Annotated in this window: 51 protein-coding genes and 1 tRNA gene (2 of these 52 cut by a window edge); 16 read left to right on the top strand and 36 right to left on the bottom strand. The window is 33.9% G+C overall.

The genetic code is table 11. The features are described from left to right. From PQ463_RS18685 to PQ463_RS18675, 3 genes are all read right to left on the bottom strand, one after another. Positions 1-1,273, bottom strand: the 5' portion of a protein-coding gene (locus PQ463_RS18685) for a hypothetical protein (RefSeq protein WP_274254970.1). It extends 206 nt beyond the left edge of the window; only the first 1,273 of its 1,479 coding nucleotides appear in the window; it begins with the start codon at positions 1,271-1,273; its stop codon lies off the left edge, out of view. A 386-nt stretch (positions 1,274-1,659) separates the two neighbouring features. Continuing rightward, positions 1,660-2,340 carry a hypothetical protein gene (locus PQ463_RS18680; RefSeq protein WP_274254969.1) on the bottom strand — a complete coding sequence of 227 codons (681 nt, stop codon included), beginning with the start codon at positions 2,338-2,340 and terminating at the stop codon, positions 1,660-1,662. Positions 2,341-2,457: 117 nt separating this feature from the next. Further along, the gene (locus PQ463_RS18675; RefSeq protein WP_274254968.1) at positions 2,458-2,736 is read right to left on the bottom strand and encodes a hypothetical protein; all 279 of its coding nucleotides are present in this window, start codon (positions 2,734-2,736) and stop codon (positions 2,458-2,460) included. 174 nt (positions 2,737-2,910) lie between these two features. On the opposite strand from PQ463_RS18675, the gene PQ463_RS18670 reads away from it, so the two are divergent. After that, on the top strand, positions 2,911-3,309 hold the full coding sequence (locus PQ463_RS18670; protein ID WP_274254967.1) for a helix-turn-helix domain-containing protein: 399 nt from the start codon (positions 2,911-2,913) through the stop codon (positions 3,307-3,309). Between the two features lie 77 nt (positions 3,310-3,386). Here PQ463_RS18670 and gapS4b read toward each other — a convergent pair whose 3' ends face one another. The 19 genes from gapS4b to PQ463_RS18575 form a co-directional block, all read right to left on the bottom strand. Further along, positions 3,387-4,511, bottom strand: coding sequence for a GapS4b family protein (gapS4b, locus tag PQ463_RS18665; RefSeq protein WP_274254966.1), 1,125 nt, complete (start codon positions 4,509-4,511; stop codon positions 3,387-3,389). A gap of 1 nt (position 4,512) precedes the next feature. Continuing rightward, entirely contained in the window at positions 4,513-5,445 is a 933-nt protein-coding gene (gene gapS4a / locus PQ463_RS18660; RefSeq protein ID WP_274254965.1) for a GapS4a family protein, read from the bottom strand. A 394-nt stretch (positions 5,446-5,839) separates the two neighbouring features. Beyond that, a complete protein-coding gene (locus PQ463_RS18655) occupies positions 5,840-6,667 on the bottom strand; it encodes a KilA-N domain-containing protein (protein ID WP_274254964.1) in 828 nt (275 codons plus the stop codon). Positions 6,668-6,837: 170 nt separating this feature from the next. Beyond that, complete coding sequence (locus PQ463_RS18650) at positions 6,838-8,034, bottom strand: C1 family peptidase (protein ID WP_274254963.1); 1,197 nt, start codon at positions 8,032-8,034, stop codon at positions 6,838-6,840. A 221-nt stretch (positions 8,035-8,255) separates the two neighbouring features. Continuing rightward, on the bottom strand, positions 8,256-9,416 hold the full coding sequence (locus PQ463_RS18645) for a BamA/TamA family outer membrane protein (RefSeq protein ID WP_274254962.1): 1,161 nt from the start codon (positions 9,414-9,416) through the stop codon (positions 8,256-8,258). 56 nt (positions 9,417-9,472) lie between these two features. Further along, entirely contained in the window at positions 9,473-10,441 is a 969-nt protein-coding gene (locus PQ463_RS18640; RefSeq protein ID WP_274254961.1) for a SphA family protein, read from the bottom strand. A 44-nt stretch (positions 10,442-10,485) separates the two neighbouring features. Next, the gene (locus PQ463_RS18635) at positions 10,486-11,661 is read right to left on the bottom strand and encodes a helix-turn-helix domain-containing protein (protein ID WP_274254960.1); all 1,176 of its coding nucleotides are present in this window, start codon (positions 11,659-11,661) and stop codon (positions 10,486-10,488) included. Positions 11,662-11,789: 128 nt separating this feature from the next. Beyond that, positions 11,790-12,368: a DUF4136 domain-containing protein gene (locus tag PQ463_RS18630; RefSeq protein ID WP_274254959.1), complete on the bottom strand. Its 579-nt coding sequence runs from the start codon at positions 12,366-12,368 to the stop codon at positions 11,790-11,792. Between the two features lie 301 nt (positions 12,369-12,669). After that, on the bottom strand, positions 12,670-14,070 hold the full coding sequence (locus PQ463_RS18625) for a DUF2252 domain-containing protein (protein ID WP_274254958.1): 1,401 nt from the start codon (positions 14,068-14,070) through the stop codon (positions 12,670-12,672). 11 nt (positions 14,071-14,081) lie between these two features. Beyond that, complete coding sequence (locus PQ463_RS18620; RefSeq protein ID WP_274254957.1) at positions 14,082-15,551, bottom strand: DUF1254 domain-containing protein; 1,470 nt, start codon at positions 15,549-15,551, stop codon at positions 14,082-14,084. Between the two features lie 36 nt (positions 15,552-15,587). Continuing rightward, positions 15,588-17,036: a DUF1254 domain-containing protein gene (locus tag PQ463_RS18615; RefSeq protein ID WP_274254956.1), complete on the bottom strand. Its 1,449-nt coding sequence runs from the start codon at positions 17,034-17,036 to the stop codon at positions 15,588-15,590. A 53-nt stretch (positions 17,037-17,089) separates the two neighbouring features. Further along, positions 17,090-17,893, bottom strand: a complete 804-nt coding sequence (locus tag PQ463_RS18610) for a hypothetical protein (RefSeq protein WP_274254955.1) — start codon at positions 17,891-17,893, stop codon at positions 17,090-17,092. A 69-nt stretch (positions 17,894-17,962) separates the two neighbouring features. Then, the gene (locus PQ463_RS18605) at positions 17,963-18,976 is read right to left on the bottom strand and encodes an HAD family hydrolase (protein WP_274254954.1); all 1,014 of its coding nucleotides are present in this window, start codon (positions 18,974-18,976) and stop codon (positions 17,963-17,965) included. A 61-nt stretch (positions 18,977-19,037) separates the two neighbouring features. Then, the gene (locus tag PQ463_RS18600) at positions 19,038-20,720 is read right to left on the bottom strand and encodes an arylsulfatase (protein WP_274254953.1); all 1,683 of its coding nucleotides are present in this window, start codon (positions 20,718-20,720) and stop codon (positions 19,038-19,040) included. A 602-nt stretch (positions 20,721-21,322) separates the two neighbouring features. Further along, positions 21,323-22,756, bottom strand: coding sequence for a pyruvate kinase (pyk, locus tag PQ463_RS18595; RefSeq protein ID WP_160780614.1), 1,434 nt, complete (start codon positions 22,754-22,756; stop codon positions 21,323-21,325). A 5-nt stretch (positions 22,757-22,761) separates the two neighbouring features. Then, on the bottom strand, positions 22,762-23,250 hold the full coding sequence (locus tag PQ463_RS18590; RefSeq protein ID WP_095930692.1) for an IPExxxVDY family protein: 489 nt from the start codon (positions 23,248-23,250) through the stop codon (positions 22,762-22,764). Between the two features lie 125 nt (positions 23,251-23,375). Next, entirely contained in the window at positions 23,376-24,116 is a 741-nt protein-coding gene (gene rnc / locus PQ463_RS18585) for a ribonuclease III (RefSeq protein ID WP_111368513.1), read from the bottom strand. A gap of 9 nt (positions 24,117-24,125) precedes the next feature. Further along, positions 24,126-25,379: a beta-ketoacyl-ACP synthase II gene (gene fabF / locus PQ463_RS18580; RefSeq protein WP_111378847.1), complete on the bottom strand. Its 1,254-nt coding sequence runs from the start codon at positions 25,377-25,379 to the stop codon at positions 24,126-24,128. Between the two features lie 237 nt (positions 25,380-25,616). Then, positions 25,617-25,853, bottom strand: a complete 237-nt coding sequence (locus PQ463_RS18575; RefSeq protein WP_007137004.1) for an acyl carrier protein — start codon at positions 25,851-25,853, stop codon at positions 25,617-25,619. A gap of 175 nt (positions 25,854-26,028) precedes the next feature. Here PQ463_RS18575 and purN point away from each other — a divergent pair, with 175 nt between their 5' ends. After that, the gene (gene purN / locus PQ463_RS18570) at positions 26,029-26,592 is read left to right on the top strand and encodes a phosphoribosylglycinamide formyltransferase (RefSeq protein WP_274254951.1); all 564 of its coding nucleotides are present in this window, start codon (positions 26,029-26,031) and stop codon (positions 26,590-26,592) included. 155 nt (positions 26,593-26,747) lie between these two features. Beyond that, complete coding sequence (rnhA, locus tag PQ463_RS18565) at positions 26,748-27,224, top strand: ribonuclease HI (RefSeq protein WP_274254950.1); 477 nt, start codon at positions 26,748-26,750, stop codon at positions 27,222-27,224. Between the two features lie 54 nt (positions 27,225-27,278). Here the strand turns inward: rnhA and PQ463_RS18560 are convergent, their stop codons facing one another. Further along, positions 27,279-27,626 (bottom strand): DUF6249 domain-containing protein, encoded by a 348-nt coding sequence (locus PQ463_RS18560; protein ID WP_274254949.1) that lies wholly within the window; start codon positions 27,624-27,626, stop codon positions 27,279-27,281. A gap of 290 nt (positions 27,627-27,916) precedes the next feature. On the opposite strand from PQ463_RS18560, the gene PQ463_RS18555 reads away from it, so the two are divergent. The 4 genes from PQ463_RS18555 (at position 27,917) to PQ463_RS18540 (ending at position 32,004) form a co-directional block, all read left to right on the top strand. After that, positions 27,917-28,504 carry an RNA polymerase sigma factor gene (locus PQ463_RS18555; protein WP_274254948.1) on the top strand — a complete coding sequence of 196 codons (588 nt, stop codon included), beginning with the start codon at positions 27,917-27,919 and terminating at the stop codon, positions 28,502-28,504. Continuing rightward, entirely contained in the window at positions 28,488-28,892 is a 405-nt protein-coding gene (locus PQ463_RS18550) for a hypothetical protein (RefSeq protein WP_274254947.1), read from the top strand. The genes PQ463_RS18555 and PQ463_RS18550 overlap by 17 nt, the downstream gene beginning before the upstream one ends. Before the next feature lie 206 nt (positions 28,893-29,098). Then, positions 29,099-30,022 (top strand): PfkB family carbohydrate kinase, encoded by a 924-nt coding sequence (locus tag PQ463_RS18545; protein WP_111422262.1) that lies wholly within the window; start codon positions 29,099-29,101, stop codon positions 30,020-30,022. An 83-nt stretch (positions 30,023-30,105) separates the two neighbouring features. Next, positions 30,106-32,004, top strand: a complete 1,899-nt coding sequence (locus tag PQ463_RS18540; RefSeq protein WP_274254946.1) for an amidophosphoribosyltransferase — start codon at positions 30,106-30,108, stop codon at positions 32,002-32,004. An 839-nt stretch (positions 32,005-32,843) separates the two neighbouring features. Here PQ463_RS18540 and PQ463_RS18535 read toward each other — a convergent pair. From PQ463_RS18535 to PQ463_RS18520, 4 genes are all read right to left on the bottom strand, one after another. Further along, positions 32,844-33,455, bottom strand: coding sequence for a superoxide dismutase (locus PQ463_RS18535; protein ID WP_012023214.1), 612 nt, complete (start codon positions 33,453-33,455; stop codon positions 32,844-32,846). Positions 33,456-33,594: 139 nt separating this feature from the next. Then, positions 33,595-34,224 carry an aminoacyl-tRNA hydrolase gene (gene pth / locus PQ463_RS18530; RefSeq protein ID WP_274254945.1) on the bottom strand — a complete coding sequence of 210 codons (630 nt, stop codon included), beginning with the start codon at positions 34,222-34,224 and terminating at the stop codon, positions 33,595-33,597. Between the two features lie 517 nt (positions 34,225-34,741). Next, positions 34,742-35,353 carry a 50S ribosomal protein L25/general stress protein Ctc gene (locus PQ463_RS18525; protein WP_111368498.1) on the bottom strand — a complete coding sequence of 204 codons (612 nt, stop codon included), beginning with the start codon at positions 35,351-35,353 and terminating at the stop codon, positions 34,742-34,744. A 119-nt stretch (positions 35,354-35,472) separates the two neighbouring features. Continuing rightward, on the bottom strand, positions 35,473-36,414 hold the full coding sequence (locus tag PQ463_RS18520; RefSeq protein WP_008465976.1) for a ribose-phosphate pyrophosphokinase: 942 nt from the start codon (positions 36,412-36,414) through the stop codon (positions 35,473-35,475). Positions 36,415-36,701: 287 nt separating this feature from the next. On the opposite strand from PQ463_RS18520, the gene PQ463_RS18515 reads away from it, so the two are divergent. Beyond that, positions 36,702-36,781: transfer RNA gene (locus tag PQ463_RS18515), tRNA-Leu, on the top strand. Positions 36,782-36,819: 38 nt separating this feature from the next. Here PQ463_RS18515 and PQ463_RS18510 read toward each other — a convergent pair. The 7 genes from PQ463_RS18510 to PQ463_RS18480 form a co-directional block, all read right to left on the bottom strand. After that, a complete protein-coding gene (locus tag PQ463_RS18510; RefSeq protein WP_274254944.1) occupies positions 36,820-37,290 on the bottom strand; it encodes an OsmC family protein in 471 nt (156 codons plus the stop codon). A gap of 75 nt (positions 37,291-37,365) precedes the next feature. Next, entirely contained in the window at positions 37,366-38,244 is an 879-nt protein-coding gene (locus PQ463_RS18505) for an alpha/beta fold hydrolase (RefSeq protein ID WP_274254943.1), read from the bottom strand. A gap of 169 nt (positions 38,245-38,413) precedes the next feature. Further along, positions 38,414-39,598 carry an aldose epimerase family protein gene (locus PQ463_RS18500; protein WP_274254942.1) on the bottom strand — a complete coding sequence of 395 codons (1,185 nt, stop codon included), beginning with the start codon at positions 39,596-39,598 and terminating at the stop codon, positions 38,414-38,416. Between the two features lie 107 nt (positions 39,599-39,705). After that, positions 39,706-41,214, bottom strand: coding sequence for an L-arabinose isomerase (araA, locus tag PQ463_RS18495; RefSeq protein WP_274254941.1), 1,509 nt, complete (start codon positions 41,212-41,214; stop codon positions 39,706-39,708). Positions 41,215-41,370: 156 nt separating this feature from the next. Further along, the gene (locus PQ463_RS18490; protein WP_274254940.1) at positions 41,371-42,072 is read right to left on the bottom strand and encodes an L-ribulose-5-phosphate 4-epimerase; all 702 of its coding nucleotides are present in this window, start codon (positions 42,070-42,072) and stop codon (positions 41,371-41,373) included. Beyond that, a complete protein-coding gene (locus tag PQ463_RS18485; RefSeq protein ID WP_274254939.1) occupies positions 42,056-43,747 on the bottom strand; it encodes a ribulokinase in 1,692 nt (563 codons plus the stop codon). Before PQ463_RS18485 ends, PQ463_RS18490 begins: the two co-directional genes overlap by 17 nt. 229 nt (positions 43,748-43,976) lie before the next feature. Then, positions 43,977-45,515 carry an alpha-N-arabinofuranosidase gene (locus PQ463_RS18480; RefSeq protein WP_274254938.1) on the bottom strand — a complete coding sequence of 513 codons (1,539 nt, stop codon included), beginning with the start codon at positions 45,513-45,515 and terminating at the stop codon, positions 43,977-43,979. A gap of 395 nt (positions 45,516-45,910) precedes the next feature. On the opposite strand from PQ463_RS18480, the gene PQ463_RS18475 reads away from it, so the two are divergent. Beyond that, positions 45,911-46,600, top strand: coding sequence for an NUDIX hydrolase (locus PQ463_RS18475; protein ID WP_274254936.1), 690 nt, complete (start codon positions 45,911-45,913; stop codon positions 46,598-46,600). 176 nt (positions 46,601-46,776) lie between these two features. Here PQ463_RS18475 and PQ463_RS18470 read toward each other — a convergent pair whose 3' ends face one another. Beyond that, positions 46,777-47,775, bottom strand: a complete 999-nt coding sequence (locus tag PQ463_RS18470; RefSeq protein WP_274257975.1) for a GntR family transcriptional regulator — start codon at positions 47,773-47,775, stop codon at positions 46,777-46,779. 101 nt (positions 47,776-47,876) lie between these two features. Between PQ463_RS18470 and PQ463_RS18465 the strand changes: the two genes are divergently transcribed. The 5 genes from PQ463_RS18465 to PQ463_RS18445 all read left to right on the top strand — a co-directional run bounded on the left by PQ463_RS18465 (position 47,877) and on the right by PQ463_RS18445 (position 54,347). Beyond that, a complete protein-coding gene (locus PQ463_RS18465) occupies positions 47,877-48,929 on the top strand; it encodes an aldose epimerase family protein (RefSeq protein WP_274254935.1) in 1,053 nt (350 codons plus the stop codon). Positions 48,930-49,139: 210 nt separating this feature from the next. After that, positions 49,140-50,300, top strand: a complete 1,161-nt coding sequence (gene galK, locus PQ463_RS18460) for a galactokinase (RefSeq protein ID WP_274254934.1) — start codon at positions 49,140-49,142, stop codon at positions 50,298-50,300. 17 nt (positions 50,301-50,317) lie between these two features. Further along, positions 50,318-51,376, top strand: a complete 1,059-nt coding sequence (locus tag PQ463_RS18455; protein ID WP_274254933.1) for a UDP-glucose--hexose-1-phosphate uridylyltransferase — start codon at positions 50,318-50,320, stop codon at positions 51,374-51,376. A gap of 252 nt (positions 51,377-51,628) precedes the next feature. Continuing rightward, positions 51,629-53,314, top strand: coding sequence for a sodium/sugar symporter (locus tag PQ463_RS18450; protein WP_274254932.1), 1,686 nt, complete (start codon positions 51,629-51,631; stop codon positions 53,312-53,314). Positions 53,315-53,567: 253 nt separating this feature from the next. Next, the gene (locus tag PQ463_RS18445; protein ID WP_274254931.1) at positions 53,568-54,347 is read left to right on the top strand and encodes an L-fucose dehydrogenase; all 780 of its coding nucleotides are present in this window, start codon (positions 53,568-53,570) and stop codon (positions 54,345-54,347) included. Between the two features lie 127 nt (positions 54,348-54,474). Here PQ463_RS18445 and PQ463_RS18440 read toward each other — a convergent pair whose 3' ends face one another. Then, on the bottom strand, positions 54,475-55,365 hold the full coding sequence (locus PQ463_RS18440; RefSeq protein ID WP_274254930.1) for an AraC family transcriptional regulator: 891 nt from the start codon (positions 55,363-55,365) through the stop codon (positions 54,475-54,477). Positions 55,366-55,535: 170 nt separating this feature from the next. Between PQ463_RS18440 and PQ463_RS18435 the strand changes: the two genes are divergently transcribed. Together PQ463_RS18435 and PQ463_RS18430 are read left to right on the top strand one after the other, a co-directional pair. Beyond that, complete coding sequence (locus tag PQ463_RS18435) at positions 55,536-57,191, top strand: UxaA family hydrolase (RefSeq protein WP_274254929.1); 1,656 nt, start codon at positions 55,536-55,538, stop codon at positions 57,189-57,191. 38 nt (positions 57,192-57,229) lie between these two features. Then, positions 57,230-57,671: the 5' portion of an SDR family NAD(P)-dependent oxidoreductase gene (locus PQ463_RS18430; protein ID WP_274254928.1), read on the top strand. 323 nt of this gene lie beyond the right edge of the window; only the first 442 of its 765 coding nucleotides appear in the window; the start codon lies at positions 57,230-57,232; its stop codon lies beyond the right edge, outside the window.

Raw genomic sequence — 57,671 nt, 5'->3', positions numbered from 1 at the left:
CTTCTTTACCAAATATGAGACCTAAACCTGAAAGGAGTTGAAATTTCTGATCTGTTGTAAACAATGCACCGATACTGAATGCAGGTTTAACCCATAGACCGCCTCGAACGGATAAATTAATAAGAGCACCTGCCCCCATATCAAAATCTCCAAGATCTTTCTCGTAAATTAATTTCTTTGTTACACCGTTTTCAACAACATCTACAGTTTCGTATTCTTTATCTTTTAATGTAGTTAAATATATCCCTGGACTAACATCAATTTTGACACCTCCCTTCATCCAAATATTATATGTAAATTTTTCAGGCGTTGGATTAGTCGTTGTTTTGTTATAACGCTCAACTGTTATTTCAACTAGGTCAATATTTTTGCCATTTAAATCTATTGCCGGTATATAGTTAGAAGTTTTAACTTCAAACATCTTTCCTATTTCTTGTTTATTTAGATCATTAATTTTAATTACCTCTTCTACATTTTTTCTAAAATCTTTTATGTAATCTGGAAATTTTTCAGCTTCAGGTGTTAACTTGATTATATCTTGCAGTATAAGCATATATGTTTGGTGCAAAAGCGTTCTGTCTTTTTTAAAACTTTCAATATCAATATAATCCTCTGCCATATACTCCGAAGTTTTTAAAGACATCGTTTCCTTTAAAATGTTTGATCTATATGAAATTGCTTTTAGTGCCATTCGAATATTTTCCAAATCTTCTTCTGGAGTTTTAGGACTTTCTTTCAAACTTATATTTAGCAAGCTTGCTATAGGATATTTACTTTTAAACTCTTTAAGAATTTCAATTGCCATAGGCGCTTTTACAACATACTCTTTTCCACTTACGTTTGTTGATTGTGATTCAGGAGCTTTTCCAGCAGTCTGAGTTACTGCCAGCCTTTTTGCTACTGAATCCAATGGGTTGTAATTTTGATTGTTAAAAAAATCAACAAATTTGTGATTGATTACGTATTTGTATTTATATGGATTTCCATTTATTAGCTCAAAAGCAAGAGGCTGTCGAGTTTTAACCACCAGTTTATTTGAACCATCATTATTCTTTAATGAATTCTGATGTGGCGAACCTAAATCTAATGTAAAAACGCTTGTTTTAATTTGATTTGTAGCATCATCTTGTTTACCTGAATTAGATGATTTTTTACCTGCTTGTACTTGCGAAGTTGAATCGGATGTTTTTGGAGTAATTTGATTTTGATTAGATTGCGCAGCAACAAATCCTGTAAATAGAATTAAAATTGCAATTAAAGTTATTTTCTTCATTTTGTCTAGGTTAAGATTTATTATTTGATTAGGTGAGTCCTTGTATTATCTCTTAAAATTATTTGGAAGTTTTTTTGATAAAAATATCTAAATGAGAAAAATATATCACAAGTATTTATACCTAATTTATCCTACAAACAAAAACAATAATAATCTGACAACTAGAATCTTCTATTCTTTTTGCTTTTATAAAAAATATAATATTTTTTGCATATTAAAGATTTCCAAAAAGAAACCTAACAATAGTATCGAATCGAAATTTGAAACCGATGACCGTAATCCTCAACAAATAAAAGATTATCTTAAAGCCTAAAACACAAAGTCCGCAAAGCTTAAAAAACTTTGCGGACTTTGTGAATTCTTTATGTCTTTACACCAAAAAAAAACTATTTCATAGTCAGAGTTTCACTCTTGAACCTTTTCATTAAAGCGTTTGCTTTTTCATCTTCATTTATTGCTTTTAAAGACTGTGCGTATCTATAATAGTAAATAACATCCAAATCTTTGGCTTGATCAAATAACTGTGTGTAATAGCCCGCTGCTGCGGTTAGATTGCCTTCAAAATAAAAACGGTCGGCTACTTTTTTAAGCATCTCGATAGATTTATAACCTTTATCAAGCACTTTTTCGTAAGTATCTACCATATTTACGGTTACATATTTTGAAGTTGAAGGCGCAGGAGCTGTAACTTCTACCTTAACAGGCGCAACAGAAGCGTTCGAACTTGCAACAAGCGTTTTTGTTTCTATTGCATTTGGAGCAACTTTTGGTTTTCTTTTTACGTAATTCGGAATTACTGTTCTAGTATTATTAGGTCCAAGGTCGTAAGTATCAACCATGTCCAATTTTGAAACTTGGTAAGTAATAATTCTACCACCAAATAACTTATTTATTCTTTCTTCTACATAATACGATTGTATTACCATATCATTTGTAGGGAGACTATCCGTCAATAATGTCGTTTTTCCTGGCGCTGGAGAAGCAGAGACACTGTTTGTGCTCTGAGCAAAACAGCTGAGAGAAAATACGAACGCAAGTGTACATAAAATTGCTTCATACTTTTTCATGATTTTTGAATAAAATTAATGCTCCTATTAAAAAACTCATATTAAAGATACTGATTTTCTTTTAGTTAGCTTTATTCTAACCGCCAACTACCTAGAAAGCCGATAAAGTACTTCTTTTTATGCTTTTATCATTTTTACGCAGGCTTTTTGTATATCTTCGTCTGAAAATGGCTCTAGTGCTTTTGCCAGCATTTTACTGATTCTAATACAGCTTAGCATTTTAATTCGCAACTCACGGCTGTTTCCTGATTCTGTTTCTAGAAGATACTCAAAAATCTCGTTTAGGTATTCTGGATGGTTTTTAAATTCTCCATCGAAACAAAGATCTGATACCAATCTAGCTACCGATTCTATTATTTTATTCTGACTGGCATTGTTTTCGTTTTCTGTTTTCATGGCGTTTATGTATGGTTTTGGTTATGAATAATTATTGTACGAAAAATTGTATTTTTACATCAGTGAAATAAATAATCTAAAACATCCAAACAAAACATTAGATTTGGTAATTCACCAAAAAAGATAGTCTTTTACCAATATTCTAATTTTAAGGATTTTTAATATCTTTGATGTATGAGCACAGCAACAAAACCAAAACATATCGGGAGAAACATAAGCCGCATTCGTGAGCTTAGAGGAATGAAACAAGAAGCACTTGCCATTGCTATTGGCATGAGCCAACAGACGATTTCTAATATTGAAGGAAGCGAAACGATAGACGACGAGAAACTAAATGTCATTGCAACAGCTTTAGGAGTTTCTGCTGAATCAATAAAAAGTTTTTCAGATGAAGGTGTCGTTAATTATTTCAACAATGTATATGACAACGATATCACCGATAGTATTGTTAATGCAAATGCTTTAGAATGCACTTTCAACCCGATTGATAAAATTGTAGAACTTTATGAGCGTTTGGTTCAGGCTGAAAAGGATAAGGTGGAGTATTTGGAGAGGTTGATGAAGGGAAGATAATTTCTGGTTTTGAAAATATATAATAGAGAGAGGCGCATTGATTGCGCCTCTTTTTATGCTCTGTTTAATTTAAAAAACTAAGCAGACTCTATTACAGTTTCTTTTTTCTTGAATAAATTATAAGATCTTAATTTATGGGAATCTATATAACTTATGACTTTCTTTCTTAATTCGTTTTCCGATGCAATGCCTTTACAATCCTTATTAATTGTAAAGTTAATTACATATTGAACTTCTGATGTTTCATCTTTTTTTGATATATATTCTGGAAAATAAATTTTTATTACACATTCACCCTTAACACCATCAATGTTAAATTTATACTTTAAAGATAAAGATGCGAAAATTACTTTTTTATGGTATTTATTATCTGTAACTAAAGGATGGTTTTGCAGTTTTTTTCCATTTAATTTTAGCGATTCTAATTCATCTAAAAACTTCTTTAAATCTTCTGGAGTTTTTTCCTCTTCGTCTAAATAAATATCAATATCTGAAACAGAAACAAAATCCAAATAAACACACATTTTTGTGGTAAAAGAATACAGAAATTGGATTCTATCAGGATTTGAAAAATCATTAAACCTTATCCTAATATAATCCGATTTAGAAGAGATTATATCTTCTTTTACAAATGCTTTTTTAATTTCTTTATTAATTAGATCATTGATAAATTTAGTTTCTTTGGATGTAGAATTCTGCTCAACTTTTAACTCAATAGCCCCGTCTTCACGTTTACTAACATACACCGTTCCTTTATGAGTAGTAAGATTATTTGTCCAATCATCTAATAAATTGACTCTTTCAATTTCATAATCCAAAACCCCAACCTCATCTTCAAAATAAAATCTTGGACTTCCTTTAATTGTGAAATTTTGTTTATAATCGCTTGAATTTTCAACCAATTCATTGAGATCAAAACCCTCTCTAATAATATTTGGCAAACTAAAATCCTTGCTACATTTTAAAACAGCAGAATTTATCTTTACATTATCTTCTTTCTTTTTTTGAGTTTCATATAGTTCAACAAATTCATTTGGCGTTATAAGTGTTTTAATAAGTAACGGAACTGAATTATCTTTTTCATTCCCTCCTAAAAAAACCCCCTTATCCCTTAAAAACAAATTCAAATTTGAACTTGTTATGTTTGACTTAACAAGTAACTGTCTTAACCTATCTCCATATGGTAATATCTTATCTTTCATACTATCGATTTTTAAAGTCTAGTGTGTGCTTTGTAACTGTTAGATTTGATTTAAAACTGTCGTTTCCAAAAAACGAAAGAGCCTTTTCTACGTCTGATGAATTTTTAGTTTCATTGTAATCAGGAAATGTAATAATCACATTGCTTGACGAATCTAAATGATCAAAACTTTTAACAAAAGAAAAAATTCTTAATAAGTCTTCATACTTAAAATTGTCCCGAACACCAATGATGAAGGTTACCTTATTATCGATCTCAACTCTTAAAGGAATAATATCTGAAAATAAATATTGAATTGGTAAAAATTCACCATAACTCTTTGATTCTAGACTTAATGCATTCAATCCTGAATTATGATATACAAAAGACACTATCCCTTGCTTGAATTTATTTTTTACATTTTCAATTAAATTTACAAAAAATGTTATTCTAGCATTATCTAAAACAATTATTCTATTAAAATGATAATCTGAACTTACAGTCATATTTGACACTTTAGAAATCACATCAAAATCTAAATCACTTTCATTTGAAGCCCAAACTAAAATCCCTGTAATATCTGTTTTAGTAACATTCGAAAAACTTCTGTTAATCTCAGAATTGAGCTTAGAATTTTCATAACATTCTAGCGTATAAACCAAATCTTTAAAATGTTTTTTAAAGTCTCCTTTAGGCGCTTTAGGATATTCATTAGCAGTAAACTTAACAGAAATAATTCCGACATCTAAGACCTTGTCTTGCAAAGGAGAATGTACTGTAATCAAACCATCAATTCCATGACTTGTTTTTGGACCATCTCCCATTTTATGTTTTTCTCCATTATTGCATGAAATACTATTTTTTTTCCTTAATGTTTTATAACCTAAAATATTCTCAAATAAATATTCCACTATCTTTTCCCCTTCTTCACCAACACTTTTAGACCATTCTCCCATACTCTTTAAAATTGATTAATAACCCTTTAACCTTTGTTGTAAATATCTTAACACATAACAAAAAACCGTGTTCTTAATTCCGCAATCTAGGAAAAATATTATATAATTAAAGTTTTAACTTTATAAAATTTATTATTGATTATTAACAAAGAATGTCAAGAAAAAAATTTGCTTTTTCCATTTTAATCATACCCATAAATTAAAAAAAACGCCGCAATCCAAAGATTACGGCGCTTTTCTATTTCTATAAAACTCTCAGGATAATTAAACCCCTAATTTCTTAGCAATTTCAGCAGGAATTCCTCCCTTGTTTACTAGTAATGCAGTAGTTTTATATTTTACAAAGTTTTAAGTTACAAACAAGAAACCTTTGTAGTTGTTTGTTTTTATTATTTTAGGATGAAATATTCTTCAATTCAGTTGTATTTATTAACGATTTCATTTGGCTAATTGCAATTTCATTCAACTTTAGCAATCTTTCATTCTGTTCTATATCTTGTTGTATCAGCATAGCATTTATACTTTCAAGATTAGATAACACAACTAGCTGTTCAATAGATGCTATATCTCTAATATTCCCTTTTTCATTAGGATTTTCAATACGCCATTGTTTTGCTGTTTTTCCAAACAAAGCAACATTCAATATATCTGCTTCATCTGCGTAAATAAAGTTTCTCTGATAAGCTGTTAAGCTTATGGGTATTAGATTTTCCTTTATTGCATCTGTATGTATTTTGTAATTAATTTTAGAAATGGTTCTTTGCAAATTCCACTCTAATTTTTTAGTACTATTTTCTTCTTCCTTTAGACGCTGAAATTCTTTTATTAAATAAAACTTAAACTCTGCACTCAACCACGTGGCAAATTCAAAAGCGATATCTTTATGAGCAAACGTTCCTCCATATCTACCTGTTTTCGAAATAATTCCAATAGCATTAGTAGATTCAATCCAACGTTTCGGAGTTAACGAAAAGCTATTAGAACCCGCCATATTTTTAATTCCATCGAATTCGATGGAATTAAAATCAGGATTATTAAATTTCTCCCATAAGCCAACAAATTCAATTGTGCTTCTGTTTCTCATCCAGTTTTGCAAAATATAATCACTTCGTTCATCATCGCGATGTCTCGCAATATCCGTTAGAGATATAAAATCCTCTTTATTGTCTTCATATAAAGCAATATCGACACCTTTTACATTTATCTTTTTATTTTTTGACATACTATTTGAAAGAAAAGTATTAATTAATTTAAAAGCCAAATATACATTTTTATGCAAAAAAATGATTCAATTAAAAAAATCAAAATAATATATTATAACTAAAATTTAAAACAAAAAGCGCCACAATTTTCATTGCAGCGCTTTTCTATTCTCTTAAAACTCTAAGGTAATTAAACCCCTAATTTCTTAGCAATTTCAGCAGGAATTCCTCCTTTGTTTACTAGTAATGCAGTAGTTTTATATTTTACGAAGTTCTTAGTTACAAACAAGAAACCTTTGTAGTCGTTTGTTTCTCCCCAAGAATTTTTTACGATATAGTATTCTTTTCCAGTTTGATCTTTTGCAAGACCAATAATGTGCATTCCGTGGTCGTCTGTTGTAGTGTAGTTATCAAACGCTGCCTGACGCATTTCTGGAGTAATTTCTGGTTCAGCTTTTGGTCCGTTAAACATGTCTGCTTTTTCTTCAGCTGTCATGTCGTCGAATTTTTTAGATGCTACATAAGCTACACCATTTTTCCAGCTAAAGCTTTTCTCGCTAACATCTGTTGCCCAAGCTACAGTATATCCTTTTTTAAGCGCGTTGTCGATAACGTCTGTCATATCGTTCAATTTTACGTTGTAAACTTGATCCAATGACCAGTTGTCTGGCACCATCATAGTTGTTTTTTGGTAGTAAGGCGCGTTTGTAAAAGATGACATTTCTACATACTCGTCTGGGTTAATTCCTACTACTTCTTTAGCAAAAGATTGTGGCGTATAGTTTTTTCCTTTGTAAGTAAAGTTATCTGGCACTTTTCCTAAATAAGAATCAATAACAGCTGAATATGCTTTTTGCCAGTTTGGAGTCAATTCTCCGTTCGGGTTTTTCACAACTGCTGCAAGAACACCTTCGATAAGAGCGCCCATTTCAGCAAATTTGTTTTTGTCTGTTCCGTAGTTTAATCCTGTGTAAACTTCTCTTGGCACAGTTCCGTATTTTTTGTACATATTAATTACATCGTGAAGAGCACCTCCGTCACCAAGCGTAATTGCTCCGTGCATACGAACATAGTTAATACCTTTTTCTACATACACGTTTCTTGCAGAATAAATTTGAGAAAGCTCAACAGGCTGTTTTCCTAAACGAATCATTTCTGATTCTAAGAATGAGTTTGTTGAGTAGCTCCAGCAAGTTCCAGATGATCCTTGAGATTTTACTGATGTTGTTCCTAGGTTGATTACTTCTGTAAATTTGAAGTTCTCTTTACTTTTGTCGCTAGCATTTAGTTTAAGTGAATTTACTAAGATGTCTTGCGCAAAACAGCCTGCAGTTCCAGCCAAAAATATTGAAGCAGCAAACACTGATTTGAATGAAAATGTATTCATAAGTTATGTTTAAGATTTTATAAAATTAGTCTCAAATGTTTCCAATTTGTTACAAAACAATTAAATATTATACAATTTGTGTAATGTTTAGTTGTTAATATTTTCTTAACGGCTAGAATTATTAAGGTATTTAACACAAAAAAGCCTCAATACTACATTATTAAGGCTTTTTTAGTTTATTATTTATAAATTAACTTCTTACAAGTTTTTTGCTTTTTTGGCTATCGCATCCAGTTACTTCCAAAAACGATATAGTAAGCCCATTCTTCTGGTCCTTTGGCCACATCGACTCCCATACGGAGTTTAAACTTTCTGGCAATGAGGTATCTAAAACCTGTTCCGTAGCTGTAAACAACTGGTTTTGCAAAGGCCTGATCCCAATCGTCAAAGGCGCTTGCGAGACCTCCAAATCCCATGAGGCTCCATCTTCGGTACAAATCCCATCTAAATTCGAGTTCAGATACAATACTCGTTTTTCCCATATATCGGGCAGCAGGAATTCCTCGCATATTAATTCCCGGTTGTAAATAAAAAGGCGGACTCCCCAACGCCTGCTCTCCTTCAATCCTTAGTCCGCCAATTAGAGTTTTCGCCAACGGATAATATCCAATTGCCGATAAATTAATACGCCATGCCTGATAATCGCTCCCCAATGCTTTATCTGACCAAAAGAAATCGGTTTGAATCCTTATTCCTTTGTCTGGCGTAAATATGTTGTCACGTCCGTCAAACTGAAGCGCGGCTCCAAGCTGACTTATGGTGCTTTTAATATCTTTCGGATTTACAAATGGCGGCAGAAGATCTAAATCTGGCAGGTTTATTTTTGAATTTAAAAATAAATACTGCGGCCCTGCGCTCCATTTTGCATTATTAAACTGTTTGAGCCATTGTGTATAAAAAATAGTCGATTTAAAATTGAGCTTAAACTCCTGATCTTTTTGGTTGGGCAAATTATTGGCATAAAATGATAAATTCATGTCGCCATAAGCTGCAAAACCACGGTAGAGTATTTTAGGTTTTATAAGTGTTGCAGAACGAAAAGCTCCTGCCAGCCAGCTTTTATTGGCTGTATACATTCCGATTCCACCAGTAATATCTGGATTTATAAATCTTTTTTTACCATTTTCATCAATTACAGGCGCGTGTTTTTTTAGAAAAATTGGAGCAACTGCACCTCCAAATCCTCCTACGGCGGGTTCTGTAATAATGGTAGGAACAACTATAAATCCGTTGGCATAAATAAGAAAATCACTTAAATCGAAAGCACCGTCTAAGGAATCTTTTAAAACGGTATGATGTTTTTGTGCATGCAAAACATTAAACGATAATAGTATCCAAAGCAAAAACAGGACTTTTTTATGTATTGTTTTTTTGTTTTCCATAGAATGTCTATCGTTTTAGATTTAAATTTTCACTTCATTAAAAAAATCTTCAGCAATTATTTTTTCTTAAAACTGAAAACGTGCGCCAGCGTAATAAAGAAAGTATTTCCTTGAAATCTATTTACCGCGCTTACTTCGCCAATCCATCTAAAACCTGCCGAGGTCATACTGCTGAGATGCAAGTAATTTACCTCAGCTCCTAGTCCGCCAACTCTATCTTTATCGGGTTCAAGTGTGAATGCATTCCCTACCGGAATTTTATCATCTGATACTTTGTATTGCAGGTAATAAATCAGACCCGCATTGAATATGCCTTTTGGTGCAGTTTTCTCGGCATTCATACAATAAAAGGTTTTTCCTAAACCTCCTTCAATGCTCAAAATATCTCCTGTTTTAATATCGGTATCTTTCTTTTTTCCATTGATTTCATAGGCGGCCAAAGCAGAAAAATGGAATGTTTTTTTATCATTAAAGTACAAAGTTGTCCCTGCCGAAAACTCATTCATGAACATTCCTAAACCGCTATTATTGCTTCCGCCAACTTCATATTTTCCTGTTGGCAGATACATTTGATAACTGAAGACAAAGTCGGCTCTTTTATTGTGCCAGCCTAGCTGAACGGGCTGTATGTACATATCTGTAAAAGCAAAATCACTTTTAGAATCGACGTAACTTCCCTGAATTGTATTGGAAGCTCCAGCTAGCAAAATTGTAGCTCCGTAATTGGCTCCTAAAATTTTAAAATCGCTTACATAATTGGCTCCTACTCCTGTTATAAACATGGTAAGATTAGGATCTCCTACTTTATCTCCGTCAGCATCTCTTAATGAAGATGCTGCATAAATGTAACCTGGAATATAAACGCTCAGCGTCTTTTCTGGAGCCTGAGTACCCGATTGAAGCCCCATTGCACCAAGAATATGTCCTCCTTTTAATTGTGCATTACAATAAAAAGAAATCAATAACATCATTACTGCAAAAACTGACTGTACTTTTCTTCCCGAATTATCAATCTCTAATTTCATGGCAGATATTTTAAATTAAAACTATGCAATAGCTATTAATAATTTTACTTGAAGTAATAGGATCCTGTACGATCCGGATTTATTCTGATGGTTTTAAAGTATTCTGAAGGAGATTTTCCAGTATGTTTTATAAATGCCCTGAAACAAGTTGTTCGGGATTTAAAACCAGATCCCCAAGCCATGCCTTCTAGAGATAAATCTTTCCATTCTGGATCGTTTATTTTTTCTTTAAAATATTCAATCCTTTTAAGATTGACGTAATCTTGAAAATGAAGTCCGAATTCAGAATTAATCAAATTGGATAAATGGTGTACAGATATTCCTGTTTCATCAGACAAATCTCTGATTACAAAATCTTTCTTTAAAAACAGATTTTTGGAGTTTAAAACATAATCTAGTTTTAAAAGATATTCTTCTCTCTTTTCAAGAGTCAGTTCGTTCGCTATTGGAAGCGTATTTTTTGTTTCTTTTGTTTTTACCACTATTGTATTGTCAACAACAAAATCAAATGTTTCTTCTTCATCAAGGAAAATTTGCGGCCTGAAGTAAAGCCATCCAACAGTAAAAAATAATACCGAAGAAATTAGCACGTAACAGGAAAGATCTCCTGCATCTACGTTTCTTAATAAAAAGTGATGAACAAAAAGTGCCGAAAATAAAAACAGAATCATGAGATTATACACTCTAATCCAGTTAATTACTTTAATATGATGAAATTGGTTTCCTTTAAATTTTTTCAGATCATAGTTTAAAATCAACATGGTTTGAAAAAAGACATAGAAAAGCCAAATCGTCAATGTTAAAACAGAAAATGGATTTTTGATTAATTCTGCAATGTAATTGACAGCTTTTAAATTGGTATAACTCCCAATATAAACAACTAGCGTTAAAAAGAAATAAATAGCAAAAGGCACAAAATGAAGCCAGTCGTATTTTCTGAAACTTTTATTTAATGATAAAATATTTCTAACATACAAAAATGAACATGGAGCGGTTAAAAATATAAACGCTTTTGTAATAGTAAGAAGATCTGGGAAATTTTTAAATAAATTGGCCGAAAGATAAAAATTGTAGATACTTACTACCGCCAGACTCAGCAGAAACATTCCCAAAAAGAAACTTTTTGAGTAATTTTTTTTGGAAAATAAAACCATAATCGCAGTGGCTAGCCCCGCAATAGTGGCTATAAAAAAGAATAGGGAAAGTAAAATATCGATCATTTTTTTAAGCTTAATTTAGTAACGTTAATTCTCTTAAAATCTTAAAAATAGAATACGATGGGGGCGTACGCATGAAAAATAAATATTGTACTTGCCAAAGTGTGGCAAGTACAAATGCTTTATTGTAATTATTTCTTAACTGCTCCTGGAGGAAAACCAGTTAATATTTTTTTGATTGCATCGTTGATAAATTGTTCTGGATTATCTGGTCGACTGTCAATTTCGGCATTTCCAATTCCTTGCCAAACCAGCTTGTCTGTTTTTGTAGATACAATATCTATAACCAAGGAACCATCAACATAATCGTAGGTATTAAATGTTGTATTGGCACCGCCCATCATAGCACCGCCTCCCCAATATCCGTATGGACGATACATTCCGCCATAACCGTAAAAGTCTGTATTAGCACTAACCGATGTTTTGTTTTTTAGGATAGAAACGGCATTAACTTTTAAATCTGGATTGCTAGATTCTGTAAATCCTTTTGCCAGCATTTCGTTTCGAATTGCTTTTGCAACACGATCAACATTTAACTGATTTACCTGGCCCTGTTGCGCTTTTAAGTCATAAACCGCAAAAGTTTTGTATTCGCTGAAGTTAGCTGAATGATCATAATCAGTTGTAACTTTTACAGTTGGAGAGCAGCTGTAAAACAAACCCAAAAATAAGATTGGGATTATACGAAGACTTGTTCTTTTAATATTCATGTTGTGGTATTTATTAAATTAATAATTAAATCAGTTTAACTCGAATGTATTAAAAACGTAAAAATCTTGAACGTGGGGGCGAAAAAGATATCAATAATGACTTATATAGCACAAATCATTACTAAACAATTACTTAGATCACTCTCAAAGATAAATCATTTTATTTAATTAACAGTATTAAATAAATAAAATCTTACTTTGTTGTTTTCTGGCATATTTTATTCAATATTTTAAGATTTTTTAAAGTTTAATTTACTTTGTATGGCTACATATCTGTTCTATTTCTTTTGACAATAAAGAATCAGATTTCGGCAGCAATCGGTAGTTTTCCATGCTTTATCGCTTCCAGCATTTTATTATAATCCGACTCGTTTTGATCGGAGTATAAAACCGAAAATTCTGAAATGGCATCAGCAAACTCATTTGTATCTCCAATATAACCTGAAATTATAGAAGGATCTCCCGAACGTGCATGGGCTCTTGCAAGTGCCCATCCGCAAGCTTTGGCATATTCTGCCATATTTTTAGGTTTCATCACTTCTAGAACGGGTTTTACTTTGGCATCTCTCAGCTGACGGATGTAAAAAAATCTATTTTTACTGTCGTCTGTCCATCCCAAAAACATATCCGATGCAGACTGCATTAGCTTTTGTCCCATTACAATGCGCTCGCCTTGATGGCTGTATTTTCCTTTTATTTTTACATTCCCTTCTAATACACTTTTTCGGGCTTCTTTAAACTGTAAAAAAATAGGTTCTCCAGTTGCCGACATTAGCAGACTAATGCCACACAATGTTCCAACACTGCCAACACCCACTACTTTGATAACAATATCATGAAGCATGTATCGGCTTAACAAAATCTGCTTTTCTTCTGAAAGCGATTCTAGATATCTATTATGGATAATTTCGCCCTCTTTAGCCACTTGCTTTTCAAGCTCTCCGCTTGGGTGAAATATCAATGGCGGATCATCTTTTATACGGGCTCTGGCACCATCAAAATAAGTCATCTTTGCAAACTCTTTTTCGTGAGCGGTGTACTCTGATGCCTTTTTAATTCTTTTCTGGTCAAATTCTTTAAATTCTTTATCTCGTCCTAATTCAATCAGCTCTGCCAAATCAATATCGGCGTACCAGATTTGAAGTGCCGATAATTTACTGTAATCCAACATATGCCTTTTATAGCTATCTGCCACATTCCAAGCAAATTCTTTACAGCTTTTATGGGAAAATTTTCGCCATCTTCCGGCAATCACAAAACTTGCCGCCAATCGTTTTACATCCCATTCCCACGGTCCAGGAAAAGTTTCATCAAAATCATTAATATCAAAAACCAATTTTCGTTCTGGAGTTGCAAATCCACCAAAATTCATCAAGTGGCAATCGCCGCAAAGTTGGAGATTTATTCCAGATACAGGAGTATGAGCCAAATCGGCAGCCATGATAGCAGCGGCACCTCTGTAAAATGCAAAAGGAGATTCCATCATTCTTCTGTATCGAATTGGCAGTAGACTTTCAACTCTTCCTTCGCTAGTTTGAATTAAAATATCTACAGGATCTTTTCGGTTTTTGAAAGAATTCCATTCCTTGTGTTTCTCCAAAGGTATTTTCTTTCTAATCGAAGCTCCTTTTTCATAACGCTCTGCCTTTGACGCTATCGGATTAAATGGGGTTTCGGCTATATGTTTTGAATCTTGACTCATATCGATGATAATTATTTTACCTCTTTAATGTCATCCATTTTCCAGCTTTTATCAAAATAAGCTTTTGTTGGGCCATAGAAACGCATGTAAGTAAACCAATGTTTTCCTGGTAAAGTTTGCACCCAGTTTTTCTCTTTTCCCGCTGGAGCTTTTGGGCCAAAATACAAATCGACAGAACCGTCACTGTTTTTTATCAAATCTTTTCGAGAAGACAAATCACCACTTTGTTTCGGATTATCAATCAAACAACGTGTTGCCGAATCATAAACCGTAACAGACCAAAAATTGACTGCTGGTGGATTTGCTGGTATATTTAAGGTATAATTTTTTCCTCCATCTAACCAATTTCCTTGATTATCATAATAAGCCCCCAAATAAGCTTGTCCTACATTTGGCGTTTTCGTAATCATTGCCTTAGAATATCCTGTTGCTTCGTAAAAATAAGAGGCACGCTCAAAAAACTCGTCATAATTCTCATCACGCTGTGATGGGTTTTTAATAATCATAACATAATCCCATTTTTTATCTGGCCAGTGTTTTACATCTGCAAAACGTTTACTAAATGAATTTGCCATTGCCATTTGTTGTCCTTTAGTGGCCGCATCAATTAGAATTTTTTTCTGACGCTCATCTGGCGTAAAAGGTTTTCCTTTTTCTATGCCCAAATTTTTAAGCCAAGCCATAAAAAATCGATCACGATCTTCAACAGGCTCAACTTGCAAAATAGCATGAAGACGCTCCCAATAAGCAATTCCAATTGGTTGATTACCCAGCCATTTTTTTCCTGCTGGCGGGCTTACTATTTTAGTTTGAGTTGGATTGTCACGTTTCGAATACGGATAAATTTTTACCTTTTTTACAATGTCTTCTGTTGATTTTGGATCTGGATCTAACGAACGAATTCCAAAAAACATATTCATTGTATTGCACGGAACGATAAAATATCCCGCTGGTTTTAGATCTTTCATTGTTGGAGGTACTAGCAAATATTTGCCACCTTTGCCTTTGTCTGGCCCCATTTCGCCAATTACTGCCTGCTCACGTTGCCAGAAATCTCCAAGCCCTCCAGCAGTATGCCCAGCAGGCATTTCAAGAACTGTTGGGCCATTTGTTGCCAAATCGATAAAAGACATTATATAAGGTGTTGTTGCGTTGGCAGTAAGAATCCCTATACGATCATTGTATGTGTTATAAAAAACAAGATCATTACTAGACGCCTTAAATTGATTGTAATGCACATTTTGCCACTCAGCGAAAGTTACAATTGGCAATGCCCACAAATAACATTGTGTTGCCTGCTGCAAATCCATTTCGTCAAACAGTTTAGGAATAGATTCTTTAGATGGCAGCTCACCATCCATTTTTATTTCAGTTCCAGATGAAGCAACTTCTGCTGATGAAGTTTCTGATGTTTCTTTTTTGCATCCAATATTTAAAACAAGTGAAATCGTTGCTAAAATTATAAGGCATTTACTTTTCATAATAACCGATTATTTAATTAGAAATTCAGATCATAATTATTTCACTTCTGTTAAATCACCCATTTTCCAGGTTTTCTCAAAAAATCCTTTTTCTGGGCCATAAAAACGAGCCAATAATTCAAATTTTCCTTTTGGATCTGTTGGAACCCAGTTTGATTCTTTTCCTGTAGGTGCTTTTGCTCCAAAATAAATATCGACAGAACCATCGCTATTTTTCTGAATTCCTGGAGTAGTTGAAGCACGGCTAAAATATTTCATGTTTTTTATTAAAGCATGCGTTTCACGATCGTAAGCCGTTACAGACCAATATAATTTTACAGGAACATTTGCTGGAAGATGCAATTGATACAATTTTGAACCATCAAACTCCTGACCTTTATCGTCTTTAATTGTCATTAAATAAAACTGTCCTGTACCTAAATGTTTAGCACTGAAATAAGCGATTGAGTAGCTTATTGCTCGTTCACTTACCGGATAAATATTTGGAGCTGTATAATTGGACATTATTGCTTTTACAACATCTTGAGAAGCTGGTAATGCCCAGTTTGTACCGTCATAAAAAGGAGGAGTAAAAATTGCTTCATATTTACTGTCAATCCATTTTCCGGCATCTTTTACGGCTATTTCCAGAATCTCTTTTGTTCGGGCATCTGCCTGAAAAGTTTTTCCTTTTTCTATACCAATTGATTTTAAAAAATCAACCATAACTAAATCTCGAGTCAGCCACGGTTCACGCTGTACAAACTGATTTAAGAGTTCGAAAAAATGAAAATTATATGGAATTGTATTGCTAAAATCGACTTCAAGCAAATCGGTAAATTTTGTAGCCGGTGGATTTGACGCTTGAGAATATGGATAAATTTTAATACGTTTTCCATAATCAATTGCCCTTTTTAGATCGGCTGGACTTCCGTCAGTAAGATTGGATCTAAGAATTGCAAAACCCGTATAAGTTGATGATGGCATCGGAATATATCCTGCTGGTATTTTATCTTTATAATCTGGTGGCAGAATTAAATATTTTCCACCTTTTCCTTTATCGACACCCGCCGGACCAATATCTTCAATTGCAGTTTGCCAGCCATCATCGAGGCTTCCCGTTAAAGAAGACGCGCCTTCAGCAGCTGGAATTTCTAACACAACAGGTCCTTTTCTAGTATCATATAAAGGATTTATATAAACAACATCAGGATTTGGTGTTAATGTTTGATTCTTTGAATTTATTAATCCTGACCAATAAATGATCTCATTAAAATTACCTTTTGCAGCAGTTAAACTTTCATTGAGCAGTTCAAAATTGACTGCTGGCATTCCCCAAACAACAGCTTCAACTGCCCGATTATAAATTATTTGTTCATTCAGATTAGCTGGTTTGAAAGTACTTGAAACAGATTCTGCAGAAGTCGATTCTGTTTTTTCTGTCGAAGTTTTATTGCAAGAAATAAATAACGCAATAATAAAAAGTGAAATTATTTTAGTCTTCATTTTATCTAGTATTAAAAAAATTAAAATGATATTCTCTAAATTCTCATGGAAAATTATTGCGGGAATATAAATGCCACCACCGCTCTTAATCCCCAGTCTGGTTTTATAGATTGATGTCCAACAACCGGAATTAAAGGCATAACGGCAAATTGCATGGTTTGTCCTCCTAATTTTGTAATTGCCCCAACATTTGGACTAACGGTTATAAGTGTAGTATTTCCTTGCCAGTTTTGAGTAATTTCTGAAGTGATTCCCAAACTTGCTCCGCTTTTGTAACTGTGTGTTAGAAATAATTGTGTGTAAAACTGATTAAAATCTGCTCTATCGGCATTTCCTGCGACAGACCAAATTTGATTGGCCAGAAAACCAATAGAAAGTCCTTTTCCTTGATGCATGACCAAAACGCTTGGTCCAATTCCGAATTTTTCTGTTCCTAAAAATTTCTCTGTCGCAGTTGGCACTAAAAAAGCAGGTCCAACTCCTAAGATGAGTCCTTTAGTTTTAGGAGCAAAAAATGCCGTCACCGTTGCATCGCTCAAACCAAACTCATGTGTATTTTCTCCCGTAACATCCTGCTGATCTACAACTGGAAGAATGTAACGAGTAATTAAGTTTAAATTTTCACTCAACTTAAAAGGAACAACGGGCTGAATATTGATCTGATATTTTATTCCGTTATAAGGGCCAATTCCATAAGTAAGATTATTTTGCAGCGGCACACTAATTAAGCTTGCCACAGGATTAGCCATTTTATCAGCAAGTTCTTGTGCACTGTTTCCTGGTTTTGCAGGTTCTTCCTGAGCCGAAATTGTAAAAGTTACAAGCATCAATGCTATTGCTAAAAAAGAATTTTTCATACGGCTTAAATTTATTTACTAAAAAAACTTCGACTCTTTAACTTTTATACTGCAAACAATTCTTTTCATTTAATCTGCAAAAACTTTTTTCCAGTCTTTCTGCATATCCACAACATGCCATTTGTTTTGCGCTGCAGCATTTAATGATGCGTTGTCCTTTTCCTGATATTTATATTCTCTTATAGAATCATTATGATTTACAAGCAATTGAAAAGATGGATATTTATTCCCTTGAGAATATTTCAGCATCGCAATATCTCCTGCACCACCTTCGTTACCGCAGGCAAAAACAGGTCGCTGTCCAATGTGCAATTGAATACCAACAGGTTTCCCTTCTTTATCATTAAAATGATCTAAAGCGGCTTCTCGTTGCACTGCATTTTTAGCTGCATCATATTTGTATTTGAAAGAAGTACCTACCACTTGGTCTTTTGGAATTCCGTAAAAATCTTGAGATATTGCTCTCACCACTTCTATTGTTCCCCCAGTAACGATATATGTTTTAAATCCGTTGGCACGGAGATAATTCAGCAGTTCTAATTGCGGCTGATAACGTATTTGTTTTACCGGAACATTTTTACCTGGATATTGTGCACTTTTAAAAAAGTCATTCACTGAAGCCTCAAATTCATCTTCCGTCATTCCGGTATGAGTAGCTGCAACCAATTCTATAAGTGCTTTATCGCCTCCTTTTTCAAAGAAGGTTTTATCTTTTTCTATAACTGCTTTAAAAGGCTGTTTTTGTGCCAATTCTGGTTTGGCTTCTACCATTTTTTTTACTCTATAAAAAGCAAAAAGTTCTTGTACATATGGTTTTTCTGCCCATAATGTTCCATCATTATCAAAAGTCGCAATTCTGTCTTCTACCGGAATAAAATCAGGACTTCCTTCTTTTGTTACTTTTTCAACATAAGCAATAATGTCTTTTTTTAAAGCTCCGTCATTCCAGCTTGGCAATGGATCGCCGTTATTTGCTGCAGTTTCTGTTTGTTTATTTTCTGTTGGAGAAGTTACTGTATCCGATTTTTTACAGGAAAAGAAAAACAAAGCCACCAGAGACAATATATAGATACTTTTTTTCATGATGTTTTTATGTTAGTAAAAGAGACCCAGATTTTTCAACCTAAATCTCTTTTGTTATGATTTATTTTTTCTTTTTTGAAGCTGCCTCTTCTTCTTCTTTTATTTTAGGCATTACATTTTTCTCTATATACTGTTTAGCTTTGATATCTTTCATCGCTTCCTCCATAATAGTATAAGCAGAGAAACTTGGTGGGATTGATCTTGGAGGATAATCTTTGAATGTTTCTGCAAAAACAACCACATCTTGTATTGCTCCGTACATCATCTGCACGTGATTCAACTGCCATTCCCAAAATGAATTAGACGTAATATCGGCTCTTTCATAAGGATCTTGATATAAATTGAATATCTTTTGCAAACGCAGTTTAGTAAATGGTTCAGCCCAAACTCCCATTGTACCTTCAAGACGCTGCTCTGCAAAAACGTATTTATAATCTCCCTCTCTTAAACCAACTAGTAAACCATCGTCATCTGTATAAAAGAATTTATCTCTGGCGCTTTTTGGAGTTTTGCCTTCTAAAAATTTACTTTGATCAAAACCGTCCAAATGCACTTTGTACGTTTTTCCATTTGCAGAATAACCTTTTAGAAGTTTATTTACGATATCTGGTTCTCCTGCAATTGAAGCAAAAGTCGGAATCCAGTCATTGTGGCTCATTAACTCTGTCGTTACAGTACCTGGTTTAATATGACCTGGCCAACGAACGATACATGGTACACGGAAAGCTCCTTCCCAGTTCGTGTTTTTTTCTGAACGATATGGTGTCATTGCTGCATCTGGCCATGTATTCATATGAGGACCATTATCTGTCGAATAAACAACAATTGTATTATCTGCAATTCCTAAATCGTCTAATGCTTTTAAGATGCTTCCGATAGTTTCATCGTGTTCGATCATACCATCAATATATTCGCTGTCTCCATGAGTATATCTTCCTCTATGTTCTTTTCTAACATGTGTACGCAAGTGCATACGAGTAGCGTTGAACCAGCAGAAAAATGGTTTTCCAGATGCACTTTGTCTCTTGATAAAATCAATTGCTGCAGCAGAAGTCTCATCATCAACAGTTTCCATTCTTTTTTTAGTAAGTGCTCCTGTATCTTCAATTTTTTGTTTTCCTACTCTACCAAAACGAGGATCAGTTGTTGCATCATCAACATTTGTTGCCGTACATTTTAAAACTCCTCGTGGTCCAAATTTTTTCAAATACTCTGGATCTTTTGGATAATCTGGCAATTCTGGTTCTTCTTCTGCATTTAAGTGATACAGATTTCCGAAAAATTCATCAAAACCATTAACTGTTGGCAAACTTTCATTTCTATCTCCAACGTGGTTTTTACCAAATTGTCCTGTCACATATCCTAAGCTTTTCATTATTCCTCCCACTGATGGATCTAACTGACTCATTCCCATTGGTGCTCCAGGAAAACCAACTTTTGTTAATCCCGTACGAAGACCATGCTGTCCTGTTAAAAATGCTGCACGTCCAGCAGTACAGCTTTGTTCTCCATAATAATGTAAAAATCTTAGTCCTTCATTGGCTAAACGGTCAATGTTAGGGGTTGTATATCCCATAACTCCATCACTATAGGCGCTAATATTGGTAGTCCCAATATCATCACCCCAAAGCACTAGAATATTTGGCTTTTTATTCTGTGCTGTAACAGAAACTCCAGAAAAAAACAGCAATGCTAATACCTTTAAAGTATCTGCAAATCGGCACTTAAATTTGATTTGTTTCATGATAATAAAAAATTCGTTAATAATTCTATGTCTGTATGTGGTGTAAAACTATAAACAAAAATAAGATAATTCTTATTTTTTATAAAATATATTAAAAAGACAGATTGTATTTTTTCCTACATGTTTCAAATTCATTTTGTTTTAAAATCTGAAACAGAATATTTTTAACTTTTTCTTAAGTATCTCAAATTTAACTAGTAAAAGAGCGAACTATTGAATTTATAAGGCATGAACTTGTTTCATATTATAATATGAAACAAGAAAATTGGAGAATTTGCACCAAAATGTTTCATTTTATAAAATGAAACATATCAAAACATCAGAAAGTTAAGTAGTTATGTTTTTTCTTAAAGAAGAATAAAAAGGAAGTAAATGATGATCAAAAGGATTTTTTTGACTAGACAATTTTCAAAATTTTAGTCAAATGAAACCAAAAAATCTTTTTGATCAATGCTTTTTTTGTCAAATCATCAGAGAGTTAAATTAAAATAAGTCCTAGAAAAGACAAAATATCGAATCCAGAATATGAATTGATATTGGTTTTTTAAAACAAAAAAGCCACTTAAAAAATTAAGTGGCTTTCTAAAATTTATTTGAAGTGATTATTCGATTTCAGAAACTCTCATCGTGTTAACCATTCCTTTATCTTTAATTGGCATTGCAGCAAGGTTGATTAAATAATCTCCTTTTTGTGCATAACCTTTGTCAACTGCAATTTGATTTACATCTGTTACAGTATCATCTGTACTCTCTTCATTATCATAGTAGAAAGATTTAACTCCCCATAATAAATTTAATTGAGTCAAGATTCTTCTGTTTGAAGTAAATACTAAAATATGTGCTGTTGATGGTCTCCAAGCTGAAATTTGGAAAGCTGTATAACCACTATTTGTCAAAGTACAAATTGCTTTAGCTTCAATTTCATTTGCTAATAAAGCTGCTTGGTGACAAACTGTTTTAGTAACAAAACGTTTTGTTTTAATTTGCGGTGTATTTTGAGGAACTTGAATAAGCGGAGAGTTTTCTACAGCTTCGCAAATTTGTGCCATTCTCTGAATTACTTGCACTGGGTAGTTTCCTGTAGCAGTTTCTCCAGACAACATTACAGCATCTGCACCGTCCATTACAGAGTTTGCAACGTCGTTTACCTCTGCTCTTGTTGGAGTTAAACTTGTAATCATTGTCTCCATCATTTGTGTAGCAACGATAACCGGAATTCTAGCCGTTTTAGCTCTTCTAATTAAATCTTTTTGTACCAATGGAACTTCGTGAGCAGGAAGCTCAACACCTAGATCTCCACGAGCAACCATTAAACCATCGCAATATGCTACAATTTTATCCATGTTCTCAAGAGCTTCTGGCATTTCGATTTTAGCAACGATTGGAATTTTAACCTCTGAGTGTTTTGCAATTAATTCTTGTAAATCCTGCAAATCGCGAGGAGTTTTTACAAATGAAAGTGCGATCCAGTCTACTTTTTGCTCGATTGCAAAAATAGCATCTGCAATATCTTTTTCTGTTAAAGCTGGTAAAGAGATTTTTGTATTTGGAAGATTAACTCCTTTTTTAGATTTTAATTCTCCTCCTTGAATAACTCTAGCAACAACTTCTGTTTTTTTGTCTGTAGAAACAATTTCGAAAATAAGTTTACCATCATCAAGCAAGATACGCTCTCCTGGATTAACATCATTTGGGAAATTCTGATATTTCATGAACACTCTTTTTGATGTTCCGATAATATCTTCAGCAGTTGTAAAAGTAATTTCATCTCCATCGTTTACAACAGTACCTTCTTCCATTACACCAACTCTAAGTTTTGGTCCTTGCAAATCTCCTAAAATTGCTGTCGTGTAACCAAACTCTTCGTTTAAGCCTCTAATGATATTGATTTTTTCTTTTACTCCTTCGTAATCTGCATGCGAAAAATTGATTCTAAACACATTAACACCTGCATCGATCATATCTTTAATGATCTCTCTTGTACTACATGCGGGGCCAAGTGTAGCAACAATTTTGGTTTTCTTGTTTGTTAGCATTTTTTTTAAAAAATTAGATTGTTTTTTGATTTTATTTTGTCTGTATCAACGGCATAAATAGCCGCAATACTTTCTATTGTGTTTAATTTTTGTTGAATTTCTGAAAAATTAAGCGCCTCTTCGCTATTATCAATTTTCAGGAAAAAATCGACTTTTTTAAATTCAGGAAGTAAATGAATTGTTGTCGAAACCTCACTTGTTTCATTAGAAAACAAATTCTGGAAATCATTTGTACTCACAGAAATGATTTCATTTTTATTCTGAATTAAATTCCAGGAAACAGCTTTTTCTTCATCATAATAATAGAATCTCGAAAAATTTGCTTCACCTTCCTTAGTTTGAGCATGGATCTCGTTTTTGCTCTTACTTAAGTTGATCGGAAGGATTTTATTGATAAAATAGGCCAATCTATAATCTTCTAATGAAGTATGAATTGCCATTAAATAATAATCAATTTCGTCAAATTCGTCTAAATCCAATTTATGAATAGCCATGTCTTGAAAAATCAAGTTGTAAATATACTATTTCTAAACGGAGCATCAACAGTTATGACATGCTTGTTTTGTTAAATTATAAACGAAAACGATGTAGCCTTGTGAGAGTTACAACATTTTTGCAGCTATTTCTTGTCAATTTTTTCTTGAAATGCAAAATAAGCTCTCTGCGATGCTTTTTCTTCTGCTTTCTTTTTTGAAGTTGCTCGCGCTCTTGCAACAACTTTATCGTCAATACTCAATTTAACACCAAATAAACGCTGACCGTCTATTCCGTTATCTTCAAAAATGTCATAATGAAAAACTCTTTTTTCTTTCTGGCACCATTCAATAACAAGACTTTTATAGCTTATAACTTTTCCTTCTAATCGCGCAATATCTACATAAGGCGTAACTACTCTTTTTTGGATGAATTTCTCGCAAAAAGTATAGCCTTTGTCTAGATAAATAGCTCCTATAAGGGATTCAAAAATATTACCATGAATGTTTTCTCCAAAGTGCTGAATTGGCACTTTGCTCTCTACAAACTGCACTAAATTTAAGTCTTTACCTAATTCGTTCAAATGTTCACGACTCACAATTTTTGAACGCATTTTAGTTAAATAACCTTCGTCTCCATTTGGAGCTTTATTAAATAAATGTGCAGCAATCACGGCACTTAACATAGCATCTCCTAAAAATTCTAAACGTTCATAATTAATAGGATGCCCATTCTGATCTAATTTATTAGACGAACGATGTGTAAACGCCCGTCTGTAAAAATCTATGCTAGAAGGCTGAAAACCAAGAATTTTCTGAATAGTGTCAAAAAAAATCCCGTCTTCTAGAGAACGGGATTTAGAAAATATTTTTTTGATAATATTCATATACAGAAATTAGTCAGCTAATTTTTTAAACAATACGCAAGCATTGTGTCCACCAAAACCAAATGTATTACTCATAGCAACATTTACTTCTCTTTTTTGAGGTTTGTTTAGAGTAAGGTTTAAAGATGGGTCAATGTTTTCGTCAACAACTGTATGGTTAATCGTTGGAGGAACAATTCCGTGTTGCATTGCCAAGATAGAAGCAATAGCTTCAATAGCTCCAGCTGCACCCAATAAGTGTCCTGTCATCGATTTTGTAGAGTTGATGTTGATATTTTTAGCATGATCTCCAAAAACTTTACTAATTGCTTTTAATTCAGCAACGTCTCCTAATGGAGTAGAAGTTCCGTGAGTGTTGATATGGTCAACTTGATCAGGGCTCATTCCAGCATCTCTCAATGTGTTTTCCATTACCGCAATAACTCCAATTCCTTCTGGATGTGGCGCAGTTAAGTGGTAAGCATCAGATGACATACCGCCACCGCCAATTTCGCAATAAATTTTTGCTCCTCTGGCTTTAGCATGTTCGTAATCTTCAAGAACCAAAGCTCCTGCTCCTTCTCCTAAAACGAAACCATCTCTGGTTGCATCAAAAGGTCTTGAAGCTGTTTCTGGACTTTCGTTTCTTGTAGATAAAGCGTGCATTGAGCTAAATCCTCCCATACCTGCAATTGTAACAGCAGCTTCAGAACCACCAGAAACAATAACATCACACATTCCTAAACGGATGTAGTTGAAAGCATCGATTAATGCATTTGCAGAAGATGCACAAGCAGAAACCGTAGTATAATTTGGTCCCATATACCCGTTACGCATAGAAATATGTGCAGGAGCAATATCGGCAATCATTTTAGGAATAAAGAAAGGATTGAACTTTGGAGTTCCGTCACCCTTTGCGTAATACAATACTTCATCTTGGAAAGTCTCTAAACCTCCAATTCCTGCTCCCCAAATAACACCAACTCTTTGTTTGTTAACGTTATCATTTGTGATTCCAGCATCTTTAATAGCTTCGTCACTGGCAGCAATTGCGTATTGTGCAAATTTATCTAATCTACGAGATTCCTTGCGATCCATGTAATCTTCAATATTGAAGTTTTTTACTTCGCAGGCAAATTTCGTTTTGTGTTTCTCGGTATCATAATATGTGATCGGAGCGGCTCCGCTAACTCCATTCACAAGTGCATTCCAATATTCTTGGATATTATTCCCAATAGGAGTAAGTGCACCTAATCCTGTTACAACAACTCGCCTTAATGCCATAAATATGTATTTTGTACTTTAAACAAATAAAACCCACGCTTTCTTAACTTATAGTTATTTAAGAGCCATGGGAATTACAATATAAATATATCTTTTTGATTGAAAATCAATCGAAATTTAAATTTTAAAAAAATAATAACACCCGATTTTTAGAAAATCCAATTTTTCAAAAACAAATCCCAATTTTGGAATTTGGACATTCAAATTTGGAATTTTTAAAATTCGGGTGTGGTATTATTATTTTTTTGCTTCTTCGATATAAGAAATAGCTTGACCAACAGTAGCAATGTTTTCTGCTTGATCATCTGGAATTTGAATATCAAATTCTTTTTCGAATTCCATAATAAGCTCAACAGTGTCTAATGAGTCAGCTCCTAAATCATTAGTGAAGCTTGCTTCTGTTACAACTTCGTTTTCGTCAACACCTAATTTGTCTACGATAATCGCTTTTACTCTTGATGCAATGTCTGACATAATCTTTAATTTTAGAATTTAATTTGTTGGCAAAAATAAAAAACTTTATTTTAAAACAACTATTTAGTTTATAAATGTGACACTAATTTATAAAATTAATTTCAAGAAAGGTCTTTTAAAGCTATTTATTTTCGATTTTTATTCCGTTTTTTGCACTCTCAAAACACACAACTTTATGAAAAAAATTATCGTTTTTGCCTCAGGATCAGGAACTAACGCAGAGAACATTATAAAATATTTTTCGAACACTGAAATTGCGAAGGTTGTTTCGGTCTTTACAAATAATGCTTCGGCAAAAGTGATTGAAAGAGCCAAAAATCATCAAATTCCAGTCGAAATTTTCGAAAAAAACGAACTTTTAGAGAGAAAAGTGCTACAAAAAATACAGAAAATCGACCCAGATTTGATCGTTCTTGCTGGTTTTTTACTCAAATTCCCAGAAAACATAATTGAACAATATCCAAACAAAATAATAAATATACATCCAGCACTTTTACCTAATTATGGAGGCAAAGGAATGTACGGAATGCATATACATAGAGCTATAGTTAATAATAAGGAAAAAGAAACAGGTATTTCTATTCATTATGTAAACGAAAACTACGACGAAGGCGCTATAATCTTCCAAGCAAATGTAGCCCTAACAGATGAAGACACTCCAGAAACAGTTGCAGAGAAGATTCATGAACTGGAGCAGAAACATTTTCCAGAGATTATTCATAAAATATTAGAACAATAAATTTTAAAATTTAAACCATATAAGTAATGTAAGGCGATTTAAGATTGCTTTCGAAAATTTAGATAAACAAAGACGCTAAAATTTAAAAACCTTAGAAATATAAGTCACTACTTTAAAATGAACTTTTATTACTTATATGGTTAATAAAAAAATAAATGAATCACGAAGTACATATATATACAGATGGTGCAGCAAAAGGAAACCCAGGAAATGGCGGTTATGGAGTCGTGATGGAACTGGTGGGCACTCCACACAAAAAAGAATTCTACGAAGGCTTTCGTCTCACTACCAATAATAGAATGGAGCTTCTGGCTGTAATTGTTGGCTTAGAAAAACTAAAAAAGCCCAACATGAAAGTCCTTGTAGTTTCAGATTCTAAATATGTTGTTGATTCTGTAGAAAAGAAATGGGTTTTTGGCTGGGAAAAAAAAGGATACAAAGACAAAAAAAATCCAGATTTATGGAAACGTTTTTTAATTGCATATCGAAAACATCAAGTAGATTTCAAATGGATTAAAGGTCATAATAATCATCCGCAAAACGAACGCTGTGATCAATTGGCCGTTATGGCGTCTTTGCAGCCCAAGCTTTCTGTCGATGTTTATTATGAGACCATTGGATCTAAAGAATAAAAAAACGCATCAGATACCTGATGCGTTTTTTATACTAACTTAAATTCTTACTGATTATTCTTTATCTAAATCTTTTGCTGTTTTAAATCCAGTCAAAAGTCCGATTCCCGCCATAATGAAAATAATTGAAGGATAAACTGCTCCGTCATTTAGAGAAGTGTAAGTTGTAATGAGAAGTGCTAGAAAAATTCCAACACCACTTCCTATTAATAGGAATGCTAAATTTACTACAAAGATTTTCCAAGCTGGAACTCCATTTCCCTTTCCTTGTAAAAAGATACTTGCGTCAACACCTTTTTCGATAAGAGCTAAACGCTCTCTGTTTCTTGTTGAATAAATAAGATAAACAATCCCGAAGATCATTAAGAAAAAGCTAATTGGAATTAAAATTTTGTCGTCCATGATATTTTATGTTTTTAATTGATTGATATACCTCATATGACGAGGGTTTTTAAAATGAGGTTACAACTTTTAGTGAAAAATTTCAAATTTTAAATTCCAAATTCCAAAACTAACTGATTATCAATTAATTTTGATTCAGAGAAACTTTGACAAAGCTTATACTATTATATAATAAGTATAATTTGAATTTTAACTCTGATAGTTATTGGATTGGAATTTGGGATTTAAAATTTGGAATTTATTTTCAAATTTCTTGTAACCTAAATAAACAAACTGTCGTCCTATATAATATGAGCACAATACATGATCAACATTATATCGATAAAATCCTGAAGGGCGAGACCAATGCATTTGCCGTTCTTGTGGATCGTTATAAAGATATGATCTTTACTTTGGCTCTAAAAATGGTTAAAAATCAGGAAGAAGCAGAAGAAGTTGCACAGGACACTTTTATAAAAATCTATAGTTCGTTGACAAAATTCAAAGGAGAATCTAAATTTTCGACTTGGATTTATAAAATCGCCTACAATACTTGCCTAGACCGTTTGAAGAAAAACAAAAAAGATGATTTAAATATTTCTATAGATGATTTTTCTTCTCATTTAATTAAAACAATAGACAATGCATTGAGCGCTTTAGAAGAAAAAGAACGAAAGCAAACCATTCAAAAGTGTTTAAATTTATTACCAAGTGACGAAAACTTCCTTTTAACCTTATTTTATTTTGATGACCAAAATTTAGAAGAAATTGGAAAAATCATGAATATTTCGGCCAATAACGCAAAGGTAAAATTGTTTAGGAGCCGACAGAAATTAGCCGTAATTTTGAGACAGCAGTTAGAACCAGAAATAATAGAATGTTATGAGAGAGAGCGATAAAAACATAGAGCAACTTATAGAAAAAATGATGGCTGATGAAAAACTGCAGTCACCATCAATAGATTTCACTTCTAAAATAATGGCTGAAGTTCATCTTTTAGAAGAGAAAAAACTGAAAACATACAAACCATTAATTTCTAAACCAATCTGGATTTCGATCGGATTGGCTGTGGCAGCATTAGTAATTTATGTTTCCCTATTTTCTGTTTCAGAAACTGATTTCAAAATTGACGAAGTCGGTAAATTATATTCTGATAGAATGTCAACAGCATTTTCAGGAATTCATTTTTCTAAAAACATCCTGTATGCCGTTTTAATTGTTCCAATTATGATTTTAATTCAGGTTGGAATTTTAAAAAATTATTTTGATAAAAAGTACGAGCTGTAAATTATTCGCAATTATTTTCAAAAAAGTTGCATCTTAAATTCAAAAAACCTATTATAAACACTACTAAAAATCAATTTTAACCCATTCATTTACAATAGTTTTACCCCAAAATCATAGTCGTTTTTTTAAGAAAATTTTGAGAACCTAAACCGTTGCAAGATTGTAACTTATGAAGTATCTTTGCACCCTAATTCGAAATTCATAAAATGAATAAACTATTGATTGTTGGAACAGTTGCTTTCGACGCGATTGAAACTCCTTTCGGAAAAACAGATAAAATATTAGGTGGTGCTGCAACCTACATCGGATTATCAGCGTCATTTTTTAACTTGCAATCGGCCATTGTTTCTGTAGTTGGCGACGATTTCCCTCAAGAACATTTAGATCTTTTAACTTCAAAAAATATTGATATCTCTGGTATCGAAATTGTAAAAGGAGGAAAGACTTTTTTCTGGAGCGGTTTATACCACAACGATTTAAATTCTAGAGACACTCTTGTAACGGAGCTGAACGTTTTAGCTGATTTTCAGCCAAAAGTTCCTCAAAACTACAAAGATGCTGATGTTGTGATGTTAGGAAACTTACATCCATTAGTACAAAGCAGTGTTTTAGACCAAATGGAGAAAAAACCAAAATTAGTAGTTTTAGACACTATGAACTTTTGGATGGACTGCGCTCTTCCAGAATTATTAGACGTTATTAAACGTGTAGATGTTATTACAATCAATGACGAAGAAGCTAGACAGCTTTCTGGCGAATATTCATTAGTAAAAGCAGCTTCTAAAATCCAAGATATGGGACCAAAATATGTGGTGATCAAAAAAGGAGAACATGGAGCACTTTTATTCCACAACAGAGAAGTTTTCTTTGCACCAGCTTTACCATTAGAAGATGTTTTTGATCCAACTGGAGCAGGAGACACTTTCGCAGGTGGTTTCTCTGGATTTATTGCGCAAAGCGAAAACATTTCGTTTAACAACTTGAAGAATGCAATTATTTACGGTTCAAATTTAGCTTCGTTCTGCGTAGAGAAATTTGGAACTGAAAGGATGGAATCATTAAGCAAAGCCGAAGTAGCGATTCGATTACAGCAATTTAAGTCGTTAACTCAGTTTGACATAGAAATATAATGCCTAAGAGCCTCGATAAAACGGGGCTTTTTTTATTACGTTAATACACACAACTTACAACAACACACAAATAACAAAAAACAATGAGCGACGCTTTAAAACACGAATGTGGTATAGCCTTAGTTAGACTACTAAAACCGCTTGAATATTATAAAGAAAAATACGGAACTGCGTTCTACGGAATCCAGAAGATGTATCTAATGATGGAAAAACAGCATAACCGCGGACAAGACGGAGCTGGTTTTGCAAGCATTAAATTTGATGTAGAACCTGGACAACGCTATATCAGCAGAGTTCGTTCGAATCATTCACAACCTATCCAAGATGTTTTCAAACAAATCAATGAGCGCGTTAGTGAAGAACTAAAAGCGCATCCAGAACTTGGAGATGACATGAAAGAGCTAAAAGCAAATATTCCTTATGTAGGAGAATTGTTTTTAGGCCACGTTCGTTATGGAACTTTCGGAAAAAACAGCATCGAAAGTGTTCACCCATTTTTACGTCAAAGTAACTGGATGCACCGTAACTTGATTTTGGCAGGAAACTTTAACATGACTAATGTTAAAGAACTTTTCGAAAACTTGGTTGAATTAGGACAGCATCCAAAAGAAATGGCTGATACTGTTACAGTAATGGAAAAAATTGGCCACTTCTTAGACAAAGAAGTAATGCAATTATATCAAGACTGCAAAGCTGAAGGATATTCAAAAAGAGAGGCTTCTCCAGTAATTGCAGAGCGTTTGGATATTGCTAAAATATTAGCTCGTTCAGCTAAAAATTTAGACGGAGGTTACGCTATGGCAGGTTTATTAGGTCATGGTGATGCATTTGTTTTTAGAGATCCAGCCGGAATTCGTCCAGCTTATTTTTATCAAGATGACGAAGTTGTCGTTGTAGCTTCTGAAAGACCAGTTATTCAAACTGTATTTAATGTACCTTTTGAAAGTGTTCAGGAAATCGACCCAGGTCACGCTTTGATAATCAAGAAAAACGGAAATGTTTCTATGAATCAGATTTTGGAGCCAACCGTTAAAAAAGCTTGTTCATTCGAAAGAATCTATTTCTCAAGAGGAAGTGATGCCGAAATCTACCAAGAACGTAAAGATTTAGGTAAATTAATTTTACCTGCTGTTCTTAAAGCGATTGACAGTGATACAGATAACACAGTTTTCTCTTATATTCCAAATACAGCCGAAACATCATTTTATGGTTTAGTCGAAGCTGCTCAAGATTTCTTAAATCAGAGAAAAAACAATTATATTTTAGAAAACCGAAATACATTAACTGCTGAAACGCTTCAGGAACTTTTAGCTGTGAAAATACGTACAGAAAAAGTAGCAATTAAAGATGCTAAACTTAGAACGTTTATTACCGAAGACAGCAGCCGTGACGATTTAGTGGCTCACGTTTACGATGTTACTTATGGTGTAATTAAACCAGAAGACAATTTAGTTATTATTGACGATAGTATTGTTCGTGGTACTACATTGAAAATGAGCATCATTAAAATGATGGATCGTTTGAAACCAAAACGTATCGTAATTGTTTCATCTGCACCTCAAATTCGTTATCCAGACTGTTACGGAATCGATATGGCCAAACTAGAAGGCTTAGTTGCTTTTAGAGCTGCACTTGCTTTACTAAAAGAAAGAAACTTGTACCATATTGTAGACGAAGTTTATGCTAAATGTAAGGCACAAGAAAATTTTGCAGACAAAGACGTTGTTAACTATGTCACAGCAATATACGATCAATTTACAGACGAAGAGATTTCAGATAAAATTGCAGAAATGTTAAGCTCGCCAGAAATCAATGCAGAAGTAAAAATCATCTTCCAGAAAGTAGACGATTTACACAAAGCATGTCCTAAAAATTTAGGCGACTGGTATTTCACAGGAGATTACCCAACTCCAGGTGGAAACAGAGTTGTAAATCGTGCTTTCATGAATTTTTATGAAGGAAAAGACGCTCGAGCGTATTAATAAAATACTAATAAAAGGTTAAATAGTGCATTTCATCGGTTTTTTTTGCCGTTCATCCTATTTCTTTGGTGAAATTGAAAAGCTATGATACTTTTGGAATACCATAACATTAGTAGGTTAAGTTTATGGTAGATTTGGGGCAAAAAGGGCAGAAGCAATTCTGCCTTTTTTATTGGAATAAATTCAACCCATTTATAAACAGCCGATTATATCTCTTCATCGGATTTACTTACCTTTCATCTAAATTTTTTTACTCTCAAAAATAACTGCCATACATTTACTATACCATAACATTAGCAGGTTAGTATATGGTAGATTTGGGGCAAAAAAGGCGGATCTTCTTCCGTCTTTTTTATTTCAAATCGCAACAAACTGAAAAACAGCCAATTAATCGCTTTTCATCGAGTATAATTGCTTTTCATCTAAAAATTTTCCATTATAAAAATAACTGCCATACCTTTACTGAACCATAACATTAGTAGGTTAGTTTATGGTAGATTTGGGGCAAAAAAGGCGGAAGAAATTCCGCCTTTTTTACTGAAATGAAATCTAGAAATATTTTAAAATAGGCCATACAAGCTTTTAATCGGATATAGTTGCTTTTTATCTGATAAGTTTCCATCAAAAAAATATCTGCCATACCTTTACAGGACCATAACATTAGTAGGTTAAGTTTATGGTAGATTTGGGGCAAAAAAGGTGGAAGTTCTTCCACCTTTTTTATTTTTCTTTTTTTTAAGAGGGAAGAAAATAGAACAAAGAGGAAAGACAAAAAAAACAAATAAAAAAAGGCGAACACTATGTGCTCGCCTTTTATCTTTATTCTTTACTCTATTCTCTTATTTATCTAAAGCAAATCTTCTAGCTACTTCTGTCCAGTTAATTACACTGAAGAAAGCTTCAATATAATCTGGTCTTCTGTTTTGGTAGTTTAAGTAGTAAGCGTGCTCCCAAACATCCATTCCTAAGATTGGAGTTCCACCGTGACCAGCAACTTCTGGCATTAATGGGTTATCTTGATTTGGAGTACCCACAACTTCTAATTTTCCTCCTTTTTGAACTGTTAACCAAGCCCATCCAGAACCAAATTGTGTAGCACCAGCTTTAGCAAATTTTGCTTTAAATTCTTCAAATGATCCAAAAGAAGACTCAATTGCAGCTAATAAATCTCCTGTTGGCAATCCTCCTCCATTTGGAGACATTACAGTCCAGAATAAATTGTGGTTGTAAAAACCTCCACCATTGTTACGAACTGCTGCGTTAGATTTATCTAAGTTAATTAAGATATTCTCGATAGTTTTTCCTTCTAAATCTGTTCCAGCGATAGCTGCGTTAAGATTTGTAGTATAAGCGTTGTGGTGCTTTGTATGATGGATTTCCATTGTACGTGCATCGATATGTGGTTCTAATGCATCGTATGCATAAGGTAATTGTGGTAATTCAAAAGCCATGGTATTATGATTTTTATGGTTTATAATAATTTATTCCAAATTTAGACATTTAACTTTGGAATTGAAAATACTATTTCGTTATAATTGAATTAAATTCATTGATAATTTACATTTTTACAACATAAACACCTGAAAATCTTTATTTTCCATTAAATGTTGTCATGGTATTTTCTAAACCAGCTGTTCCAAAAGTTCTAATAATTTCTGCTGAAGTTTCTAGTCGTTCTGGAAGTTTTGCTTCTTCTTCAGGAGTCCATTCTCCCAAAACATAATCTACCTGCTGTCCTTTTTTAAACTGGTCGCTGATACCAAATCTGTAGCGCGTATAATTTTGAGTATTTAAAACTAAATTAATGTTTTTTAAACCATTGTGCCCTCCATCGCTTCCTTTTGGCTTGATTCGGATTGTTCCGAAAGAAAGATTTAAATCGTCTGTAATGACTAAAATATTTTCTAGCGGAATGTTTTCTTTATCCATCCAATATTTTACTGCTTTACCGCTCAAATTCATGTAAGTGTTTGGTTTTAAAAGAAAAAAAGTTCTTCCTTTAAACTTATATTCAGCCAATGAACCTAGTTTTACGGTTTCAAATGAAAGTCCTTCTTTTTTAGCGAAAAAATCTAGAACTTTAAATCCGATATTGTGTCTAGTGTTTACGTATTCAGCCCCGATATTTCCTAATCCTACGATTAAATATTTTTTCATATTGTCTTCTATGTTCTCTTCTTTTGATGGTGATGAAAACAGTTTTGTTATCCATTTTATCATGATTGCAAAAGTAAGATTAATTAGAGAATGTGGCAATTGGATAATTAGATAATTTGAGAATGCGACAATTAGATAATTACTTGCTGATTGTGATTTAACCGCAAAGATCGCAAGGGTTTTGCGCTAAGAACGCTAAGAAATAGCTTTTACTGAGATTTGCAAAGAACACAAAGACTTCGACTTCGTTCGGTCTGACAACTATGAAAAAACTTAGTATCTCAGACTCTTAGCAACTTAGAACCTTATGAAAAAGATATTTTCTCGCTAGCCCTGACAGGAGCGGCATCCTTTTTATCCGCTTTTTAGCGGATGAAAAGATATAGCGGATGGCAGGAACGTCACGTCTTATGAAAACGGAAAGTTGCTGCTCCTAAAAAATAATTAGAAAATTTGAGAATGTGACAATTAGAGAATTTCTTAAAAAAAAAACTTAGCATCTCAGCACCTTAGAAACTTAGAAGCTTAAAAAAAAAGCCCCAATCGTAAGATTGAGGCTTTCTGTATTGAGTTAAAAAAATTATTTTTTCTTTCCTTTTGCAGGAGCTTTTGCAGCTTTTGCAGCCTCTTGAGCAGCTTTCATAGCAGCACGAGAGATTCTCACTTGACAAACAACAGTGTTGTCTGGGTGCATAATTTTGTACTCTGGTTTTCCAACTTTAGTAACGTATAATTTGTTACCCATTTCAAGTGGAGTGATGTCAGCTTCAACGAAATCAGGAAGATTTGCTGGTAAAGCTTTAACTTTTAATTTACGTTGGTTCAAACGTAAAACACCTCCCGCAAGAACACCTTTAGATGTACCAACGATTTTCACAGGAACTTCCATTGTGATTTCTTTATCATCAAATAATTGGAAGAAGTCAATGTGTAAAATTTTGTCAGATACTGGGTGAACTTGGATATCTTGCAAAATTGCATTGAATGATTTTCCTTTTCCAAGTTCGATCACAACAGTGTGAGCGTTTGGAGTGTAAACCAAGTTTTTGAATGCAGTTACGTCTGCTGAGAAGTGTACTGCTTGGTTTCCTCCGTATAAAACGCAAGGTACCTGTCCAGCATTACGTAAGGCTTTAGTTGACACTTTGCCCACGCTTTCTCTTTCTGATCCTTTAATTGTAATCGATTTCATTGTAAAAAAATATAGTTATTAAATAAATATTCTATTTTGCTGTAAGCTTTAAGCAATATGCTTTAGGCTTTTTTGTAATTGCGAATAGCTTACGGCTTATAGCCTAAAGCTTACTGCTTTTACATAATAAATTTTCCACTAATGGAATTGTTGTGGTGAACCATTTGCATTACCTCAGCAAATAAAGGCGCGCAGCTTACCACTTTTATTTTCTTTGATTCTCTCTTTAACGGAATAGAATCTGTTACGATTAATTCTGTTAGTTTCGAGTTTTCAATTTTCTCGTATGCTCCGCCTGATAAAATAGCGTGCGTACAAATTGCTCTTACACTTAGCGCTCCTTTTTCGATCATAAGGTCTGCCGCTTTCGCTAAAGTCCCTCCTGTATCGATCATGTCGTCTACTAAGATTACGTTACGTCCTTTTACTTCACCAATTAGTTCCATAGTGTCGATAACGTTGGCTGCTTTTCTTTGTTTGTAACAGATTACTACGTCTGATTCTAGAAACTTAGAGTAAGCATATGCTCTTTTTGAACCTCCCATATCTGGAGATGCAATTGTCAGATTTTCTAAATTTAAACTTTCTACGTATGGTAAAAAGATCGTAGATGCAAATAAATGATCTACTGGTTTTTCAAAGAATCCTTGAATCTGGTCTGCGTGCAAATCCATAGTCATGATTCTTGTTGCTCCTGCAGCTGTTAGTAGGTTTGCTACTAATTTAGCTCCAATTGGAACTCTTGGTTTGTCTTTTCTATCTTGTCTTGCCCAACCAAAATAAGGCATAACAGCTGTAATATGTCTTGCTGACGCACGTTTTGCTGCATCAATCATTAACAACAATTCCATCAGATTATCTGCACTTGGAAAAGTTGAACATACGATAAATACTCGCAAACCTCTTATTGATTCTTCGTAAGACGGTTGAAATTCTCCGTCACTATACGTTGACATCGTTACTTTTCCTAACGGAATCCCGTAATCTTTTGCAATTTTTTCTGCAAGATAAACACTTTGTGAACAAGCAAAAATTTTAGCTTCTGGTTCTAGGTGCGACATTGTAATTTGTTGTTTTATTCCGTTACTTTTAAAAAATTCAACTTTATATTTCAATAAAGCGGAATGCCTATAAATGTCTCGGATGTAGTTAGTTGTGTGTGCTTCGTTTTAACGAGCTGCAAATTTATAAAATTTATTGAACACTGAAAGCAAAAATTTAAGTATTTTTAGTAGTTCGTTTAAAATTATTTTTTACATTTGCACCGTGTTAAAGGAATGACGCCATTTATGACTTCATTCTATTGCGTTAAAATAACTGATTTATCATTTATTTTTTCGTCTGCTACGCCCGGATGGCGGAATTGGTAGACGCGCTGGTCTCAAACACCTGTGGGAAACCGTGCCGGTTCGACTCCGGCTCCGGGTACATAAAAACCTCTTCTTAACGGAAGAGGTTTTTTTTATTTATACTGCTTCACAAACTGCATGATGCAAAATTGAAAAATTGCAAGAATTAGCAATAAAACACAATTGATTTGCTTTCTGATGCAGTTCTAGAGCCAATTCTATTTTATCTGGATTTGAAATTTTTACTTTCGGATATAATCTTGCTTCAACAAAGCGTCCACTTCCGTCTGGATTTACTTCTAAAGTTGCTTCTGCATTATCTGAATATTCGAGAACTTCTATTCCGTTTTGGGAACAGACATATAAATACGACATCATATGGCAGGAAACTAAACTGCTCAACAGTAAATCTTCGGGATTGTATAATTCTGGATCTCCTTTGAAAGCTTTTGCTGCCGAAACGTCTAAAACTGGTTTTCCTTCAATTTTAATTTGATGGCTTTTACTATAAAATCTTTTGTAAGAATCTGCTGGGTTTTGTTTGGCAGTCCAGTTTGCTTCTGTTTTGAATAGGTGCTTGAAAGTCATTTGTTTGTTTTTTAGCCACGAATTGCGTGAAGTTGAAATTCATGGCTAAAATAACACAATTCTCTTGATCTAATTTTATTTACCCCATTTCGTCCAATCTGAATCTGGTCTTTTAAAAGGTTCTGATAAAAATTTATTTGCTAATGCATTAAACAATTCCGGACTTGAAGCTGGCGCAAAATGAGTCTCTCCAGGCATAATGCATAACTGTGCTTTAGGTATATTTTCGAAAATTTCAACCGTATGCTCATTTCGGATTACATCTCTATCTCCAGCTATTACAAGCACTTTTGCTTTAATCTTTGATAAATCTTTTGTTGCAATACTTGGCTGATCTGTTAAAAGCCCACAAAGTTGTTTCGTCAGATTCCAATTCTCACTAGTGTCTTTTTCTTTAATTTTTGAAGCAATCATTTTTTTCAAGTTCTGAACATCTTTTGTTGCCCACGAATAAATAGCCGTAGAATCAGGTTGTAAATTGGCTCCCATCGCTACAATTTTCTTTATTTTTGATTTTCCTGAAATCCCCATTTGCAACCCAACAATTCCTCCGTCGCTCCAACCAATAACACTTATCGAATCTAATTTTAAGTGATTAACCAATCCTTCCATATCTTTTGTGATTTGCACATAGGTAAGAGAATCCGTTTTCAGCTCCGACTTGCCTTGTCCTCTACTATCAGCAGCAATAACTCTATATTTACTTTTAAAATAATCAATTTGATTTCCCATTGATTCAATACTACCTCCGTTTCCATGAATCAATAACAAAGGTTCGCCTTTTCCGTATTCTTCATAATAGATTTTAGCTCCATTGAGTTCAACAAATTTTCCAACAGCAGAATTTTTACCATAAGGCGTATCAAATTTAAAATTCATCTGAACCTGAGCGTTTGCTATTACACATACAGAATAAGCTAATACGGCCATTAGCAATTTGACTAGTTTCTTCATAAGTAAGTTTTTTTTAGGATAGTTATTTCTCAAATGTAAGAAAGATTCTAAAAATTTAACAAAATACTTATTGAAAATATTCACTCTAATATTTACAAACAAAAAACCTCGAAAGCACAAACTTTCGAGGTTTTTAGAAAATTACTAAATTAATAAACAGATTCTAAAACTATTTTTTAACTGAAAACTTAAAAGTCGTTTTCGTTTTATAATTTTCTCCTGGATTTAAAACTGTTGTTGGGAAATTTTTCTGGTTTGGAGAATCTGGATAATGTTCAGTTTCTAAACAAAGTCCTGTTCTGTGTGCAAAAGTTCCTCCGTTTGGCATTGGCAAAGTTCCATCAAGGAAATTTCCAGAATAGAACTGAATTCCAGGTTCGTCTGTTGTCATTTCCATAACTCTTCCGCTTGCTGCGTGGTATACTTTTGCAATAATTGTTTTTCCTTTTTCAGGATTGTTCAATACCCAGCAGTGATCATAACCTTTTCCTTTTTCTAATTGATCATTTTTAGCATTGATGTCTTTTCCAATTAATTTTGGCGTTCTGAAATCGAAAGGTGTACCAGCAACATCTTCTAATTTTCCTGTCGGAATTAAATCAGCATCAACTGGAACTAATTTATCTGCATTTAATGTCAATTCGTGATCTAAGATAGTTTTGGTAAAATCTCCAGATAAATTAAAATAAGAATGCTGTGTCAAGTTAACAACTGTTTTTTTGTCTGTAGTTGCCTCGTATAAAACTTCTAACTGATTATCATTTGTCAATGTATAAGTCACAAAAACTTTCAGATTTCCTGGATAACCTTCTTCTAGATCTTTACTTACATAAGATAATTTTAAAGACGCTGTCTCACCAGATTTAACCTCATCAGCTTTCCAAACTACGTTAAAGAATCCTTGCGGACCACCGTGTAAAGCATTTGGTGCATTGTTAATCGCTAATTGATACTCTTTTCCGTCTAATGAAAATTTACCTTTTGCAATTCGGTTTCCATATCTTCCAATTAAAGCTCCAAAAAACGGATTCTCTTTTTCGTATTGTGCTAAAGAGTTAAAACCAATTACAACATTTTCTGAAACGCCTTCTTTATTTGGTACTTTCAAATCTGTAATTCTTCCACCAAAAGTGATGATGTCAACTTCCATCCCGTTTTGGTTTTTCAGTTTATAGCTCTCTACTTTTTCACCTTTAGCAGTAGTTCCGTATTCTGATTTGTCAATTGTTACTAAAGCTTTTTCATCAGCCGCAACTTTTTCTGTATCAGCTTTTTTATCGTTTTTACACTGAACTAAAACTATAGCAGTTCCAAGAAGGCTTAATATGAAAAGAGATCGTTTTAATACATTCATAAATGATATTTTTTTTTGGTTTGTAAAAAAAGTAAAATGTTAGATGTTAAAAGTTAAAAGTACAAAAAACTTAGAACCTTAGCACCTCAGAATCTTAGCATCTTTATTTAAAGTCCGTGTTGAAACAAATGGAAATATGCTTCGTTGGCGTTGATCTTATCTTTGAATTCTCTTACAGTTGTTTTTTCGTCAATAACCAATAATTCGATTCCAGCGATGTCTGCAAAATCTTCCATATATTCTGTTGTAATTGATTGGCTGTAAACCGTGTGGTGCGCTCCACCAGCCAAAATCCATGCTGTTGCCGCAACTTCTAAATTTGGTTTACAATCCCAAAGAACACGTGCAACTGGTAATTTTGGCAATTCAGCCATTGGTTTTACTGCTTCTACTTCATTAACGATTAAACGGAAACGAGTTCCCATATCCACCAAAGAAACATTGATTGCATCTCCTGCAGGCGAATTGAATACCAAACGAGCCGGGTCTTCTTTTCCTCCAATTCCTAACGGATGAACTTCGCAAGAAGGTTTTCCGTCAGCGATTGATGGACAGATTTCCAACATGTGAGAACCTAAAACATAAGATTTTTGTGGTGTGAAATGATATGTGTAATCTTCCATAAAAGAAGTTCCGCCTTCTAAACCAACACACATTACTTTTAAAGCTCTTACCATTGCAGCAGTTTTCCAGTCTCCTTCTCCACCAAAACCATAACCATCGGCCATTAATCTTTGTGTTGCAATTCCTGGTAATTGTTTCCAAACTCCAAGGTTTTCGAATGTATCTGTGAAAGCGCCGAATCCTCCTTCTTCAAGGAAAGCTCTTAGTCCTAATTCGATTTTTGCTGCTTCTACTAATGAACTTCTTTGCGCTCCGCCTTCTTTTAAAGAATCAGTTAAGTTATAAGAAGACTCATAAACCGCTAATAAATCAGCTAATTGTTTGTCTGTTACTTTTTCAATATGTTTGGTAACATCTGAAGAATCGTATCCGTTTACAGACATTCCGAAACGAATTTGAGCTTCAACTTTATCACCTTCTGTTACGGCAACTTCACGCATATTATCTCCAATACGAGCTACTTTTAGGTTTTGAAGTTCATCCCATCCTAAAACAACTCTAGACCAGATTCCTAATTGTTTTTGGACTCTTTGATCTTCCCAGTGACCTACAACTACTTTACGTTTTTTACGTAATCTAGACATGATGAAACCAAATTCACGATCTCCGTGAGCCGATTGATTCAGGTTCATGAAATCCATGTCGATTGATCCCCACGGAATTTCAGCATTATATTGTGTATGTAAATGGCATAATGGTTTTTTAAGGATATTTAATCCGCCAATCCACATTTTTGCTGGAGAGAAAGTATGCATCCAAGCGATAATTCCGATACAGTTTTTAGCTGAGTTTGCTGCCAAACACACATCTAAAATCTGCGAAGGAGATTTTACCACATCTTTGTAAACTACTTTTACCGGAATTGAAGATGAAGAATCTAATCCTTTTGCAATAATCTGTGAATGTTCTGCTACTTTTCTAAGCGTTTCTTCACCATATAATTCCTGGCTTCCTACTACAAACCATACTTCTTTTTGAGATATATCAATCATTTTTTTTTTATTTTGTTTCAAGTTTCAGGTTTCAAGTTGTTGGAATCTGAAAACTCGAATTGTTATATTATTGTTTTGTTTTTGTTTGTTTCAAGTTTCAGGTTTCACGTTCCAACAACTTGAAACAAAAAAAACCTGAAACCTGAAACAAAACTCCTACTGTCCGTAATACGAATCTTTTCCGTGTTTACGGTTGTAATGTTTTTTTATTAATGAATCTTTTAATCTTGGTGCATTTGGGTTTATTTGTAAAGTCAGGTAGGCCATTTCTGCTACAACTTCTAAAACTTTACTGTTGTAAACCGCTTTTGCAGCATTTTTTCCCCATGCAAATGGACCGTGATTTCCAATTAGAATCATTTCTACTTCTTCGTATGAAAGATTTTTTTCTTTGAAGCAATCTAAAATCTGAATTCCGGTATTGTGCTCATAGTTTCCTTCAATTAAATGATCTGCCATCGGGGGCGCACACGGAATATCAGCCGTTAAGTGATCGGCATGCGTTGTTCCGAAAATTGGAATATCCAATTGAGATTGCGCCCAAGCCACAGAATATGTTGCGTGCGTATGTGCAACTCCTCCAATATTTGGCCAGTGTTTGTATAAATATGCATGCGTTTTTGTGTCTGATGACGGACGCATGGTTCCCTCGATAACATTATTATCAAAATCGACAATAACAATATCTTCAGGTTTTAAATCTTCATAAGGAACACCGCTTGGCTTAATGGCAAAAACACCATTTTTTCTGTCAACAGCGCTCACATTTCCGAAAGTATAAACAACCAAATTCAATGCATTTAACTGCATATTGGCTTCATAACATTCTTGTTTTAAATCTTTATACTGAGAACTCATTTTGAGAAATTTTAATAGTTGGATCTGCAAAAGCACTTAATTTTTCGTATCCTAAAAGCAGTTTATGATACGCTTCTACTTTATCTGTCTGAGGGAAATATCCCCCATCAAAATCACTTCCGATTTTCTGGCTTGCTTCGATTATGTTTGGATAAATTCCGGCTGCAACGGCTGCATAAATAGCCGCACCTAAAGCAGGAGTTTGGTCTGAAGCTGCCACTTTTATTGGCTTGTTTAAAACGTTAGCCAAAGTCTGCATAATGAAAGGCGATTTACGAGCAACACCACCAATTCCGATAACGCTGTCGATTTTTACACCTTCTTCTTCAAAACGGTCTACAATTTTCTTCGCCCCAAAACAGATTGCGTTTACTAAAGCTTTGAAAATATGAGGCGCTTTTGTTCCTAAAGAAAGGTTCGAAATCGCGCTTTTTACTTCCTGATTTGCATCTGGAGTTCTACGTCCGTTGATCCAGTCTAGAGCAATTGGAAGACTTTCTGAAACTGGAATTTTCTCTGCCTCTTTTGTTAATTCTACAATTAATTTATCGCTGAATTCTTCTCTTAATTGCTCTTTTTGAGCATCATTTAAAACAGAAGAAGTTTGTAATAAATGTTCAGTCGGCCACATTAATAATTCTTTGTACCAAGCCAATAAATCACCAAAAGCAGATTGTCCTGCTTCTAAACCAATAAAACCTGGAATAACAGAACCGTCAACTTGACCGCAGATTCCGCGAACGTTTTTTGTTCCAACTTCATCATAAGAGCCAACAAGGATATCACAAGTCGAAGTTCCCATAACACGAACTAAAGTATTCTCTTCGATTTTAGCTCCAACTGCACCAGAATGCGCGTCGAAAGTTCCGACAGCCACAACTGTTTCTGTCGAAAGCCCTAAACGGTCTGCCCATTCTTGGCTTAATTTTCCAGCAACTAAGTCTGACGTATAAGTTTCATCATATAAATTACCACGAAGCTGTGCCAAATAGGGATGTAGTTTTTCTAAGAATTCAACTGGCGGCAATCCGTTCCAGTCTGTATGCCACATGGCTTTGTGTCCTGCTGCACAACGGCTTCTTTTGAAGGTTTTTAAATCTTTATCTTCAATTAATAAATACGTCATTAAATCGCAGTGCTCCATCCAAGTGTGTGCTGCATTTCTAACCGCTTCATCTTGTCTTGCAATGTGAAGAATTTTTGCCCAGAACCATTCAGAAGAATAAATTCCTCCCACGTATTTTGTCACGTCTTCTCCGCCCCAGCTTACTGCCAATTCGTTTATTTCGTTTGCTTCATTAATTGATGTATGATCTTTCCATAAAACCATCATCGCATTTGGGTTTTCTTCAAAACCTTTTGTCAATGCTAATGGCGTTCCATCTTTTGTAACCGGAACTGGAGAAGATCCTGTTGTATCGATACAAATTCCTTTTACTAACGAAGGATCAACTTTACTTTCTTTAACTACATTTTGAATTGTAATTTCCAATCCTTCAATATGATCCAAAGGGTGCTGGCGAAACTGGTTTATAGAGGCGTCACAATACTGTTTGTTTTTCCACCTTTTGTAATGAGAAACATTGGATGCCAATTCTTGTCCATTTTCAGCGTCTATCAGCACCGCGCGAACAGAATCTGTTCCGTAGTCCAATCCTATTACATAATTTTTCATTCTATTTTATTTTTAAAATATTGACAAATATAGAGATAAATATTTTATAAGTGTACAAAAAACACTTAATTGAAATTGCATAATTAATTTTTGCTATAAATGCATTAAAACAGCATTTTAGCCCCTTTTCAAAAAATAAATGTTAACAATACATTTATAACGTTGCGATTATTTCATCTAAAATCCATAAAGTCGCATCTGCACGAAAAATTTTTAATGTATTTAAATGTTATTTTCCTTCTAAAACCAATACAGAAAATGGCGGAATTGTAATTTCTAACTTTCCTTTTTTGTTTTCAAAACCTTTAAAAGCAACTGGAACAATTTTATTTGGATTCTCAAAGGAGTTATAATCCTGAAGTTTTGAAGCCGTAATTATACTTGCAGTATAGTTTTTAGCGCCAAGCGAAGCCACATCAATTTCAACTTTATTTTTATTTACGGCATCAACATTTACTAACGAAATATGAACCAATCCGCTTGCATCTTTTGAAGCCGAAGCCGAAACTGCTGGAATACTTTCTCCGTTAAAAGTATAAGAAGGTGATTTAAATTCGATCGGGATCAATTTAGCATCTTGATGTACGCTGTACATTTTCATGACGTGATAAGTTGGCGTTGTAATCATTTTGGCTTTGTCGGTCAAAATAACCGCCTGAAGCACATTAACACACTGCGCCAGATTTGCCATTTTAACTCGGTCTGCATGATTGTTGAAAATATTTAAAGTCGCTCCAGCCAAAACTGCATCTCTCATGGTATTTTGCTGATATAAAAATCCAGGATTTGTTCCTTTCTGAACTTCATACCAGCCTCCCCATTCGTCTACAATCATAGCCACTTTTTTTTCCGGATCGTATTTATCCATAACAGCAGCATGTTTTGTCACTAATTCTTCCATTTTTAAAGCAGACTGCATGGATAAGAAATACTCTTTTTCGGTAAAATTAACATCAGAACCTTTTTTATCCCAGTTGATTACAGCATAATGATGCACGCCAACACCGCCAAGCATATTCAACGGAATGTTTTTCATTAACGTTTCTGTCCAATTATAATCTGAACTGTTTGCTCCAGAAGCAATTCTTGTAATTCCTCCCATATTTCCCCAATCAGACATAAATGTGGCAAACTTTTTATATTCGTTTGCATAATAATCTGCTGTCATATTTCCTCCGCAGCCCCAAGCTTCATTTCCAATTCCCCAGTATTTTACTTTCCACGGCTCAGTTCTTCCGTTTTTCTTTCGCATATCACTCATAGGGCTTTTACCTCCAAAATTGGTGTACTGCACCCAGTCTGCCAATTCCTGAACTGTTCCGCTACCGACATTTCCAGACAAATACGGTTCTGCACCAAGCAATTCGCACATATTTAAAAAATCGTGTGTCCCGAAACTATTGTCTTCTGTTACTCCTCCCCACCATTGGTTTACAATTGTTGGACGCTGTTCTTTCGGACCAATTCCATCTTTCCAGTGGTATGTATCAGCAAAACATCCGCCCGGCCATCTTAAATTCGGAATTTTTAAATCTTTTAATGCTTTTACAATATCATTTCGAACTCCGTTGGTATTTGGAATTTTTGAAGTATCTCCAACAAAAAATCCTCCATAAATACAATGTCCTAAATGTTCTGCAAAATGGCCATAAATATGCTTGCTAATAATAGGCGAATCATTATTGTTTTTTATTGAAATTGTCGTAATCTGAGAAAATGCGTACTGATAAAACAGTGCCATCGCCAAAAGGAAAAGTGGTTTTTTCATAATGTGGTTTAAATAGTAAGTCAGGTTTTTTATAAGTCCATTTGAATTTTTTTAAGCTTAAAAAAAGGTTCAAACAGTGCTTAAGTGTGTTTTAAACATTTGTAAATATAGTTAAAAAATTAACTAATAGTCAATTTAACCATATTTAAAAACATATTTCTGAACAATTCCTTTAAAATATTTAGAAAGCAATATTTAGAAAATCTCTTATAATAAAAAACTTTGCACTAAATTTGGTCACTTCTAAGCCGACCAAAATTTTATCCGCAATCCCCATAATTACAAACTAAAAAACACTTATTTCGTAACAAACCATAATTAAGTGTAAATCTTACATTAATAATTATGAAACCTTTTAGGAAGTTTATATATTTACCCATCCAAATTAATTATATATGCTAAACAGTTATAGCTCTGCTGATAAAGTTTTACTAGCGGTGGACTGCATCATTTTCGGATTTGACAATGATGGTCTGAAAATTCTTTTGATTCAAAGAGATTTTGAACCAGAAAAAGGAAAATGGTCCTTGATCGGAGGATTTCTAAAACGCGATGAAGTTTTAGACACTGCCGCAACCCGAATATTAAATACGTATACAGGTCTTAACGATATTTATATGGAGCAGTTACATGCTTATAGTGAAATCGATCGTGACCCAGTAGAAAGAACCATTTCTGTTTCTTATTTTGCTTTAATTAATATCGAGAATCACAATGCTGAATTGATTAAAAATTATCACGCAGAATGGTTCCCAATAAATGACGCACCAAACTTAATTTTTGACCATAACGAAATGGTTGAAAATGCCATAAAGAGACTTCGTTACAAAACTTCTGTAAAACCAATTGGTTTTGAATTGCTTCCTGAGAAATTCACTATGCGTCAGCTTTTAGAATTGTATGAGGCTATTTTAAGCAAAGAATTGGACAAACGAAATTTCATCAGTAAAATCAATTCTCTGGAAATTTTAAATAAATTAGACGAAAAAGACATGCAATCTTCTCGAAAGGGTTCTTACTTATATACTTTCAATAAAGAAAAATACGAAGAGAAACTGCAAAACAACTTTGCACTCAATTTATAATTGAACCTGTTAAGTAAATTTCAAACGCATAGAAACATAGTTTTAAAAGAGATCTTAAAAAGGCGTTTCACTAGTTTAAATGAACATAGCAGACTATGTGAAAGAAATATTTTTCTCTTTGCCTTCTTTTTCAAGTATAGAATCTATGTTTCTATGTGTTAAAATTGACTCCAATCTTATAGAGAGTTCCTTACTATAAGAGCAGATTTATTTTCGATCTGCTCTTTTATTCCTTTTAAAACCATATCGGCTAGAATTTTTCCCATTAATTCAAAATTGGTCGAAATAGTTGTGATTCCATTAGCCGCAATTTTCTTCAATGGCGTTTCATTGTACGATATAATGCCAAAATCTTCTCCTAATTTTAAGTTTCTGCTCATTGCATTTTCTATCACCAAAAGCAAATCACGATCGTGAGGAATAATATATAAATCTCCTAAAGCAATAGATTGATTGCTGAAATCTGAGATAACTTCATAATCAAAACTATAGGCTTGGCAGAACGATTCAAAACCTAGTTTCATTCCTGGTGGCTCTCTAAAGCCGGGAAAAATTAAAATCAGTTTTTTATATTTTGATAATCTTGATTTGCCTTTCATCAAACCTTCATAAATATCTTTCTGATGGTTTTGGTAAATCGCCGGAAACATTTTTAGCTCAGGATTTGTCTGATCCAGTATAATTACGTCACTTACTGGTAGGGTTTTTATCGAGTCTGTAATATCGCTCAAGTTCGTTGGCATAATAATATACCTTGTATAATTTCCATTACTGTCATTTATGAGTTTTTTGAAAACTTGAACATTAAAATGATGAAAGAAAATATCAACCTGAACATTTTTTCCAATGTTTTTTAAAAACGAATTATAAATGTCTTCTTTGAAAATATTCAATTCATCAAAAAGCAGGAAAATCTTCTGAGTGATAGTGATTTCAACGCTTTTAACGTAATATCCCTTGCCAGGAATGGCATAAATAATTCCTCTTTTCTTCAATTCATCATACGCCAATAAGACTGTATCTCGAGATAATGAAAAAGCCAGACAGACTTTATTGACAGACGGAAGCCGATCACCTTTAATTAAATTTCCTTCTTCAATAGCCTTTTCGATTGAAAGAATTATCTGCCTATATTTTGGCAGACCAATATTATTTTGAATTGAAATCATGCTTATGATAAAGTCATTTTGACTATTATAATTAAAAACTGGTAGGTACTGGTATGCAAATATAGAAAATGTTTCTATTTTTGGATTTCATTTTTGCTAAAAATTATATGGAAATAAAACACATATCGCATTTAAAAGAGACTCATAATTGCAAATCGTTTGGTTTAATGCCTAATAAGGAAGAAATTTATTCTTTTGATTTGGTTAACAATAACGGAATGAAAGTTCAGATTATCAATTATGGTGCAACAGTTACTTCCATCCAAATTCCGATCAATGGAAAACTTACAGATATTGTTTTAGGCTTTGATAATTTAGAAGCATATTTAGAATCTTATAATTTGCCAAGTGCACCCTATTTTGGAACAACGGTTGGTCGTTACGCAGGTAGAATTCACAATGCAACTTTTAGTCTTAACGATAAAAAGTTTCAGCTTGGCGGAAACAATAACGGCAATACGCTTCACGGCGGAGAAATGGGGTTTGGAAGAAAAGCTTGGAGTGTAATAAACGCAACTTCAGGCGAAAATCCATCAATTACTTTTGGACTTTTGAGTGCACATTTAGATGAAAATTTCCCTGGCGAAATGACGGTTTATTTAACCTATACTCTAACAGAAGAAAATGAATTAAAATTAGAATATAAAGCAACCTCAACTGAAGATACTATTATCAATTTGACGCATCATAGTTATTTTAACCTTGATGGTCACGACGGAAATGTTCTAGAACAGCAGATGTTTATCAAATCATCCCAAATGCTGGAAACAGATTCTGATAATATTCCAACGGGAAATTATACCGATTTAAACGATCATGATTTTGATTTTAGAGCTCATAAAAACTGTCCGTTCCCGATTGACAACTCTTTTGTAGTAAACTCTAAAACTGAAATAGTAGCACAGTTAATCAGTTTAAAAAACAAACTGAGAATGAATGTTTATACCGATCAGCCAAGTGTACATATATATGTAGGCGGAAATTGTTTTGGAAAATTAAAAGGAAAAGAAAATGTCAATTATAATGCGCAAAGCGGAATCTGTTTTGAAACACAGAATTTTCCAGATGCGCCAAATCAGGCTCATTTTCCTAATGCTGTTTTGAAAAAAGGGGAAGAATACACGCAAAAAACGCTTTATAAATTTGAAAATTTAAACTAAGAACAAAATGTAATTTCAACACATAGAAACATAGATTCTATGCTCAAAAAAAGAAGGCAAAGAGAAAAATATTTCTTTCACATAGTATACTATGTGCATTTAAACTAGTGAAACGCCTTTTTTAAGTTTACAAAAACTATGTTTCTATGTGTTAAAAAATCACTCAAAAGAATCATAAATTCCAAAAACTACAATACAACTAACTATATAATGAATGACATTTTAATACAAAATACCGTTGCTTTTTTTGAGAAATCTTTCGGGTCTTCTCCCCAAAAAACGGTACTTTCTCCAGGCAGAATCAACATCATTGGCGAGCATATTGACTACAATGACGGTTATGTTTTACCTGCTGCAATTGACAAAGTGATTTGCTTTGCTTTTGCAAAAAACAACACTACTACTTCCAAAATAATAGCTATCGATTTAAACGAAGAATTTGAAATCGATTTGACTCAAGAAGTAAAGCTAAGTGATGTAGTTTGGACCAATTATATTCGAGGCGTTATTAAGCAATTGCAAGACAACGGATTTTCTTTTGAAGGTTTCAATTGTGTTTTCAGCAGCAATATCCCGGTTGGTTCTGGATTATCTTCTTCTGCGGCTTTAGAATGCGGAATGATTTTCGGAATAAAATCTCTTTTTGATTTAAAAATTGAGAAAAAAGACATTTCGTTATTAGGACAAAAAGCAGAACATTGGGTTGGAATCAACTGCGGAATTATGGATCAATTTTCTAGTGTACATGGACTTGAAAACAAAGTAATTCAGCTAGACTGCAACACTTTAGATTTTGAATATCATAATGCCGACTTTAAAGATTATTCTTTGGTTTTATTTGATTCTAATGTAAAACATTCGCTTTTTACATCAGAATACAATACAAGAAGAATCGAATGTGAAGAAGGTTTATCGATTATAAAAAGCCATTTTCCAGAAGTAAAAACTTTTAGAAACGCTACAGAAGAACAGGTTTTGAGCCTAAAAGATAAGATGACTGAAAAAGTTTTCAGTAGAGTTCATTTTGTTGTAAAAGAAATCAATCGTGTTATCAAAGCTTGCGAAGCTTTAGACCAAGGAAATATAGAGCTTTTAGGAGAACTGCTTTTTGAAACTCATTATGGTTTATCGCAAGAATATGAAGTAAGTTGCGAAGAATTAGACATGCTTGTTGATACCGCAAAAGAAGACGATGCTATTATTGGTTCTCGACTAATGGGAGGCGGTTTTGGAGGCTGCACTATTAATTTAGTTAAAAAAGGACATGAAAATGAGGTTAAGCGTAAGTTTTCAAAACTTTATTTAGATACATTTGGAATTGAATTAAAATTCTACGATGTAAAAATCTCAAACGGAACAACGCTACTTTAAAACCACAACACTGTACAATGAAAAATTTTGACATTAACGAAGATCCGCACAGACGTTTCAATCCATTAATTAACGAATGGGTATTAGTTTCGCCTCATCGTGCAAAACGTCCTTGGCAGGGACAAAATGAAACTATTTCAACCGAAGAACTTCCTAAATATGACTCAACTTGTTATTTGTGTCCGGGAAATGTTCGCGCCAACGGAATGAATAATCCTCAATATGAAAGCAGTTTTGTTTTTGAAAATGATTTTGCTGCCATGAAGCAGGATGAAATCATTTTTGAAGATGATATTAAACATACCTTTTTTAAGGCAAAACCAGAACAGGGAATTTCGAGAGTGGTTTGCTTTTCACCAAGACATGATCTGACATTGCCAGAAATGGAAATTGCCGATATTGAAAATATCATCAAAACCTGGCAGAAAGAATACACCGATTTAGGTAATATAAAATACATCAACCACGTTCAGATTTTTGAAAACAAAGGAAGCGTAATGGGTTGCAGCAACCCGCATCCGCACGGACAAATTTGGGCACAATCGTCATTGCCTACTCAGGTTGAAAAAACACAAAACAGCTTAAAATCGTATTACGATAAAAACGACAGAACATTATTAGAAGATTATGTTAAAGCTGAATTGAAAGCTGGAGAAAGAATCGTAATCGAAAATGATCATTTTGTAGCACTGGTTCCTTTTTGGGCAATTTGGCCTTACGAAACGATGATTGTAAGCAAAAGAGCTGTAAACAAAATCACCGATTTTACTGCTGAAGAAAGTACCGCTTTCGCGAAAATCTTAAAACAGTTAACAACGAAGTACGACAATTTATTTAATACTTCATTTCCATATTCTTCAGGAATTCACCAATCTCCAACAGATGGTTTATTGCATCCAGAATGGCATTTTCACATGCACTTCTACCCGCCGTTGTTAAGATCAGCAACTGTAAAGAAGTTTATGGTTGGATACGAAATGTTGGGAGAATCGCAACGTGACATTACACCTGAAAAAAGTGCCGAAGTTTTAAGACAGCTTTCAGATGTACATTACAAAAGTCTGGTAAAAGTGTAGACGTTTATTCTTGTAATAAATTCAAAAAATAAAAATTTAACACAATTCTAAGCTGATAAATGTAAAAAACACATTTACTAATAGCTGATTTCTAAAATTTTATTTTACATTTGGCTTCTGCTTTTATTTTCGCAAAAAAATAACAGAAATAAAACACATCTTGCATTTTTAACAAGATTTAACAACACAAAAACTGATTTTAAAACCACATAAACAAACAACCTATAATAATTATTTAAAATACTACTAACAATGAACCAAAACCTCGCTTTCGCAGACTATGCGGTTTTTATTATTTATTTTATCGTAGTCTCTGTCTACGGTTACACCGTTTATCGTAAACGTAAACAAGACGAACACGATGCTAAAGCTTACTTTTTGGCTGAAGGAAATTTAACTTGGTGGGCAATTGGAGCTTCTCTTATTGCTTCTAATATCTCTGCCGAGCAGTTCATTGGAATGAGCGGTGAAGGTTTCTTCTTAGGAATCGCTGTTGCTGCTTACGAATGGCTTGCTGCTGTTGCTCTTATTATTGTGGCTGTATGGTTTATTCCTGTTTATCTTAAAAACAAGATTTACACTATGCCGCAATTCTTAAAAACACGTTATAATGAGTCTACTGCGCTTATCATGGCAGTATTCTGGTTGTTTTTATATGTTTTTGTAAACCTTACTTCTATTTTATATCTAGGAGCTGTTGCTATTAATGGTCTTGCAGGAGGTCAGTATCTTCATGCTATCATGATCGGGTTAGCTGTTTTTGCTTTATTTATTTCTCTTGGAGGAATGAAAGTTGTGGCTTATACAGACGTTATTCAGGTTGCGGTTTTAATCATCGGAGGTTTAGTGACTTCTTATATTGCCTTAACAACAGTTGGTCAATATTTTGGTGTTGGCGAAAATGCAATTGCAGGTTTTAAAGTCTTAATGAAAGAAGCGCCAGAACATTTCAAAATGATTATTCCGAAACCAACTGCTGCATCTTCTCAGCTTGAAATCGATAAATATTTAACTTTCCCAGGATTGTTATCTTACGCTGCTGGTATCTGGATCATCAACTTAAACTACTGGGGATGTAACCAATACATTACACAAAGAGCACTTGGAGCAGATTTGCAAACAGCTCGTACAGGAATTTTATTTGCTGGTATGTTAAAATTATTAATGCCGCTTATCGTAATGCTTCCTGGTATTGCTGCTTACGTTTTGTACACAAACGGACATTTGCCTCAATTGGTTGGAGGAAAAGATGGAGCTTATTCTGCTGTATTAACATTCCTTCCAACTGGATTAAAAGGACTTTCTGTCGCTGCTTTAACTGCAGCAATCGTAGCATCTTTGGCTGGAAAAGTAAACAGTATTTCTACAATCTATACATTAGATGTTCATAAAAAATACATTCAAAAAGAAGCTGGTGAAAAACAACAAGTAAACATTGGGCGTATTGCCGTTTTTGTTGCCATGCTTTTAGCAGTTTTATTTACTTGGAATGACATCTTAGGAATTGGTGGAGTTGGAGGATTTACATACATCCAAAAATACACTGGATTCATTAGCCCTGGAGTTTTTGCCATGTTCTTCTTAGGTATGTTCTGGAAAAGAACTACTGGAACAGCAGCAATCGTTGGTGTAATATTAGGATTCTTATTATCTGTTTTATTCAACGAATATGCACCAGCTTTATTTGGAAACGACACACTTTTATACACAGCATACTCTAATGGAAAAGGAGCTTTCGAAATTCCGTTCCACATCTGTATGGGATTATCATTCTTATTCACAATGATTGCGATGATCTTGATAAGTTTTGCTGGTCCAAAAGTAAACCCAAAAGCATTCGAGACAGAACCTGGAATGTTCAAAGTACAGCCACAAACTACAGTATTAATCGTAATTACATTACTGATTATTGTGGCGCTTTATGTTAAGTTCTGGTAATAAATTATCAGTTCAATTCTCTCTTTTTACAGCTGTTGTTTGTCATGAACAACAGCTGTAAATTTTTAAAAAATATTTTAACACATAGAAACATAGATTTTTTTAACCTATAAAAAAGAGTAAAAAACAAATCTAGATTTGAACACATAGTCTATGTGAATTTAGATAAATGAAATGCCTTTTTTAGACAAAGATGAGCTATGATTCTATGTGTTTAAAAATGTCCTAGCAATAAATTATAATAAATAAAATCATGCAGTTATCATTAACCCAAAAAATCATTATCGTTACGGGAGGTGCAAAGGGAATCGGTTTAGGAATCGTTAAGGTTTTAGCCGAAGAAAATGCCATTCCGTTTATTGTTGGTCGTAACGAAAATGACAACATCAAAGCCGTAGAAGAATTAAAAGCCATTGGGAAAGAAGCGCACCAAGTTGCCGCCGATTTGACAAAACCTGAAGACTGCAAAAAAGCCGTTGAAGCCGTAATCACAAAATTCGGTCGCATTGACGGACTTGTAAACAATGCCGGAGTTAATGATGGCGTTGGATTAGAAAACGGAAATTATGAAGATTTCGCTGCTTCGCTTCACAAAAATTTAGTGCATTATTATTTGATGGCACAACACGCACTTCCGTATCTTAAAGAATCAAAAGGAGCAATTGTAAACATTGGTTCTAAAACTGCCGAAACTGGACAAGGCGGAACCTCAGCGTACGCCGCTTCAAACGGTGGAAGAAATGCTTTAACCAGAGAATGGGCTGTTGAATTGCTAAAATACAGCATTCGTGTAAACGCTGTAATCGTAGCAGAATGTTACACGCCGCTTTACGAAACCTGGATTAATACTTTTGAAAATAAAGAAGAAAAATTGGCTGCTATTACCAAAAATATCCCGCTAGAAAACAGAATGACAACTGCAGAAGAAATCGCAAATATGGTGGTTTTCTTATTGTCTGAAAAATCAAGCCATACCACCGGACAGATTATTTATGTTGATGGTGGTTACACTCATTTAGATAGATCTATTTAATTTTTTTAGTTTGCCACGAATTACACTAATTTCCACTAATTTATATTTCTAAATAAAAAATTCGGGTTAATTTGTGTAATTCGTGGCAACTTATTTATTTCTCACGCAGATTTGTATAAAAATCCTTTTAATCCTTGTAATCTGTGGCAAAACTAACTTTTGCGTTATTTTTAAAATCCGAAGGCGTAATTCCCTTAACTTTTTTGAAGAGTTTATTGAAGTTTGAAGCCGTTTTATAACCGCATTCATAAGCAATCTCCGACATGCTTTTATCGGTTTCCAACAACAATTTACAGGCATTTGAAATTCGGATTTCGTGCAGATAATCTATAAAATTCTTTTTCGTTTTTATCCTGAACATTCTACAAAAAGAAGTCCGCGTCATATTCGCGACTGCGGCAATTTCTTCTAAGGAAATATTCTTTTTATAATTTTTGTTGACGTATTGAAAAACCTCAGAAAGACGATCTACTTTCGAATCTTTCTGCATCAGAGAATAAATTTCGTCATTGATGTAAATCGTATCCTGACTTTCAGAAAGAATAGACAAAATCTCAAAAAGTCCGACAATAACTTCGAAGTCTTTTTTAGAAACTAATTTCTCCAGTTTTTTCGCAATCTGTTTATTGGTTTTTCCGATAATCGAAATTCCTTTTCCGGCTTGAAAAAAGAGTTCGTTGATTTTTTGGGTTTCTTTTAATTCGTAAAAAGTCGGCCCGAAAATATCTTTATGAAAATATACGACAATCGAATTGGCTCTTAAATCCTCAATTCCCTGATAATATTTCTCATCATTCAGCCAAACATGTGGAATATCAGAACCTAAAAAAACCATATCTCCAGGCGCAAAAGGCATTACCGAATTTCCGATAATTCGTTTGCCGAAACTCTCTTTTACATATACCAATTCCAATTCGGGATGCGAATGAAAGGGTGCTTGAAAAAAAGGTTCAATACGATTCAGCACCGAAACCTTCGTATTGAGATAAGACGCTATTTTGGTTTGTTCCAATTTCATACTACAAAGATAATTAAAGATTAGATAAGGATAATATTAGACTATTAACCAATGTATAAAAAAACTAATTTTATTTTTCGTTAACTGCCCGAATTCTATACAAAATCAGAAGATTAAAATGTTATAGAAGGAAAGCATTGACATCAAAAAAAAAGAAAAAACAACACACAATGTCTGAGAATAACACAAAAAAACTGGTTGTAAAACTGCATCCAGACGATAATGTATTGGTTGCCTTAACCGATCTTCAAAAAGGCGATTCGATTCATTTTGAAAATGAAACTTACGTTTTACAAGACCTCATCAAAGCCAAACACAAATTCTACATGCAGGACATGAAGCAGGGAGAAGAAGTAAATATGTACGGTGTTTTGGTTGGAAAAGTGCAAAACGATGTGGCAAAAGGAAGTTTAATGACGACCGAAAACCTAAAACATGCTGCAGATCCTTACGCTTACAGAAATGCTTCTTACGAATGGAATGCACCAGATGTTTCTAAGTTTGAAAACAGAACTTTTAAAGGTTACAAAAGAAAAGACGGACGTGTTGGAACGGCAAATTACTGGCTTTTTATCCCGACTGTTTTTTGTGAAAACAGAAATCTTGACGTAATCAAAGAAGCCTTACACAAACAATTGGGTTATGCTGTAACAGACAAATACAACCAATTTACGCACGAATTACTGGAAGGTTACTTGAACGGAAATGACATTAATGATATCAATATTGAATTAAATCCGACTCCAAAAAACAAACGTGTTTTTGAAAATGTAGACGGAATCAAATTCTTAAATCACCAAGGAGGTTGTGGCGGAACTCGCCAAGACGCTTCTACTTTGAGCGCTTTATTGGCTTCTTATGCCAATCATCCAAACGTTGGCGGAATCACACTTTTGAGTTTAGGATGCCAGCATTTACAAGTTCAGGATTTTGTAAATGACGTAAAAAGACAAAATCCAGAGTTTGACAAACCATTGTTTATTTTTGAACAGCAGCAAACAGAAAGCGAAGAAGTTCTGATTACAAATGCCATCAAAAAAACTTTTGAAGGTTTAATCGAAATCAACAAATACGAAAGAACAGATGCCCCATTAAGCGATTTATGTATTGGTGTAAAATGTGGCGGAAGTGATGGTTTCAGCGGTGTTTCTGCAAATCCTGCTGTGGGTTATACTTCAGATTTAGTCGTAGCTTTAGGCGGAAAAATTCTTTTGGCTGAATTTCCAGAATTATGCGGTGCCGAGCAGAATTTAATTGACAGATGTGTTACGGAAGATAAGGCTAAAAAATTCATCGATTTAATGGAATCTTATGATGAACTAGCACATAAAGTGGGTTCTGGTTTCCATATGAATCCGTCACCGGGAAATATCAAAGATGGTTTAATTACAGACGCCATCAAAAGTGCTGGAGCGGCAAAAAAAGGCGGAACTTCACCTGTAGTTGATGTTTTAGATTATACAGAACTAGTTACAAAACCAGGTTTAAGTTTGGTTTGTACACCAGGAAATGACGTAGAAGCAACAACTGGAAAAGCAGCTTCTGGAGCAACTTTAATTTTGTTTACAACTGGATTGGGAACTCCGACAGGAAACCCAGTCTGTCCTGTAATTAAAGTAGCAACAAATTCGGTTTTGGCAACCAGAATGAAAGATATTATCGATATTGACTGTGGACCAATTATCAGTGGCGAAAAATCTATTGAAGAAATGGGCGAGGAAATCTTAGAATATTGCATCAAAGCGGCAAGCGGCGAAATTATTCCGAAAGCAGTTCAATTAAACCAAGACGATTTTATTCCGTGGAAACGCGGCGTATCTTTGTAAAAGACTATTAAAAAACAACTCATAAAAATTTATATCAAATGTTTTCATTACAAAATAAAAAAGCAATTATCACGGGCGGTGGAAGCGGAATTGGAAGAGCGATTTCGGTTTTATTTGCTAAACAAGGAGCTGAAGTTCATATTTTAGAATTGACTGAAGAAAGCGCAAAAGAAACCGTTGAAGAAATAAAATCAGCAGGAGGAACTGTTTTTGCTCACGCCTGCGACGTTTCAAACCACGAACAAGTAAAATCGACTTTCGAGAAAATCGGAAATATCAATATTTTGGTAAACAACGCTGGAATTGCGCACGTTGGAAAAGTAGACACAACTTCTGAATCTGATTTTGACAGAATCATGAATGTAAACGTAAAAGGGGTTTACAACTGTCTTCACGCTTCTATTCCGGCACTTAGAAATTCGGGCGGAGGAGTAATTTTAAACTTGGCTTCAATCGCTTGCTGGGTTGGAATTCCAGATC

The organism is Flavobacterium sp. KACC 22763 (assembly GCF_028736155.1).
Classification (GTDB): domain Bacteria; phylum Bacteroidota; class Bacteroidia; order Flavobacteriales; family Flavobacteriaceae; genus Flavobacterium.
This window is presented reverse-complemented; position numbering and strand designations above follow the sequence as displayed.

Coding starts and splice junctions, on each gene's coding strand:
- PQ463_RS18590 (WP_095930692.1), bottom strand. CDS start 23,250: ATGGCTATTCATAAATTGGATTTAGACGAATTTGACGAAATTGATTAT.
- PQ463_RS18535 (WP_012023214.1), bottom strand. CDS start 33,455: ATGGCTTTTGAATTACCACAATTACCTTATGCATACGATGCATTAGAA.
- rnc (WP_111368513.1), bottom strand. CDS start 24,116: ATGAATATTATCAAAAAAATATTTTCTAAATCCCGTTCTCTAGAAGAC.
- gapS4a (WP_274254965.1), bottom strand. CDS start 5,445: ATGGGAGAATGGTCTAAAAGTGTTGGTGAAGAAGGGGAAAAGATAGTG.
- PQ463_RS18680 (WP_274254969.1), bottom strand. CDS start 2,340: ATGAAAAAGTATGAAGCAATTTTATGTACACTTGCGTTCGTATTTTCT.
- PQ463_RS18645 (WP_274254962.1), bottom strand. CDS start 9,416: ATGGAAAACAAAAAAACAATACATAAAAAAGTCCTGTTTTTGCTTTGG.
- PQ463_RS18485 (WP_274254939.1), bottom strand. CDS start 43,747: ATGAAAAATTATGTAATAGGATTGGACTACGGAACAGATTCTGTTCGC.
- PQ463_RS18655 (WP_274254964.1), bottom strand. CDS start 6,667: ATGTCAAAAAATAAAAAGATAAATGTAAAAGGTGTCGATATTGCTTTA.
- PQ463_RS18575 (WP_007137004.1), bottom strand. CDS start 25,853: ATGTCAGACATTGCATCAAGAGTAAAAGCGATTATCGTAGACAAATTA.
- PQ463_RS18600 (WP_274254953.1), bottom strand. CDS start 20,720: ATGAAACAAATCAAATTTAAGTGCCGATTTGCAGATACTTTAAAGGTA.
- PQ463_RS18555 (WP_274254948.1), top strand. CDS start 27,917: ATGAGCACAATACATGATCAACATTATATCGATAAAATCCTGAAGGGC.
- PQ463_RS18525 (WP_111368498.1), bottom strand. CDS start 35,353: ATGAAATCGATTACAATTAAAGGATCAGAAAGAGAAAGCGTGGGCAAA.
- PQ463_RS18475 (WP_274254936.1), top strand. CDS start 45,911: ATGCTAAACAGTTATAGCTCTGCTGATAAAGTTTTACTAGCGGTGGAC.
- PQ463_RS18440 (WP_274254930.1), bottom strand. CDS start 55,365: ATGAAATTGGAACAAACCAAAATAGCGTCTTATCTCAATACGAAGGTT.
- PQ463_RS18540 (WP_274254946.1), top strand. CDS start 30,106: ATGAGCGACGCTTTAAAACACGAATGTGGTATAGCCTTAGTTAGACTA.
- PQ463_RS18520 (WP_008465976.1), bottom strand. CDS start 36,414: ATGTCGCACCTAGAACCAGAAGCTAAAATTTTTGCTTGTTCACAAAGT.
- PQ463_RS18450 (WP_274254932.1), top strand. CDS start 51,629: ATGAACCAAAACCTCGCTTTCGCAGACTATGCGGTTTTTATTATTTAT.
- PQ463_RS18560 (WP_274254949.1), bottom strand. CDS start 27,626: ATGGACGACAAAATTTTAATTCCAATTAGCTTTTTCTTAATGATCTTC.
- PQ463_RS18490 (WP_274254940.1), bottom strand. CDS start 42,072: ATGAGTTCTCAGTATAAAGATTTAAAACAAGAATGTTATGAAGCCAAT.
- PQ463_RS18625 (WP_274254958.1), bottom strand. CDS start 14,070: ATGAGTCAAGATTCAAAACATATAGCCGAAACCCCATTTAATCCGATA.
- pth (WP_274254945.1), bottom strand. CDS start 34,224: ATGATAAAATGGATAACAAAACTGTTTTCATCACCATCAAAAGAAGAG.
- araA (WP_274254941.1), bottom strand. CDS start 41,214: ATGATTGATATATCTCAAAAAGAAGTATGGTTTGTAGTAGGAAGCCAG.
- purN (WP_274254951.1), top strand. CDS start 26,029: ATGAAAAAAATTATCGTTTTTGCCTCAGGATCAGGAACTAACGCAGAG.
- PQ463_RS18465 (WP_274254935.1), top strand. CDS start 47,877: ATGGAAATAAAACACATATCGCATTTAAAAGAGACTCATAATTGCAAA.
- PQ463_RS18445 (WP_274254931.1), top strand. CDS start 53,568: ATGCAGTTATCATTAACCCAAAAAATCATTATCGTTACGGGAGGTGCA.
- PQ463_RS18630 (WP_274254959.1), bottom strand. CDS start 12,368: ATGAATATTAAAAGAACAAGTCTTCGTATAATCCCAATCTTATTTTTG.
- PQ463_RS18545 (WP_111422262.1), top strand. CDS start 29,099: ATGAATAAACTATTGATTGTTGGAACAGTTGCTTTCGACGCGATTGAA.
- fabF (WP_111378847.1), bottom strand. CDS start 25,379: ATGGCATTAAGGCGAGTTGTTGTAACAGGATTAGGTGCACTTACTCCT.
- PQ463_RS18550 (WP_274254947.1), top strand. CDS start 28,488: ATGAGAGAGAGCGATAAAAACATAGAGCAACTTATAGAAAAAATGATG.
- PQ463_RS18620 (WP_274254957.1), bottom strand. CDS start 15,551: ATGAAAAGTAAATGCCTTATAATTTTAGCAACGATTTCACTTGTTTTA.
- PQ463_RS18615 (WP_274254956.1), bottom strand. CDS start 17,036: ATGAAGACTAAAATAATTTCACTTTTTATTATTGCGTTATTTATTTCT.
- PQ463_RS18480 (WP_274254938.1), bottom strand. CDS start 45,515: ATGAAAAAACCACTTTTCCTTTTGGCGATGGCACTGTTTTATCAGTAC.
- PQ463_RS18455 (WP_274254933.1), top strand. CDS start 50,318: ATGAAAAATTTTGACATTAACGAAGATCCGCACAGACGTTTCAATCCA.
- galK (WP_274254934.1), top strand. CDS start 49,140: ATGAATGACATTTTAATACAAAATACCGTTGCTTTTTTTGAGAAATCT.
- PQ463_RS18640 (WP_274254961.1), bottom strand. CDS start 10,441: ATGAAATTAGAGATTGATAATTCGGGAAGAAAAGTACAGTCAGTTTTT.
- pyk (WP_160780614.1), bottom strand. CDS start 22,756: ATGCTAACAAACAAGAAAACCAAAATTGTTGCTACACTTGGCCCCGCA.
- PQ463_RS18505 (WP_274254943.1), bottom strand. CDS start 38,244: ATGAAGAAACTAGTCAAATTGCTAATGGCCGTATTAGCTTATTCTGTA.
- PQ463_RS18605 (WP_274254954.1), bottom strand. CDS start 18,976: ATGAAAAAAAGTATCTATATATTGTCTCTGGTGGCTTTGTTTTTCTTT.
- PQ463_RS18675 (WP_274254968.1), bottom strand. CDS start 2,736: ATGAAAACAGAAAACGAAAACAATGCCAGTCAGAATAAAATAATAGAA.
- PQ463_RS18510 (WP_274254944.1), bottom strand. CDS start 37,290: ATGACTTTCAAGCACCTATTCAAAACAGAAGCAAACTGGACTGCCAAA.
- PQ463_RS18670 (WP_274254967.1), top strand. CDS start 2,911: ATGAGCACAGCAACAAAACCAAAACATATCGGGAGAAACATAAGCCGC.
- rnhA (WP_274254950.1), top strand. CDS start 26,748: ATGAATCACGAAGTACATATATATACAGATGGTGCAGCAAAAGGAAAC.
- PQ463_RS18650 (WP_274254963.1), bottom strand. CDS start 8,034: ATGAATACATTTTCATTCAAATCAGTGTTTGCTGCTTCAATATTTTTG.
- PQ463_RS18500 (WP_274254942.1), bottom strand. CDS start 39,598: ATGAATGTATTAAAACGATCTCTTTTCATATTAAGCCTTCTTGGAACT.
- PQ463_RS18635 (WP_274254960.1), bottom strand. CDS start 11,661: ATGATCGATATTTTACTTTCCCTATTCTTTTTTATAGCCACTATTGCG.
- gapS4b (WP_274254966.1), bottom strand. CDS start 4,511: ATGAAAGATAAGATATTACCATATGGAGATAGGTTAAGACAGTTACTT.
- PQ463_RS18610 (WP_274254955.1), bottom strand. CDS start 17,893: ATGAAAAATTCTTTTTTAGCAATAGCATTGATGCTTGTAACTTTTACA.
- PQ463_RS18435 (WP_274254929.1), top strand. CDS start 55,536: ATGTCTGAGAATAACACAAAAAAACTGGTTGTAAAACTGCATCCAGAC.